This window comes from Streptomyces sp. 4F14 (assembly GCF_048159485.1).
In the GTDB taxonomy this organism is placed as follows: Bacteria; Actinomycetota; Actinomycetes; order Streptomycetales; family Streptomycetaceae; genus Streptomyces.
Genome location: NZ_JBLRVY010000022.1, coordinates 1 through 57671, shown reverse-complemented (window position 1 = coordinate 57671; position 57671 = coordinate 1). Strand labels below are relative to the sequence as shown.

42 protein-coding genes (1 of these 42 running past the window's edge) are annotated in these 57671 nt (G+C 70.3%); 18 read left to right on the top strand and 24 right to left on the bottom strand.

The window, feature by feature from the left end:
• Nucleotides 1-1302, bottom strand: partial view of a helix-turn-helix domain-containing protein gene (locus ACLZOT_RS32415; RefSeq protein ID WP_416972686.1) — the 5' portion only. Its footprint begins 393 nt before the window's first position; 1302 of the gene's 1695 nt are visible here — the first part of the coding sequence; its start codon is at nt 1300-1302; its stop codon lies beyond the left edge, outside the window.
• Between the two features lie 224 nt (nt 1303-1526).
• Here ACLZOT_RS32415 and ACLZOT_RS32410 point away from each other — a divergent pair, with 224 nt between their 5' ends.
• From ACLZOT_RS32410 to ACLZOT_RS32395, 4 genes are read left to right on the top strand one after another with little or no spacing between them, the layout of a single operon-like run.
• Nucleotides 1527-2906: an MFS transporter gene (locus ACLZOT_RS32410; RefSeq protein WP_416972685.1), complete on the top strand. Its 1380-nt coding sequence runs from the start codon at nt 1527-1529 to the stop codon at nt 2904-2906.
• The gene (locus ACLZOT_RS32405; RefSeq protein ID WP_416972684.1) at nt 2903-4273 is read left to right on the top strand and encodes an NAD(P)/FAD-dependent oxidoreductase; all 1371 of its coding nucleotides are present in this window, start codon (nt 2903-2905) and stop codon (nt 4271-4273) included. The genes ACLZOT_RS32410 and ACLZOT_RS32405 overlap by 4 nt, the downstream gene beginning before the upstream one ends.
• Nucleotides 4274-4302: 29 nt before the next feature.
• Nucleotides 4303-5187, top strand: a complete 885-nt coding sequence (dapA, locus tag ACLZOT_RS32400; protein WP_416972683.1) for a 4-hydroxy-tetrahydrodipicolinate synthase — start codon at nt 4303-4305, stop codon at nt 5185-5187.
• Nucleotides 5184-6662, top strand: coding sequence for an aldehyde dehydrogenase family protein (locus tag ACLZOT_RS32395; protein WP_416972682.1), 1479 nt, complete (start codon nt 5184-5186; stop codon nt 6660-6662). The genes dapA and ACLZOT_RS32395 overlap by 4 nt, the downstream gene beginning before the upstream one ends.
• A 45-nt stretch (nt 6663-6707) precedes the next feature.
• Here ACLZOT_RS32395 and ACLZOT_RS32390 read toward each other — a convergent pair whose 3' ends face one another.
• Together ACLZOT_RS32390 and ACLZOT_RS32385 are read right to left on the bottom strand one after the other, a co-directional pair.
• Nucleotides 6708-8015 (bottom strand): OFA family MFS transporter, encoded by a 1308-nt coding sequence (locus tag ACLZOT_RS32390; protein WP_416972681.1) that lies wholly within the window; start codon nt 8013-8015, stop codon nt 6708-6710.
• A 162-nt stretch (nt 8016-8177) separates the two neighbouring features.
• On the bottom strand, nt 8178-8876 hold the full coding sequence (locus ACLZOT_RS32385; RefSeq protein WP_416972680.1) for a TetR/AcrR family transcriptional regulator: 699 nt from the start codon (nt 8874-8876) through the stop codon (nt 8178-8180).
• Between the two features lie 110 nt (nt 8877-8986).
• On the opposite strand from ACLZOT_RS32385, the gene ACLZOT_RS32380 reads away from it, so the two are divergent.
• Complete coding sequence (locus tag ACLZOT_RS32380) at nt 8987-9694, top strand: NAD(P)-dependent oxidoreductase (protein WP_416972679.1); 708 nt, start codon at nt 8987-8989, stop codon at nt 9692-9694.
• A 258-nt stretch (nt 9695-9952) separates the two neighbouring features.
• Nucleotides 9953-10288, top strand: a complete 336-nt coding sequence (locus ACLZOT_RS32375) for a hypothetical protein (protein ID WP_416972678.1) — start codon at nt 9953-9955, stop codon at nt 10286-10288.
• A gap of 304 nt (nt 10289-10592) precedes the next feature.
• Here ACLZOT_RS32375 and ACLZOT_RS32370 read toward each other — a convergent pair whose 3' ends face one another.
• Complete coding sequence (locus tag ACLZOT_RS32370; protein WP_416972677.1) at nt 10593-13982, bottom strand: thioester reductase domain-containing protein; 3390 nt, start codon at nt 13980-13982, stop codon at nt 10593-10595.
• A gap of 141 nt (nt 13983-14123) precedes the next feature.
• On the bottom strand, nt 14124-16016 hold the full coding sequence (locus tag ACLZOT_RS32365) for a non-ribosomal peptide synthetase (protein ID WP_416972676.1): 1893 nt from the start codon (nt 16014-16016) through the stop codon (nt 14124-14126).
• A 484-nt stretch (nt 16017-16500) separates the two neighbouring features.
• Between ACLZOT_RS32365 and ACLZOT_RS32360 the strand changes: the two genes are divergently transcribed.
• Nucleotides 16501-17712: a cytochrome P450 gene (locus tag ACLZOT_RS32360; RefSeq protein WP_416972675.1), complete on the top strand. Its 1212-nt coding sequence runs from the start codon at nt 16501-16503 to the stop codon at nt 17710-17712.
• A 353-nt stretch (nt 17713-18065) separates the two neighbouring features.
• On the opposite strand, the gene ACLZOT_RS32355 is transcribed toward ACLZOT_RS32360, so the two are convergent.
• Entirely contained in the window at nt 18066-18941 is an 876-nt protein-coding gene (locus ACLZOT_RS32355; protein WP_416972674.1) for a helix-turn-helix domain-containing protein, read from the bottom strand.
• Nucleotides 18942-19268: 327 nt separating this feature from the next.
• On the bottom strand, nt 19269-22235 hold the full coding sequence (locus ACLZOT_RS32350) for an AAA family ATPase (RefSeq protein ID WP_416972673.1): 2967 nt from the start codon (nt 22233-22235) through the stop codon (nt 19269-19271).
• Nucleotides 22236-22386: 151 nt separating this feature from the next.
• Here ACLZOT_RS32350 and ACLZOT_RS32345 point away from each other — a divergent pair, with 151 nt between their 5' ends.
• Complete coding sequence (locus tag ACLZOT_RS32345; protein ID WP_416972672.1) at nt 22387-22821, top strand: hypothetical protein; 435 nt, start codon at nt 22387-22389, stop codon at nt 22819-22821.
• Between the two features lie 1231 nt (nt 22822-24052).
• Here the strand turns inward: ACLZOT_RS32345 and ACLZOT_RS32340 are convergent.
• The 13 genes from ACLZOT_RS32340 to ACLZOT_RS32280 all read right to left on the bottom strand — a co-directional run bounded on the left by ACLZOT_RS32340 (nt 24053) and on the right by ACLZOT_RS32280 (nt 42259).
• Nucleotides 24053-27214 carry a non-ribosomal peptide synthetase gene (locus tag ACLZOT_RS32340; protein WP_416972671.1) on the bottom strand — a complete coding sequence of 1054 codons (3162 nt, stop codon included), beginning with the start codon at nt 27212-27214 and terminating at the stop codon, nt 24053-24055.
• A 77-nt stretch (nt 27215-27291) separates the two neighbouring features.
• Nucleotides 27292-28092, bottom strand: coding sequence for an NAD(P)-dependent oxidoreductase (locus ACLZOT_RS32335; RefSeq protein ID WP_416972670.1), 801 nt, complete (start codon nt 28090-28092; stop codon nt 27292-27294).
• A 113-nt stretch (nt 28093-28205) separates the two neighbouring features.
• Nucleotides 28206-30008, bottom strand: a complete 1803-nt coding sequence (locus ACLZOT_RS32330) for a non-ribosomal peptide synthetase (RefSeq protein WP_416972669.1) — start codon at nt 30006-30008, stop codon at nt 28206-28208.
• The gene (locus ACLZOT_RS32325; RefSeq protein WP_416972668.1) at nt 30005-31210 is read right to left on the bottom strand and encodes a pyridoxal-phosphate-dependent aminotransferase family protein; all 1206 of its coding nucleotides are present in this window, start codon (nt 31208-31210) and stop codon (nt 30005-30007) included. Before ACLZOT_RS32325 ends, ACLZOT_RS32330 begins: the two co-directional genes overlap by 4 nt.
• A gap of 66 nt (nt 31211-31276) precedes the next feature.
• Nucleotides 31277-32560, bottom strand: coding sequence for an MFS transporter (locus tag ACLZOT_RS32320; RefSeq protein ID WP_416972667.1), 1284 nt, complete (start codon nt 32558-32560; stop codon nt 31277-31279).
• A gap of 96 nt (nt 32561-32656) precedes the next feature.
• Entirely contained in the window at nt 32657-32866 is a 210-nt protein-coding gene (locus ACLZOT_RS32315) for an MbtH family protein (RefSeq protein ID WP_416972666.1), read from the bottom strand.
• A 13-nt stretch (nt 32867-32879) separates the two neighbouring features.
• A complete protein-coding gene (locus ACLZOT_RS32310; RefSeq protein ID WP_416972665.1) occupies nt 32880-34235 on the bottom strand; it encodes a condensation domain-containing protein in 1356 nt (451 codons plus the stop codon).
• Between the two features lie 19 nt (nt 34236-34254).
• Nucleotides 34255-37434 (bottom strand): non-ribosomal peptide synthetase, encoded by a 3180-nt coding sequence (locus tag ACLZOT_RS32305; RefSeq protein ID WP_416972664.1) that lies wholly within the window; start codon nt 37432-37434, stop codon nt 34255-34257.
• Between the two features lie 71 nt (nt 37435-37505).
• Nucleotides 37506-38537, bottom strand: coding sequence for a guanitoxin biosynthesis L-enduracididine beta-hydroxylase GntD (gene gntD, locus ACLZOT_RS32300; RefSeq protein WP_416972663.1), 1032 nt, complete (start codon nt 38535-38537; stop codon nt 37506-37508).
• A 23-nt stretch (nt 38538-38560) separates the two neighbouring features.
• Nucleotides 38561-39679 (bottom strand): capreomycidine synthase, encoded by a 1119-nt coding sequence (gene vioD / locus ACLZOT_RS32295; protein WP_416972662.1) that lies wholly within the window; start codon nt 39677-39679, stop codon nt 38561-38563.
• A gap of 359 nt (nt 39680-40038) precedes the next feature.
• Nucleotides 40039-40647, bottom strand: a complete 609-nt coding sequence (locus ACLZOT_RS32290; protein WP_416972661.1) for a hypothetical protein — start codon at nt 40645-40647, stop codon at nt 40039-40041.
• Between the two features lie 377 nt (nt 40648-41024).
• Nucleotides 41025-41795 (bottom strand): NADPH-dependent F420 reductase, encoded by a 771-nt coding sequence (locus tag ACLZOT_RS32285; RefSeq protein ID WP_416972660.1) that lies wholly within the window; start codon nt 41793-41795, stop codon nt 41025-41027.
• Nucleotides 41796-41881: 86 nt separating this feature from the next.
• Nucleotides 41882-42259 (bottom strand): nuclear transport factor 2 family protein, encoded by a 378-nt coding sequence (locus ACLZOT_RS32280; RefSeq protein ID WP_416972659.1) that lies wholly within the window; start codon nt 42257-42259, stop codon nt 41882-41884.
• A 76-nt stretch (nt 42260-42335) separates the two neighbouring features.
• Between ACLZOT_RS32280 and ACLZOT_RS32275 the strand changes: the two genes are divergently transcribed.
• The 8 genes from ACLZOT_RS32275 to ACLZOT_RS32240 all read left to right on the top strand — a co-directional run bounded on the left by ACLZOT_RS32275 (nt 42336) and on the right by ACLZOT_RS32240 (nt 49699).
• Nucleotides 42336-42752 (top strand): winged helix-turn-helix transcriptional regulator, encoded by a 417-nt coding sequence (locus ACLZOT_RS32275; protein ID WP_416972658.1) that lies wholly within the window; start codon nt 42336-42338, stop codon nt 42750-42752.
• A gap of 43 nt (nt 42753-42795) precedes the next feature.
• Complete coding sequence (locus tag ACLZOT_RS32270; protein ID WP_416972657.1) at nt 42796-43956, top strand: MalY/PatB family protein; 1161 nt, start codon at nt 42796-42798, stop codon at nt 43954-43956.
• 135 nt (nt 43957-44091) lie between these two features.
• The gene (locus ACLZOT_RS32265; protein WP_416972656.1) at nt 44092-44682 is read left to right on the top strand and encodes a ricin-type beta-trefoil lectin domain protein; all 591 of its coding nucleotides are present in this window, start codon (nt 44092-44094) and stop codon (nt 44680-44682) included.
• A 100-nt stretch (nt 44683-44782) separates the two neighbouring features.
• Nucleotides 44783-45667: a pyridoxal-phosphate dependent enzyme gene (locus ACLZOT_RS32260; protein ID WP_416972655.1), complete on the top strand. Its 885-nt coding sequence runs from the start codon at nt 44783-44785 to the stop codon at nt 45665-45667.
• Entirely contained in the window at nt 45664-46386 is a 723-nt protein-coding gene (locus ACLZOT_RS32255) for a serine O-acetyltransferase (RefSeq protein ID WP_416972654.1), read from the top strand. Before ACLZOT_RS32260 ends, ACLZOT_RS32255 begins: the two co-directional genes overlap by 4 nt.
• On the top strand, nt 46364-47518 hold the full coding sequence (locus ACLZOT_RS32250) for a MalY/PatB family protein (protein WP_416972653.1): 1155 nt from the start codon (nt 46364-46366) through the stop codon (nt 47516-47518). The genes ACLZOT_RS32255 and ACLZOT_RS32250 overlap by 23 nt, the downstream gene beginning before the upstream one ends.
• Before the next feature lie 4 nt (nt 47519-47522).
• Nucleotides 47523-48215, top strand: a complete 693-nt coding sequence (locus ACLZOT_RS32245) for an aspartate/glutamate racemase family protein (protein ID WP_416972652.1) — start codon at nt 47523-47525, stop codon at nt 48213-48215.
• A complete protein-coding gene (locus tag ACLZOT_RS32240; RefSeq protein ID WP_416972651.1) occupies nt 48212-49699 on the top strand; it encodes an ATP-grasp domain-containing protein in 1488 nt (495 codons plus the stop codon). The genes ACLZOT_RS32245 and ACLZOT_RS32240 overlap by 4 nt, the downstream gene beginning before the upstream one ends.
• 10 nt (nt 49700-49709) lie before the next feature.
• Here the strand turns inward: ACLZOT_RS32240 and ACLZOT_RS32235 are convergent, their stop codons facing one another.
• From ACLZOT_RS32235 to ACLZOT_RS32225, 3 genes are all read right to left on the bottom strand, one after another.
• Entirely contained in the window at nt 49710-52352 is a 2643-nt protein-coding gene (locus ACLZOT_RS32235) for a tetratricopeptide repeat protein (RefSeq protein WP_416972650.1), read from the bottom strand.
• A 145-nt stretch (nt 52353-52497) separates the two neighbouring features.
• Entirely contained in the window at nt 52498-53445 is a 948-nt protein-coding gene (locus ACLZOT_RS32230) for an NmrA/HSCARG family protein (RefSeq protein WP_416972649.1), read from the bottom strand.
• Nucleotides 53446-53578: 133 nt separating this feature from the next.
• On the bottom strand, nt 53579-53914 hold the full coding sequence (locus ACLZOT_RS32225; RefSeq protein WP_416972648.1) for an ArsR/SmtB family transcription factor: 336 nt from the start codon (nt 53912-53914) through the stop codon (nt 53579-53581).
• Between the two features lie 131 nt (nt 53915-54045).
• Between ACLZOT_RS32225 and ACLZOT_RS32220 the strand changes: the two genes are divergently transcribed.
• A complete protein-coding gene (locus ACLZOT_RS32220) occupies nt 54046-54444 on the top strand; it encodes an ASCH domain-containing protein (protein WP_416972647.1) in 399 nt (132 codons plus the stop codon).
• Nucleotides 54445-54460: 16 nt separating this feature from the next.
• Here the strand turns inward: ACLZOT_RS32220 and ACLZOT_RS32215 are convergent, their stop codons facing one another.
• Nucleotides 54461-56779: a beta-L-arabinofuranosidase domain-containing protein gene (locus ACLZOT_RS32215; protein WP_416972646.1), complete on the bottom strand. Its 2319-nt coding sequence runs from the start codon at nt 56777-56779 to the stop codon at nt 54461-54463.
• A gap of 213 nt (nt 56780-56992) precedes the next feature.
• Between ACLZOT_RS32215 and ACLZOT_RS32210 the strand changes: the two genes are divergently transcribed.
• Entirely contained in the window at nt 56993-57517 is a 525-nt protein-coding gene (locus tag ACLZOT_RS32210; protein ID WP_416972645.1) for an SDR family oxidoreductase, read from the top strand.
• The last annotated feature ends 154 nt before the right edge of the window (nt 57518-57671 follow it).

The window sequence follows — 57671 nt, the reverse complement described above, 5'->3', positions numbered from 1 at the left end:
CGCCGGCGCGAGGTTCGCCCGGCCCAGCATCGCGACCCGGCGCAGCAGCAGCGCGCCGAGGCTCGCGCGCAGGGCGTACAGGTCGAGTACGTCCTTGGCGGTGATGACCGGGATCCTCGTACCGCCGCCGGGCAGCGGATCGAGCATGCCCTCCTCGACCAGTGACCGCAGGCCCGCGCGGACGACCCGGCGGGAGACCCCGAGCTTCGTCGCGAGCGGCGCTTCCCTCACGCGTTCGCCGGAGCGGGGGCCGCCCGCGAGGACGGCGTCGCGCAGGGCGTCCACGAGGGTGTTGACCGGCATCGCCGGGTGCTCGGGTGCACGCTGCTCCGGTACTTTCGAGTCACTGTCAGGGCCGCAGATGAACGGGGTCGCGTACGAGGGCAGCGGGGCGACGACCTGCGCGAAGGCGGGCGCGTCCGGCGTCCAGGCGCCGGCCCAGGCGAGGAGCGCGTCCCGCAGGCGGGGCGGGGCGGGCGCCGCTTCGCGGGGGAGCCGGGCGGTGACCAGCAGGCGCTGGGCTTCGCCGGTCCAGGCTTCGAGGGTGGGGGCGTGGTGCCAGCCGGGGGTGCCGCGGTGGGCGGCGGGGACGCCGTACGCGAGGAAGTGGACGGCCGTCCCGGCGGTGACCGTGGCCCTGGTCCGGGCGACGAAGGCGTCCAGGGCATCGCCGTGACCCCCTCCCGCCCCACCCCGCAGCGCCGCGAACGCGCACGCCACCCCCACCACCCGCCCCGCCTCCCCGTCGTCCCCCAGCAGCCGTGTCGCCGCCGTGGTCCCGGCCCCCTTCCGGCTCGTCACCGCCAGCACGCACACCGGCGGTGCCACGAACAGCCCGATCGGCTCGTCCGCGCGGGCCGGCAGGGACCACGTACGCCGCGCCCCCGGCCCCGAACTCAGGTGGTACGTACGCCAGATGCGGCTCACCGTGCTCTGGCTTAGCCCGGTCTCCGCGGCCATCGAGCGGGTGGACCAGCCGCGCCCCGGCGCGGGCGTCAGACCACGGACGAGCACCCGCGCCACGGCGTCCTCGTCGGCGGCGGGAGGACGCCCGGGGCGGGGGCGTTCGTCGAGCCCGGCGAGCCGCAGCGCGAGGAACCGGGAACGCCAGGTCGCGACCATGTCCCGGGAGACACCGAGGAGTTGGGCGACCCCCACCACCGTGGTCCCCGTCTCGCACGCGAGGACGATCCGCGCCCGCAGCGCCCGCGCCTGCGCGGTCGTACGGCTCCGGGCCCACGTACGCAGGACGGCGCGCTCCTCGTCGGTGAGGACCACGGTGTCGCGCGGGCGGCCGGACATGCGGGAAACGTAGCCGAACTTCTGACTCGGCGACACCCTCGTACCCGTCCCGGTGCCGGAGGCATTGTTGGCCCGCCCCCGCCTTCACATACTTCGTTGCCATCCGGTGGCCACGCCGCCGGCGTCCCCAGGAAACCGTGAGTCCGCCGGGCCCCAGGTGCCCACTCCCCCACCCCACTCCCCGCTCCCGCCTGCCCGAAAGGCAGGCCGCTCCGGAGGCTTCGATGACCGTGAACGCAGGGAACAGACTGGACGACGCGCCCCTGTCGCGCTTCCACAAGAAACTGGCGCTGTACTCCTCCGGAGGACCGTTCCTCGACGGGTACGTCCTGAGCATCATCGGCGTCGCGATGGTGCAGATCTCCCCGCAGCTCGACCTGTCGGACTCGACGCAGGGCCTGATCGGCGCGTCCGCGCTGATCGGCGTGTTCCTGGGCGCGTTCGCCGGCGGCTGGCTGACGGACCGGTTCGGCCGGCAGGTCCTGTACACGATCGACCTGGCCGCGATCATCGTCTGCTCGGTCGCCCAGTTCTGGGCGGACGACGCGGTGTGGCTGTTCGTGCTGCGGCTGCTGATCGGGATGGCGGTCGGCGCGGACTACCCGATCGCGACGTCGCTGCTCGCCGAGTTCACCCCGAGCCGCTACCGGGGCCCGCTGCTGGGCGGGCTGGTCGCCATGTGGTTCGTCGGCGCGGCGGTCGCCTACATCGTCGGGGAGATCCTGCTGCACCAGCTCGGCGACGACGCCTGGCGGTGGATGCTGTCCAGCGCCGCGCTGCCGGCCACGGTGATCGTGCTGCTGCGGCTCGGTACGCCGGAGTCGCCGCGCTGGCTGGCGAGCAAGGGCCGTACGGCGGAGGCGGAAGCCGTCCTGAAGCAGGTCTACGGCCCGGAGGCGACGATCGCGGACCTGGCGGAGGAAGAGGAGCGCGAGAACGTCGACCTGAAGGCGATCCTGCGGTCCGGGTACGGCGGCCGGATGCTGTACATCTCGGTCTTCTGGACGTGTTCGGTGATCCCGCTGTTCGCGATCTACGCCTTCGGCCCGAGGATCCTCGACGCGCTGCGCCTGGAGGACGGCCTCGCGAACGTCGGCGAGGCGATGATCACGGTGATGTTCCTGATCGGCTGTGTGATCGCCCTGTTCGGGGTGAACCGCATGGGCCGGCGGACGCTGGTGATCCACAGCTTCCTGTGGTCGGGCCTCGCGCTGCTGCTCCTCGGCCTGTTCCCGGACGCCCCGTCCGGCGTGATCATGACGCTGTTCGCGCTGTACGCCGTCATCATCGGCGGCACCCAGATCCTCCAGTGGATCTACCCGAACGAACTGTTCCCGACCGAGGTGCGGGGTTCCGCCGTCGGGCTCGCCTCCTCGGCCAGCCGGATCGGCGCGGCGACCGGCACCTATCTCGTCCCGATGGCCCTGACCGGCTGGGGTGTCGGCGGCACGATGCTCGCCGCCGCCGCGATCAGCCTGATCGGCGCCGCCGTCTCCGTCCTGTGGGCGCCGGAGACGCGTGGCATGACCCTGCACCAGGCGGCCACGCTGACGCCCCCGGCCACCACCACCCCCGTCGAGACCGTCGCTGGAGGAGCCCGATGAAGGACGTCGTGATCGTGGGCGGCGGGATCGCCGGGCTCGCGGCGGGCTGGCGGCTGCGGCACTGGGACACGCTGCTGCTGGAGTCGGAGCACCGGGTCGGCGGCCGGGTCCGCTCGGAGCGGCGCGGGCCGTACTGGATGAACTGGGGCGGGCACGTCTACGCGGGCGGGAACTCGGCGACGTCGTGGCTGCTCAACAGCACCGGCGTCGAGTCGGTCCCCGTCCCCGGCTCGCTGGCCGGTCTGTCGATGAACGGCAAGCTGCTGCTGAAGGGCCGGGTGGAGAGCTACCCGTTCCGCGTCCCGATGCCGATGGCCGCGCGGGTCGGCATGGTCAGGGCGGGCGCCAAGGTCGCGCTGCACGTGGCCCGGTACGCCCGGACCGTGCAGCGGCGGCGCGGCGAGACCGCCGCCCAACACCAGCAGCGGATCTACGACTTCATGAACGACCGCTCCTTCCAGGACTTCATCGGCGACCTCCCCGAGGACGCGGAGGCCCTGTTCAAGCCGACGGTGACGCGCTCCTCCGCCGACATGGACCAGCTCTCGGCGGGTTCCGGCGTCGGCTACTTCAGCCTGGTGTGGAACATCGGCGGCGGCCTCTCGCGCTCCATCCTGGGCGGCCCGTCGACCCTCACCCAGAACATCGCCGCGGCCCTCGGCGACAAGGTCCGACTGGGCGCGTCCGTCGACGAGATCGTCCACAAGAACGACTCCGTCCTCGTCCGCTACCGGCAGGACGGCGTGGAGCGCGAGGTGGAGGCCCGGTACGTCGTCCTCGCGACGCCCGCGACGGTCAGCCACCGCATCGCCGTCGACCTCGACCCGGACGTACGCGAAGCACTCTCGAAGATCGTGTACGGGCCGTACGTCAGCGCCGCGTTCCTGTCCGACGAGACGGGGCGTCAGGTGTGGGACGACGCGTACGGGATCGCGACGCCGAAGCGGTCGTTCAACGTGGCGCTGAACATGTCGAACGTCGTGCACGGGTACGCGGCCGAGCGGCGCCCCGGCAGCAGCATCATGACGTTCTCGCCGGGGGCTCTGGCTCGGGAGCTGCTGGAGCACGACGACGACAAGATCCGGCGGATCTACCTGGACGACCTCGACCAGGTGCTGCCGGGGTTCGCGGACCATGTCGTCGAGGCGGAGATCCAGCGGTGGCCGACGGGTTCGCCGTACTGCTTCCCCGGGCGCGGGAAGCTCCAGCCGGCGCTGACGCGGCGCGGCGGGCGGGTGTTCCTCGCCGGGGACTACCTCGGCACGTTCTACACGGAGACCGCGATCGGTACGGGTCTTTCGGCGGCGCAGGAGGTGCGCAGCCTGCTGGCGAGCGACCGGCAGATCAGCGACCGGCACGCGGCCTGAATCCAGCTTGTTTCTCAGGGGAGTTGAGCATGTCTACAGAGTTGAGCGGTGTCCTGACCGCGCTGGCCACGCCGTTCGCGGCGGACGGGCGGGTCGACGAGAAGACCTTGCGGCTGCTGGTGGACCGCAGTGTCGACGCCGGGGTGGGCGGGGTCGTCGCCTGCGGGTCGACCGGGGAGTTCGCGGCGCTGAGCGCGGCGGAACGGCGGCTGGTCGTGGAGACCGTCGTGGACCAGACGGCGGGAAGGGTGCCGGTGATCGCGCAGACCGGAGCGCTCAGCACCCGGGAGGCGGTGGAGCTGTCCCGGCACGCTCAGGACGCGGGCGCGTCGGTGCTGATGGTGGTGGCGCCGTTCTACGAACCCCTCACGCTGGACGAGACGTCGCGCTATCTGCGGACGGTCGCCGCCGCCGTGGACGTGCCGGTGATGCTGTACAACCTGCCGGGCGCGACCGGCGTCAACCTCACCCCGGACACGGTCGGGCGGCTCGCCCGCGAGGTCGACACCATCCACTACATCAAGGACACCAGCGGGGACATGGCACAGGCCGGTCAGCTGATCCGGTACCACGGGGACGTCGTCTCCACGTTCGTCGGCTGGGACAGCCTGCTGCTCCAGGCCATCGCCGAGGGCGCGGCCGGCGTGATGTCCGGGGTGGCGAACGTGATCCCGGGTGAACTCGTGTCCGTGTACCGGGCGTTGAAGGACGGCGACCTGAGGCGGGGACAGGCGGAGTGGGCGCGGATCTACCCCCTCGTGGACGCGTTCCTGTCCGCGCCGTTCGTCCAGGCCGTCAAGTCGGCGCTGGCGGCGGCGGGCGTCCCGGCCGGTGATCCCCGCGAGCCGCTGCTCCCCCTCGACGAGACCACCGCGGCCCGGATCGCCGCTCTGCTCAAGGGAGTTCAGGCGTGATCCGGCGTGCGGCGGCCGACGCGCCGCCCCTCGTGACCGGCTTCCCTGCGGCCCGGCACTTCATCGACGGCGTGTTCGTCGAGGGCTCCGGCGAGGGTGTCATCGAGGTCGTCGACCCGTGTACGGAGGAGGTCGTCGCCGTCGTCCCGGAGGGGACCGTCGAGGACGTGGACCGGGCGGTCGCGGCGGCGGTCGCGGCCCGGAGCGGCTGGGCTGGTCAACTCCCCCGGCAACGCTCCGAGTTGCTGCACTCGATCGCCGACCGCCTGGCGGAGAACGCCGATGAGCTGAGCCGCCTGGAGTCCGCCGACACCGGTAAGCCGCTGCCCGTTTCGGCGGACGACGTCGCGCAGGCCGTCGACACGTTCCGCTTCATGGCCGGCGCGGTCCGCGCGACGACCTCCCTGGCAGCCGGCGAGTACGCGCAGGACCACCTCTCCGTCATCCTGCGCGAACCGCTGGGCGTGATCGGCGTGGTCACCCCCTGGAACTACCCACTCCTGATGGCGGCCTGGAAGATCGCCCCGATCCTCGCGGCCGGCAACACCCTCGTCCTGAAGCCCTCCGAGCAGACCCCCCTGACCACCCTGAAGCTCGCGGAACTCGTCGCCGACCTGCTGCCCCCGGGCGTCCTGAACGTCGTCAACGGTTACGGCGCCGTCGTCGGCGCACGTCTCGCCGAGCACCCGGACCTCGGCATGATCGCCCTCACCGGTTCCGTCGCCAGCGGGCGTGCCGTGGCCCGGGCCGCCGCCGAGAGTCTCAAGCGCGTCCACCTCGAACTCGGCGGAAAGGCACCGGTGCTGGTGTTCCCGGACGCGGATCTCGGTGCCGCCGCGGCGGCGCTGCGCGTCGCCGGGTTCTGGAACTCGGGGCAGGAGTGCGGGGCCGCGTGCCGGGTCCTCGTGCACGAGTCCGTCGCCGGGGAGTTCGTGGAGCGACTCGTCGGCGAGGTGCGGGAGTTGGTCGTCGGGGAGCCGCGTGGCGGGGACGGGGTCGAGGTGGGGCCGATGGTGTCGCGGGCGCACTTCGAGCGGGTCGCCGGGTATCTGGAGCGGGCCCGCAAGGACGGTGTCCGGGCGGCGGTCGGGGGCGAACCCCTCGACGGGCCGGGCTACTTCATCGCGCCGACCGTCCTGGTCGACGTCCCCGAGGGCGCGGAGGTGGCCCGCGAGGAGATCTTCGGTCCCGTCATCACGGTCGAGACGTTCACCGACGAGGACGAGGCGGTGCGCCGCGCCAACTCCGTATCCCTGGGCCTGTCGGCCTCCGTGTGGACGGAGAACGCCCGCCTCGCCCAGTCCGTCCCGTCCCGCCTCGACTTCGGGACGGTGTGGGTCAACTCCCATCTGGTGCTGGCCAGCGAGGTGCCGTGGGGCGGGTTCAAGGGGTCCGGGTACGGGCGGGACCTGTCGCTGTACGCGCTGGACGACTTCTCGCGGACGAAGCACGTGATGCACAACAGGGGGCGCTGACAACCCGGTTGGGGGTGACCGCTGGGCGGGTCACCCCCGTACGGGTCACGCGGTCCGTGGCGCCGGCGGTCTCGTGATCGCCGTCAGGGTCACCGCCGCGAGCGTCACCGCGCCGACCGTGACGAACGCCGTGGTGTAGCCGTCGCCCGCGAGGTGCGCGGTCGTGAGGGGGCCGATGACCCCGGCGAGGCTCCACGAGATCAGCATCGGGCCGTAGACCGCGCCGATGTGGGCGACGCCGAAGAAGTCCCCGGCGGTGGCGGGCATCGTGCCGAAGCCGCCGCCGTTGGCGAGGCTGACCGCGCACACGAGGGCGGCGAAGAGGGCGGGGTCGTGGGCCCAGGGCAGGGCGAGGAGCGCGAGGCCCTGGATCAGCAGGAGGACCGCGAACGTCCGCATGCGGCCCGCCCGTTCGGAGATCGCGCCGGCCAGCGGGCGGCCCACGCCGTTGAAGACGCCGGCCGCCGCGGTGAGCGCCGCCGCGGATCCGGCGTCGTACCCGGCGATGTCGTGCGCGGCGGGGGCCAGCACGCTGACGAGGCTGATCCCCGCGAGGGCGCTGGCCAGCAGGATCGTCGCGAGGAGGTACCACTCGCGGCTGCGCAGCGCCTCACGTCCGGTGAAGGAGGGCCGGGCGCTGCGGCCCACCACGACGGACGCGGAGGCGGGCGGGTTGACGAACAGCCAGGCCGCCGGCAGGGTCATCGCCGCGCAGAGCAGGCCCATCGGCAGGAACGCCTGGGTGGGGACCGTCTCGTAGCGGTGGACGAGGGCCGCGAGCACCGGCGCGCTGAGCACCGGGCCGAGGCCGAAGCCGCCGACGCTGATGCCGGTGATCAGGCCGCGCTTGTCGGGGAACCAGCGCTGGAGGAGGGCGGTCGGCACGATGTACCCGATGCCGAGCCCGACGCCGGAGACGACGCCGTAGCAGACGATCAGGATCCACAGGTCGGCCGCGTCCCGCGCCGCCGAGCAGGCGATGATCCCGGCCGAGTAGATCCCCGCCCCGGCCATCGCCGTGACCCGTGAACCGTGCCGCTCCTGGAGCCGGCCGCCGCACCAGGTCCCGACGAACACCATCCCCACGGCGACGCTGAACGGCAGCGTCGCCCGCGTCGCGTCGAACGCGAACGCCGAGCCGGGTTCCTTGAGGGCTCGCGCGAACACGCTCCACGAATAGACGGAGCCCAGGGCGAGTTGGAACACCACCGCCGCCACGGCGACCCAGATCCGGTGCCGCCCCCGGGTCCGGCGCATCAGCACCGGCATCGACACGGAGACCACCACACGCCGGGCGGCGTCCGGCCGTACATATCTCTGTTCCGTACGGGACGTCTCGACCACGGACTTCACAACTGACCACCTCGACATAGCGGACGAACGTTTCGGCTCCGCAGTCGATCACCGGGGGTGGCGCGTGTTCCGTACGGCACACGGGGAGTTCACTCAACGGGGTATCCGGTCCGGGCATCCGGCAGGAGGTGTCGTAACCGGTGGGCGCGAGTGTCGTTGGGGCTACGACCTCACGTCCAACCCCCGGAGGAGCTGGGTGAGTTCCTCGTGGAAGAGCTTCTCGGGGCTGGATGTCTGGGTGCGCAGGTGGCCGTAGACCTCCAGGGACACCAGACCGTGCAGGTGCCCCCAGATCCTGAGGGCGAGGGCGACGGCGGCGGGCGGCAGGCCGGGGAAGACGGGGCGGACCTTCGCGAGGAGGCCGGGGTCGAAGTCGGGCCAGTCGAAGGCACTGTCCCGGTAGCGGTGCCCGGCGTGCGGCCAGGCTTCCGCCGCGAGGGCGGTGAACCCGGTGCAGACACGCAGCGCGGCGTCCGGGGCGGGGCCGCCCTCGGGGGCCCGGTAGCCGGGGACGGGATCGCCGTAGACGAGACGGAAACCCTCCGGGTTGGTGACGGCCCAGGCGCGGAAGGCGGTCGCCCACGCCTCGATGCGTACGGCGGGGCCCTCGGCGGACGTGGCGTCCCAGGCGGCGTCCACGGCGTCGGCGAGGGCCGTGTACACGTCCCTGATCAGCGTGGTGACCAGGTCGTCGCGGGTCGGGAAGTAGCCGTAGATGGCGTTGGCTGTCATGCCCATCTCGCGGGCGATGGCGCGCAGGGTGATGGCGTCGGGGCCGCCGGTGGCCATCAGGCCGAGGGCGACGTCCTTGATCTCGGTCGTGGTCTCGGCTCGTAGGCGTTCGCGGCGTCCTGTCGTCACACCGGGGACTCTACAGCGTCCATTTAGTGAGTACCGTGGCTGAACTTCACGCCGTATAGTTTTCGCACGGCGTCACCTTCCATGGTGGCGCCCTTCACAGGGGGAGAGCCATGCACATCGGAGTCATAGGTGCCACGGGGACCATCGGCAGCCGGGTCGTCGCCGAAGCGCTCCAACGCGGCCACCAGGTCAGGGCGTTCAGCCGCGACGCCGGGCGCGCGGGCCGCGCGGAGCGGCGGGACGGGGTCACCTGGTCTAGCGTCGACGTCCTCGACGCCGACAGCGTCGCCGGCGTCCTGCCCGGGCTCGACGTCCTCATCAGCGGCTTCCAGCCCGGCAACGCCGCGACCGACCTCGCCGACACCGTACGGCGCTCCATCGCCGGCCCCGGCGCCTACGCGGACGCCGCGCGCGCCCTCCTCAAGGCCCTGGAGACCCGCCCCCGCACCCGGCTCATCGTCATCGGCGGCGCCGGCAGCCTGGAACACGCACCCGGGGTCACCCTCGCCGACTCCGACGACCTCCTGTACGCCACCCTCGACCGCATCGGCCTTCCCCGCGAGTACGCCGCCGCCGTACGCGGCCATCGCGACGCCCTGAACGTCCTGCGCACCTCCGACCGGCTGTGGACCTACTTCAGCCCGGCCGAGAACATCGCCCCCGGCGAGCGGACCGGGCGGTTCCGGGTGGGGGGCGATCAGGTGGTCGTCGACGCGGACGGGGTCAGCCGCATCTCCGCGGAGGACGCGGCGGTGGCCCTTCTCGACGAGGTCGAGCTGCCTCGGTTCGTACAGCGGAGGTTCACTGTCGGGTACTGAGGGGTGGGGGCTGCTTGGGGGGCTCGGGGCTTGGGGGGGTCTCGGGGCTTGAGGGGCTCGGGGGCCCTGTCCGAGAAGCCTGCGGATGCCGAGCCACTCCCCCCGGCTACACCGATCGCCATCTCGACGTCGAGCAGGGCGAGGGCTCGCATCCGGATCACCCCGGCCGGCGTGACGGCGTCCCGCCCGAAGTACCGGACGCTTCCCGACACATCGGCGAGCGGCGCGACTTGCGCGCGTTCATCCGAGGGGGCGTCCGTGCGGCTCAGAGTCCTGCCGATAGCCGTGGGCCACGGAGTCTCGACCGACGGAAGCCTGCCGCGGTTCGACCTCACCGGGGCCCAGTTGAAGGAGCTGGCCCACGGCCTGTACAACCTGCTCGCCCGCTTCGAGGGTTACCGCACCGCCATGGTCGACTGGGACCCGGAAAGCTTCCTCGACGTCGACGACCTGGCCGAACTCTGGTCGGAGGACCTCTCCGAAGGCACCTTGCCCGGCCTGGTCATCGCCGAACACTTCCGCACCCGACTCCCCCTCGGCCCGGCCTGGGTCCCCTTCAGCCCGGGCTACCTGTGGCTCCCCCACGAGCAGTAACGGCGACCGGTTCGCCACGAACAGGCAGAGGGGTCCCGCGACGTCCGCCGGCTCCCGCCGTTCCCGGCCTGCCGGACGACGCGGACGCCGATGACGGCGTCCTTGACGGGGGAAGACCGGCCGCCCCGCGGCGTAGTACGGGCGCAAGGGCGTCAGTGGCGGCAGCGTGCGGCATCGGTGCCTGGGGCATCCGGTGTGCTGGGGTCGACCCGTTCCTGGAGCTTGTGCGGCTGCGGAACGAGCACCTGAGGGACGCGGAGCCGGGGCCGGGGGATGATCCCGGCTCCGCGTCCCGGGCGGCACGTCAGTGGTTGACGTGGCCGCCGTCCATGGGGCGCCCCGTTGTCATCAGGTTCTTGAGGTCCCGGGCGTACTTGGTGACGAGGTCGCGCGTGAGGCTCGGGATGTCCCCGTGCCCGGTGATCGCGCCGGCCCGGACAGCGGCGCGGAACCGGTCGGAGGGGATGACGGATCCGGGTACCGGGTCCTCGGGCTCCTCGAAGCCGTGCCGGACGGGCAGCGACGTGTACTGCCGCTGCGCCTCGGGCAGGGCGCGCATCGCCGCCTCGAACCGCAGGTACCACTCGCCGTAGTCGTCCACCCGCTCGATGGCGTGGCCGTCCTGGGCGAGCCAGTCGACGACGGTGTCGAGGGAGACGCCGTCGTCGTGGGGGTTCACGAAGCTGAACGTCCGGTATCCGGACGGGACTTCAGAGGTGCCGCGGCCCCCCAGCGCCACCACGGCGGCGGCGGTGAAGTCGACCGGCAGGCCGTCGTAGTGGGCGCTTTCGCCGTCCGCGCGGTAGAAGCTGCGCGGCGCGACCCCGGTGGCGAGCACGCTGAACAGGAGGCGGCTGAACACGTCGGTGACGTTGAGCTGTCCGTCGTACCGGCTGTGCGCGAGGATCATGCTGGACCGGATTGCCGTGACCGGCAGTCCGCACAGGTCGTACGCCTCCCGCAGCAGCACTTCACCGGCCCATTTGCTGGTCGCGTACCCGTTGGCGTAGCCGTCGTCGACGTTCAGGGCCGGTAGGGCGACGCGGACATCGGAGTCCTCGTCGAGGGCCGGCCGGCAGGAGTCGGCGACCCCGACGCTGGAGATGTAGGTGATCGGCTTCGTCCGGCGGGTGAGGGCCAGCCGGACGAGTTCGGCGGTGCCGACGACGTTGGCCTCGAAGAGGTGCGGGTACGGCAGGAGGTGGTTGACCACCGCCCCTGCGTGGACGATCAGGTCGACCTCGTCGGCCAGCCGGTCCCAGGCGGCCTCGTCCAGGCCGAGCCGCGGCTCCGCCATGTCCCCCGCCACGACCTCAAGATGGGCCGCGGCCAGTTCCTCGTACGTCCGCACCAGTTCCGGGTCGCCGCTGTCGAAGGCCGCGTCCAGCCGCTGCCGGGCCGCGGCGGCGTCCTCGCCGCGCACCAGGGCGATCAGCCGGCCGCCGGACGGCGCCAGGGTGCGCAGCCATTCCAGGGCGAGGAAACGGCCGAGGTAGCCGTTCGCGCCGGTCAGCAGCACGGTGCGCGGCTCCCGCTCGGCGCGGGGCAGCGCGGGGGCCTCGGCGAGGAGGCGCGCGTCGAGGAACTTGTCGAGGGTGAGGTCCTTCGCGTGGACCTCGGTCACGCCCTCGCCGTGCACCGAGGCGAAGGTGGGCCGCCGCACGGCCGTACCTCGGCGAGCAGAGCGCCCGGTGCCCTCGCCGCCTTCCTTGATCTCCAGGATGCGGGTCGCCATCTCCTTGAGCGTGACCGGTTCCAGGAACAGCTCGATCGGTACGTCGATGTCCAGCTCGTCGCGGAGCCGTCCGGCCAGATGCACGGACGTCAGCGAGTCGCCGCCCGCCTCCAGGTACGTCTTCTCCAGACCGGCGGGCCCGTCGAGATCCAGCGCCTCGATCACCAACTCGGCGACCCTGGCCTCCAGTCCGGGCGCCGCACTCCCGGCCGGGGCGTGAGCGGCCGGGCCGCGCAGCGTCAGGGCGCCGTGGCTCTCGCCCGCGAACGGGTACGACGGGAGCCGTACCCGGCGTACCTCACCGTCGAGCGTCGGCCAGGTCACCTCCTCGCCGCGCAGCCACGCCTCCCCCGACGGGTCCCGCACCGGATCCGGGTGGCCCTCGGCCAGTGCCATGAGCTTGTCCGACGCCTCCCGCACGCCGGCGGCGACCACGTAGGCACGTACGGGCATCCCGGCCCGGCCGGTGCGCAGGGTGTGCGCGACGTCGGCGAGGGCGGGGGCGTCGGCCTCGCGCAGACGTGCCGCCAACCGCGACGCCACGAGGGCGAGTTGATGCTCGGTGCGGGCCGACAGCGGCAGGACCGTCGGGCGGGCGCCGGCCTTCGCGCGCGGCTCGCGTGCCGGTGCCTCCTGCACCACCACGTGCACGTTCGTGCCGCCCATGCCGACCGACGTCACGCCGGCCAGCCGGGGCAGGTCCGGCCTGCGCGGCCAGTGACGGGTCTCGGTCACCAGCCGCAGCGGCGAGTCCCGCAGGGCGGCGACCGGGCTCGTGACGTTCACCGTCGGGGCCAGGGTGGCGTGCTCCAGCATCAGGACCGTCTTGATCAGCGCCGCCACACCGGCCGCCGCGTCGGCGTGCCCGATGTTCGACTTCACCGAACCGAGCGCGATGCCGACGCCGCCGTCGAGACCGCCGTCGAGCCCGGCTCGGGCGGTGAACGCCGCGCTCGCCGCCTCCAGTTCGATCCGGTCGCCCAGCGCGGTCCCGGTCCCGTGCGCCTCCACGTACTGCGCCGCCGACGGCTCCAGCCCCGCCGCCGTCCACGCCTCGGTGATCGCGGCCGTCTGCTGCTCCACGCCCGGGGCGGTGAAGCCGACCTTGCCGGCCCCGTCGTTGGTGACGGCCGTGCCCCGGATCACCGCGCGCACCGGGTCGCCGTCGGCGAGCGCGTCCTCCAGCCGCCGCAGCACCACCACGCCCACCCCGCTCCCCGGCACCGTGCCGGCCGCCTTCTCGTCGAAGGGGCGGCAGCGGCCGTCGGGAGAGGAGGTCCCGCCCTGGTAGTAGACGTAGCCCTCCTTGCGCGTGGTGCCGATGGCGACGCCGCCCGCGAGCGCGGTGTCGCACTCGCCGAGCAGCAGGGCCTGGACGGCGAGATGGACCGCCGTCAGCGAGGTCGAGCAGGCCGTCTGGACCATCATGCTCGGCCCGTCCAGGCCCAGCCGGTAGGAGATCCAGGGCGCCAGGAACTCGCGGTCGGTGAGGATACGCACCTGGAGCGCGCCGATCGACGCGGCGAGCGCCGGGTCCAACTCGGCGGCCAGCGCGTGGTCCGTCGAGCTGCCGCCCATGTAGACGCCGGTGCGGGACGGTGCGTTCAGCGGGGCGTACCCGGCGTCCTCCAGCGCCGACCAGGCGGTCTCCAGGAGCACTCGGTGCTGCGGGTCCAGGGCGGCCGCCTCGGTGCGGTTGAAGCCGAAGAGCTCGGCCTCGAAGCGGTCCGCGTCAGCCAGACGCCCCTGCACCGGGACGAACGCGGGATTGCGCAGCTCGGCCGGGTCCGCCCCGTCGGCGAGCAGTTCCTTCTCGGTGAACTCGGACAGCGAGCAGACGCCGTCGCGCAGGTTGGCCCAGTAGGTGTCGAGGTCGGGGGCGCCGGGGAAGCGTCCACTCATCCCCACGACGGCCACCATTTGCTCAAGGTCGTGCTGTGCGGCTTCCTCGGTCGTCATCGCGTCGTGCCTTTCCTGGAACGGAGCTTGTGCGGGGTGGCCCAGCCCGGGGCGTGAGGAGGGGGGATCGGAAAGCGCCGATCGGGCACCTTTCCGCGTCACATCAGCCACCGGTTCCGGTCATATGGAAACGGGTGTCCTTCACCGCCGGCCCCCTCCCTCCAGACGCTGGCGCCTTACTCGCAGCGCGCGAGCGCGCCTCGCCGATGGCACTTGCCCGACCACAGCCGAACCGTCGTCCGAGGGCACACCGTCACGGATCAACGTCGCCTGCGCCGCCACGGTGGTGTGCGAGAACAGGGAAACAATCGAAAGCCGAACTCCCGTATGTTCCTCAAGGGCGTTCTGAAGCTCAAAGAGCTTGATCGAGTGGCCGCCCAGATCGAAGAAATTCACCTCGCCCGGAACGTTTTCCCGCTTCAGTACCTCGGCCCACGCGGCGGACACCCGTCCAGTCGTGTCGTCCGTGGGGGCGGCGGCTACATCCTCCGTCTGGGAGCCGGGACAGGTTTCCGCCAGAGCACTAAGGCGTTTTCGGTCGATTTTCCCGTTGCCAGTCACAGGAAACCGATCGAGCACATGAATCCAGTTCGGAACCATGGCCTGCGGAAGTCGGCCGGCCACATGCTCACGGATTGATTCTGGAGAAACGCCGGGAGACGACAGGACGAACCCGACGAGCCGGGTCCGCTCCGCGTCCGTCACCACGGCGGCGTCACTGACTCCTGGTGCGGTACGCAGATGAGCCTCGACTGCGCCGAGCTCGATCCGATGGCCCCGGATCTTGACTTGTTGATCACGGCGGCCGATGAATTCCAACTCACCGTGTTCGTTCCACAGGGCGAGGTCTCCTGTGCGGTACATCGTGGCGCCCTCGACGTCGGTGAAAGGGTCGCCGATGAAAGCCTCGGCAGTCGCTTCAGGGCGGCCGAAGTATCCTCGTGCCACCCCTGCGCCGCCGATGAACAACTCGCCGCTTACACCGCGCGGGACCGGCTTCAGTTCCTCATTCAGCACGTACAGGCGGACACCAGGCACCGGCCCGCCGATGGATATCGGTTCAGGGGCCTCATAACGGCGGAAGCTGGCCCATACAGTGGCCTCGGTCGGGCCGTACTCATTGACCAGGGCGACTGTGCGGCCGAACAGGGCGAAATGGCGTTCCACCAACGCCTCGGCCGGCGACTCGCCGGCCACGATCACCGTATCCAGCGCATCCAGCCGCATGCCCTGCCGCGTCACCGCGTCCAGCAGTGCGCTGTAGAGGAGCGGTACACAGAGCAGCCGGGTCACCTGCCAGCGTTCCGCCAGGCCGGCCAGCCGCTCGGGATCGCGGATTTCGCCAGCTGCGGCTACGACCAAGCATCCCCCCGCGGTCAAGGTCCCCCACACCCCGGCAACCGAGGAATCGAAGGCCAGGGGGGACACGAGCAAGAAGACCGGAGCGCCGGGATACACCGCGCGGCGTGCCCAGGTGGAAGCGGACAGCTGACCGTGCTCGACCAGGACGCCTTTGGGCTCGCCGGTGCTGCCCGAGGTGTAGATGATGTAAGCGGCGTCATCGGGTGTCACCGCGACTGCCGCCGCCGTGACCTCTTCTCCTTCCCGGGCGTCCTCCGCTCGAATGACCGGGCATGTGAGCGCGGGCAGTCGGCCAGACGTACCGTCCGCGACGATCACGGCAGACACGCCCGCGTCAGCGAACACATCAGCGATCCGCTGATCAGGGTGGGCCGGGTCTGCCGGGACGTACGCGGCACCGGCGTACAGGATTCCGAGCACGGCGGCGATCATCGCGGTCGAAGGTTCGACGAGCACACCGATTCGCTCGCCTCTGCCCGCACCTGCCGCACGGACAGACGCCGCGATGCGCCTGGCCCAAGCGTCGAGCTCGCCGTAGCTCAGCTCGGTGCCCCTGCTCCGAACGGCGATCCTCAGCGGATCACTGCCGGCTATCCGGGCCACGACTTCATGGACTGGGCTGAGCTCCTCGTGTGGAGCGTTCGACACAAAGTTCTGTTCTGGCAAGGTCATCAGGATTCCCACACTGGTTCTCGGCTGACGCTGCTCGGTTCATGGCGTGCCAACAGGCCGTCGAGCTGACGGGTATCTCCCCCCAACCTGAGGAAATCGGAGTCGTCACGCAGGTCGGTGTGTCCAATTAGCTCAGACCGGAGAAGATTCACTCTGGCATCCGTTCACCCCAGCGTCAATGTCGAAAGAAGGGCCGGCGAGGCCGATCGCAATATGCGTCCAGAAGAGCGCAATAACTGTCAACCGCGCTTTGCTGGCGACACTTGACGCCAGCTCGCGGGCATCGCTAGCGTGTCTCGATATTCCATCACGAGTACAGTGCTCAACTCCCGCAGATTATTCATGATCCGGCGGGCCGTAAAGGGATGATTCGGTGTGCGATAAAGCATGCTGCCTTCGCTTTCCGGGCGGGCCAGACTATGGCGGGTGGCCAGTCGGCCTCATCCGAACTGAACACCTCGTTTGAGTTACTGGAGGATCTTCCATGCGCACTCCCGACACGACGAATCTATCTCAGCTGCTCGATCCCGAACATGCGGCGGAGCCATACTCCTTCTACGCCGAGTTGCGTTCGAAATCGCCGGTGCAGTGGGATGACTGGATGCAGACCTGGGCGGTGTTCGGCCATCCAGAAATCATCGATCTCTCGAAGAACGGGCATCTTTCTGTAGCCAGAATATCGGATTTCTACGAGAGCTTTCCCGAACAGGCCCGTGGCGATGTCGCACTACTGGCTCGCACACTGTCGGACATGATGCTGTTCAATGACCCGCCGCATCACACCCGGCTACGCCGTCTGATCAGGCCGAGCCTTTCTCCCCGCCTCGCCCGGGAACTACGCTCCCATGTCCAGGAGTTGGCAGACGAACTGCTCGACAAGGTCCTGCCGAGCGGGCGCATGGACATCATTCACGATTTCTCGGAACCGCTCAGCCGTGGCGTCATCGCGAAACTTGCAGGCGTATCCGACGACGACGCCCACCTCCTGGAGAGCTGGCAGGGGCTGTTGCATGAGTTCTTCACCCAGTCCGACTCCCAGAACGCGCGGATACAGGCACTGCGGGAGTCCTTCGACCGCACTGCCACCGCTCGCCGAAGCAGCACGGCCGACGATTTCTTCAGCCGGATGATCAGTCCCCAGCTCCGGGCAGCCGACTACACCGAGGACGAAGTCTTCGCCAACCTCCTGCTGCTCATCGACGCGGGACAGGCGACCACCACACATCTGATCGGCAACGCGGTCCTCGCCCTGTTGAACAACGACGAGCAGACTCAGCGGCTGCGCAGAGATCCTGAGCTGATCACGCCCGCCACGAACGAACTGATGAGATACGACAGTTCGGTCCAGTTCACCACTCGGAAGGCGCTCGCCGACATCGACCTCGGTGAACACCTGATCCGAGCCGGCCAGTCGGTGACCCTGGTTCTCGGTTCAGGGAATCGTGACCCCCGCCGCTACACCGACCCGGACACACTGGATGTCTCCCGACCGGCCGCCGATCACCTGTCGTTCGGGCACGGCATCCACTACTGCCTGGGCGCCTCACTGGCTCTCACCGAGATCGATGTCGCACTGCGGGCGCTGCTGCGTCGGACCACCAACTGGAAGTGCGAGGTGGCGCAGCCCGAGTGGCTCGAAAGCCTCAACTTCCGCTTCCTGGCATCCCTTCCGATCACTTTTGAGGCAATCGCCTGACTGTGGCATTCGCCTCGGCCGAAGGAGAGTTCTTTGGCACCTGATGTCGGCGCGGTGCGTCGTTTGTCGTGGCAGTGCCGGGAGGCGGCCCGATGGCGACGGACTTCGTACCGGCCCAGGCCGCAAGCACGACTCGATGGACCAGCGGTTGCCGGCGACTTCGATCAGTTTGCCGACGTCGGTTACGGCAGGGGCGTGGGCCCGGTCCTGGAAAGACAATCTCCGCAGCGCGGTCGGGCAGGACCTCGACCCGTTCCCCGCCCCACGCCATCGCCGGATCTAGCGAACTACCGGTCCTTGTTTCGCGGGTCGTTCGAAGTAGAGACGGGTGCGAGCATCACGGGGGATCCGTGTCACGACGATGCGGTGACAGCCGCTGAGGGGGAAGAGACACGCTGCCCTTGCTGCCGGTATTGCGATGGCGCGCATCCAACGTGCTTACGGAACACGCGGGCGAAATGCTCCGGGTTAGGGAAACCGCAGCGCCTACCGACTTGGGATACTGGGTCATTGTCTACCGTGAGCAGATAGCAGGCAGCTTCGATACGCAACTCGGTGAGGTATTGCAGAGGCGTCTTTCCGGTGGCTGCGGAAAAACGACGCAGGAAGTGGTACCGGCTGAGTCCTGCCTCCTTGGCAAGCTGATCAAGCGTGATGCTCGACGAGAAATTCGCGCTCATGAATGTTGTCACCGTTTGCAGCTGCTCCGGGCTAAGACCCCCGGTGCGCGGTGAGGCGTCGTGGCGTGGATGGAGTAGATATTCGGCCAGGTAGTGGGCCGCGCTCAGGTCATAGCGCTCTCCTGCACCTGTCTTCCGGGCGTGAAGTAGGGTTTGCGCCATGGATGCGACATGCGGGTCGAAGGCGCGCAGTGTCTGTAATTCCGAAACATCACGGACAGAGGCGGCGGTGTGCGTGTCCAGTGCTCGCTGAAGGACTTCTACGGAAAGCTGGATATGAACGACTTCGAACGGGAGACGTCTGGGCGGTGTCCTGCTGAGCCGGACCAGATTGTTGGGTGCGACCAGGCAGACCTCTCCAGGTCCGAGCGTGGTGCGTAGCCAACCGTGATTCTCTCGACCTTCAATTTGACACACGCCTCGTATTGGCGTGACGATGCCGAACCATTGATCCGGCAATTGGTACGTCCAGGTGTCGCTGTCGTGCCCAGCGACTCGCTCTTCCACAATGAGTTTCTGACAGGATTGATCTGGTCGTGCAATGATCACGTAGTTTTCCCTTGTGCGGGGTCGGGGAAACGAGGAGTGACAGGATCCGGGTCCGTCAGCCTCGGGGCTGCAGAGAAAAGGGGGGCGCCGACCAGACTGCACGACAGCCTCGGCCTGAAGCCGCTCGTGCGCGGGATGCTGCACCGATGCGTTACGCGTTCAATCGCATCTCGTTCGTCCATGTTCACGGTTGTTCTCTCGGCGTTTCCTCAGGTCCGATGCCAGGGCTGCAGCGCGTGACCATGCTGGCAGGAGTGATCAGCTTTTTAGGCTGTCTTGGCCGTTCAGCGGCTAAGTACAGGGAAACTGATCGCGAACCCGGTTGTGTCAGAGGGAGTCGAGGGTGCCCGTGAGGACGGCGGTGACAAGTTCGGTGCGGGAGCGCTTTCCGGTGCGGGCGAGCAGCCGGGTCAGGCGTCCGACGACCGCGTCCTCCTTGAGTCGCAGGACGGTGGCGATCTGGCGGGTGGTGAGCTGTTCGGCGAGCAGGGTGGCGAGCAGGTGGTCGTTCTCGGCTGTGGCCTGTTTGCGGCCGGGGATGGCGAGTCCGGCCTCGCGCAGCATGGTCCTGGTGTGGAAGCGCCACAGGGTGGCACCGGCCATGCCGAACAGTTCGTATGCCTCGTACAGGGACTTGCCCGAGTCCGCACCCCCGTCGGCGGCTTCCAGGAGGGTGGTCGCCGTCTCGAAGGGCAGGCCGCGGGAGCGGGCCAGGTTCACCGCCTCGCGCAGGTGGTCGCGGGCGGTGTCGGGGGCCTCCTGGCACAGGACCCGGGCCGAGGCCAGCAGGTACCTGAGCTGTGCCCGTCCGCTGCCCGTGCTGGAGGCGATCTGCCCCAGGCTTTCCACGCAGGCCGCCGCCTCGGCGGTGCGTCCGGCCTCGGCTGTCACCTCGGCCAGCGGGGCCCACAGCTCCTCTGTGCCGTAGATCTGGTCGTGCTCCCGTGCGGCGGCGAGTCCGCGGCGCAGGGTTTTCTCGGCCGCGTCCATGTCGCCGAGGGTCATGAGCACTTCTGCTTCTGACGCGTCCAGCGCGCACTGCGGCGGACTCGTGTCGGGGCCGCGCGTTTCCTCGACCATCTGCAGGGCGCTGGTGACGCGGCCCCGGGCGAGGAGGATGGCCGCGGTCCACGCGGGCATCAGAGAGTTGTCCGATACCGGGGTGGACTGGATCTCGTTGCAGGCCAGCAGCCGACGGGCCGACTCCAGTGCCCGGTCCCACCGGCCCGTGAGGTGGTCGAAGAGGAACTGGCCGAGCGGGGGCAGCACTTGCACGGTCAGGCCGGCGGTCTCCAGGAGCTTGTCGGCCGCGTCGAGGTCGTAGCCGGCGAGCAGGTCGTCGAACATGCCGCTCGCCAACGAGTACGCCTTGCCGGGCGGCAGCTCGGGGGCCTCGTGCAGGGCCAGTTCGCGCCGGTAGGGCTCCGGTCGGCCCATGGCCAGGTCGGCCATGGCTCCGAGCCGGGCGGGCACCGCACGTGCGCGTGGGCCGGTGGTCCACACGGTCTCGGTCCGCTGGAGCAGATCCGCTGCGTCCTTCCATCGTGAGAGGTAGCACAGGGCCATGGCCTGGCCACTCACCTTGGCCAGGGCGGGCACCGGCAGCCCGTCCCACCAGTAGGCGGTGGCGAGCCGGGACATCGTGGCCCAGTCGCGTTGGTTGGCCGTGGCCGCCACGACCAGATTGGCGGTCTCCTGGAGGTCGACGTCGCTCAGCGCAGGTCCCGGGTTACGCAGCAGCGATTCCCCGGCGGCCCGTCCCGTGGCGAAGTCGCAGGCCAGGTAGGCGATCCTCCCGTACTGCTGGAGGACGAGATCGCGGGTGTCGGCGTGCTCGGTCAGGTCACGGGCCGCCCGCAGCCACAGCAGAGCCCGCCCGTCACCGGTGCCGGGTCTCATCCGCCATGCGGCAGCCGTCAGTTCGGCCACCGCACGCTCCCGGTCCACCCGGCTGCCCGCGTCCGCGACCCGGTCCGCCCGGTAGGCCAGAGCGTTCGCCTCGTCGAGGAGACCCGGCGCCGGGCGGATCACGCGTCCGGCGCTCTCCGCGTCCGCGTCCTTCCAGAGGATCTCGACCGCCGTGGCGGACAACCGCCTGCGGTCCACCGGGCTCAGCCGCTCCCTGACGGTGTGCTCTGTCAGCGGCAGCCGGAACGTCCAGCCCTCTGCCGTGGCGCCGTCCGGTCCGGGCACCTGGTCGAGGATGCCCGCCTCGACCAGGCGGCGGACACCGTCGTAGGCAGCGTCGACGGACAGGCCGGCCCACGCCGCGGTCAGCCGCAGGGCCGGCCGGCCGAGCGGCCCCAGGATGCTCAACGCCGCGGCGACCGCACGATACGGCTCGCCCAGCGCGTCCACTGCCATGACGAACGCGTTGTCGTCCGGCAGCACTGGTACCGGCGTCCTCGCGCCGAGGAAGGCGTGGCCGTCGGCGACCCGGATCCCGTCCCGGCGAGTCCAGCCCGCGAGCAGGGCGTCGACTGCTCCCGGGATGCCACGGGTCAACTCGCCTGCCTGCCGGGCGAGTACGGCGTCGGGCTTCGCCCGCAACCAGCGCGCGACCAGCGCGGTGACGTCATCCGGTCCCAGCGGGGACAGCTCCACCGTGCGGGCCCCCTCGATACCGGACAGCCGCTCCAGGAGCCCGGCCGAACCGTCGCGGCCCGGTGCCCGGGCATCTCCGGGCTTCCGCCCATGGCTTGCGGCGTCCGGCGTGCCCTCTCCCGTTCCCCCTGGGCCCGGCGCGACGTGCCGCACTGCGGAAACCACCAGCCGGACACCGGGCGCGAGCCGCGAGAAGTCGACCTGGCACAGCACGGCCAGGGAGTCGGGATCGGCATGCTGGATGTCGTCGACCATGATGGTGAGCGGCGTGGCCTGGGTGAGGGAAGCGCGAAGCAATGCCTGCATCGCCGTGGGGTCACGCTGGTCGACGGCGGACAGCAGCCGGGTAACCGACTTTCCGGCCGGCCGTCGTGGTGAGGCGGATCGGTGCTCTTCGAGTGCCATGACCAGCCGCAGTGCCAGCAGTAGAGGCCGTTCGCCGTCGCCGAGGACACAGTCCACCGCAAGCACGGCGGTCCCTTCCGCACGCAGCCGTCCACCGACCGCCTTCAGGAACGCACTGCGGCCCACCCCGGTTTCGCCTCGGACAAGGACCAGGCGGGGACCGTCCGGGTCGCTCAGGAAGTCGTGGCTCTGCTCCAACTCGCGCTCGCGGCCGAGCAGACTGTCGCCGGTACGGTCCAGGCGCGCGGGCGTACCCCAGCTGATCAGTTCGTTGGTCGCAGCCACTGTGCAGTACATCCTTGTTCAGAGATATGCCCGGGCGCACAGAGACACGGCCACCGGCTGTGTGCCCGCACCCGGTCTTTCGTCGGTGCGCGGACATTATGGGCGTCGTCGGCACGCCGTGAACCGCAGGCCCTGTACGCGCCAACCTCCGGTGCGCCAGGAGTGCCGCTTCCAGCCGGGTGGAAGGACGCAGAGTCGTCCAGAGGGGGAAGCGGCCCGGATCCTGCTGGTCACCGCAGAGGCCGGCACGGGCAAGACAACCGTCCCGGAGCAGGATCGGCGTACGGCAGCGCAGGCCGGCGCCGCAGTGGTGCGGCTCGACTGGGAAGACGAGGACGCCGAGGACACGGCCGACGCGACCGTCCTCGACGCGGGCCGCGGCCTGACGGTCGAGGATCCCGACGGCTGCCTGCCGAGCACAGTTGCGCGCCGCCGTGCGGGAGGGCGGGGCGAGCGTGCTGTCCGTCTTCTCCGAGGCGCTGACGCGGAGGCACCTCGCCAGACCCCGTTCGCGCTGGTTGTCGACAGTGCCGACGCTTTGGCGCCGCGCTGCGGGTCTTCCGCCCGCGAGGCATACCTGTGGTGACGGCCGGCCGGCCGAGGCCCGCGCCGTGCTGTCGGTGCTCGACGCGCTGGACAAGCAGGACCTGGTGGAACTCGACGGCCGCTCGTACCTCGCGCTTCCGGAAAAACGGCTGCGCCCGACCACCGGGGAGGCCGAGTTGCTCCGGTTCGGCCAGCCCTCGGACTCTTACCCCATCAAGGCGGCGATCGTCACCGCCCGTGTACTGGACCACGCCGAAGTGCACATCGACGACGCGTTCGCCATGCCGCCATCGGCCGACGCCCGGTCCCTTGAGCACGCCCGGGACCGCCTGATCAAGGACGGGATCCTGACCGTGGGCCCCCAGGGCCGCCTGACATTCGCCGTCCCGGCACTCACCGCGGCCTTATGGACCCTGCCCATCCAGCGCGGCCCGCGCTTCACCGGCTCACACCCCAGGACCAGCGCACCCGTGGTGTGCTCCACGAGGCGAGCAGCCCGAGCCTCCGGCACGGCGACCACGAAGGGCTCCTGGCGCTCGGTCAGCCGCTGCTCGCCCTCCTGGACCGACCGCATACCGAACGGGCCGCCTGTCCAGCATTGCCGCCGGATGGGTGTGGGCGGCCCTCACGAACACCGATCCCCTTGTCCCCTTACGCCGATGGCATCCGCCCTCGCTTCGGCAAGGTCGCCGACCGGTTCCCCGCCACGGCCGGGCTTACGGCCGGGGGCGGCCTCTACGGCACCGGCCCGCTGCCAGCACGGCCGACAGATGCCTCACGCCCCACACCACCGCATGCCGCTGCCCAAGCCCACCGAACTGAGCCGCGCGCGGCAGCACATGCAACGCCGTCGTCGAGTGCAATCCCCCTCGGTTCGGAGTCACGGTTGTACGGCTGACCGCGGCGGCTACCGGCGGGGAGCTGACGCTCGGCGCGGCGCCGGGACGGCTGGATGAGCGGAAACGCGAGATTCCCGCGCAGCCCGAGACGGCGCGGGAACAGATCACGCAGCTGACCGCCCGGCTCGACGACCTCGGCCGGGCCGCTGAGGCCGATCGCCCCGGACGGCGCGGTCTTTGACGCTGCCCGGAGCCCAGTCGAGGAGTTCCTCGAAGGTTCGGGCAACGGTCGGGGTGGGCAGGTCCCCACGGCCGCGTTCGGTCTCACGGAACTCGATGAGGGCGCTCCCCGATGCCATTGCGGACAAGCTCCTCCAGCGAGGTCGCCCATGATCCCGCGCGGAACGTCCGTCGTATGCGCCGATGGCACAGTCAGCCGACTGGTCGGTCGGCCCCCGCCGCAACGATCAGTCGGGCGGCGTTGGTGACCGAGGAGTCCAAGAAGAAGTCGGCGATCGGGACTTGCACCGTGAACACGCTCTTGAAGCGGGAGACGAGCCGCAGCGCGGCCAGGGAGTGGAAACCCAGCGCGAAGATGTCCGTCCGCAGGTCGATCGTCGGCACTTTGAGCACCTCGCAGTAGACCTCGGCGACCTTGGCTTCGAGCTCGCTGCCCTGCGCTTGCGCGGGGACGACGGGCTCGCGGCTCCGCAGCGCGAGCAAGGCTGCTTGGTCGACCTTGCCGTGCGAGGTGAGCGGGAACCGTTCAACTACTGAGATGTGAGCCGGAACCAGGTGCGGGGGAAGCCGGGTACGGACGTACGCCGCGACTGTCGCCTCGTCGGCGTACGCACCGATCAGGAACGCGACCAGCTCAAGTTCGGCCGCTGGGTCAGCCTCGGTGCATCGGGGCACGACCAGGCTGCGCTCCACGTTCGGATGGCCGTCGAGCACCGATTCGATCTCGGCGAGCTCGACCCGGTGGCCGCGCAGTTTGAGCTGGCGGTCCACGCGGCCGAGGAATTCGAGGTCGCCTTCGGCGGTCCAGCGGCCTTGGTCGCCGGTGCGGTACATACGTGCGCCCGGCTCGGCCGCGAAGGGGTCCGCCAAGAAGCGCTCGGCGGTCTGCTCGGGCCGGTCGAGGAAGCCGTCGCAGACGCCGGGGCCGGCCAGGTAGATCTCCCCTGCCACGCCGCGTCCGACCGGTGCGAGCGACGCGTCGAGCACGTAGACGGCGGCGTGCGGCATCGGCCGTCCGATCGGCAGCGCCTCGCGGTCGAAGTCGGCACCAGGCTGGTAGGTCGTGCTGGTCACCGCCGTTTCGGTGAGCCCATAGACGTTGGTGAGCGGAATCCCGAAGTCCAGCCAGCGCTGGTAGACCTCGATCGGCGCGCGTTCGCCGCCGACCAGTACTCGCCGCAAGCTGTGCGGAACGGGCACGACAGCCGGGTCGATCAGGCGCACCACTTCGATCCAGTAGGCGGTGGGGAGCTCACATATGGTGATCTCGCGCTCTCCGAGGAGGTGCAGCAGTCCCTCCGGGCCGGTCCGGCCGAGCACGCCGTCGAAGAAGACGACGCAGCCACCGGCCAGCCAGGTCGGGAAGAACTCCTCGACATGTACGTCGAAGGTCATCGCGGCGAGCTGCAGCATCCGGTCTTCCGGGCCCAGCTCGAACGTGTCCACCGCGGCACGGGTGAACGCGGTCAGGTTGAGATGGGTGACGAGGGTGCCCTTGGGCACTCCCGTCGAGCCGGAGGTGAACGGGACGTACGCGACCTGACGGCCCGGCACAGCGATGTCCTCAAGGTCCTCACCGGTCTGGGCCTCGATCGAGGAGGCAACCGCCGGATCGTCGAGGGCGAGCACCTGGTGGGCCCCGGCGAAGTCCTCGGCGAGGTCCGCGACCGTGAGCACCAAGCGGGGCGCGGTCTCGGCGAGGACGTGGGCCTTGCGGCTGTCGGGCGCGTCGGGAGCCACCGGGACGTAGGCACCGCCGGCTTTCAGTACGGCGAGCACGGCGGACGGCCAGGAGGAGCCGTGGGGCAAGGCGAGTGCCACCCGCTCGCCCGTGCGAACACCTAGCCGGCGCAGATGCCGCGCGAGCCGGTTGGCCTGGCTGTTGAGCTGTGCGTAACTGACGGGGGTACCGTCTTCGCGCTCGATGGCCGGGGCGTCCGGGCTCTGCCGGACCCGTCGCTCGAACAGCGCGTGCAGGGTGGCCGGTTCGTCCCCCGGCACGGGCCGGCCGGTGAGTTCCCGATCGGGTGCGGCGTCGGTCGACGTACGGAGTGCTCTCAGGGGGAACTCGGGGTGGGACACGGCCTCGCCGAGCAGCGCCAGGTAGCTCTCGGCCATTGCCTCGATGGTGCCCGGGTCGAACAGCTCACTGTCGTACTCGAACTGAAGGCTCAGCTCCCCCAGCGCGTCGACGGCGCTGAGGCTGAGGCGGAACCGGGCCCCGCCGTTGGACACCTCGTACAGCTCCGTCACCGAGCAGCCCGGCAGCGTGGCGTCGAACTCCGTGGACTGCTCGAAGGAGTACATCGTCTGGAAGAGCGGGGTCTCGCGCGAGGTGCGTCGGGAGTCGACCCGTTTGACGAGCTCGGTGAACGGCGCGTCCTGTGAGGAGAGCGCGTCGAAGGTACTCAGCTGGAGTTCGCGGACCAGGGAGGCGAAGGGCACGTCCGCGTCCAGCCGCAGTCGCAGCGGCATGGTGTTGGCGAACAGCCCGATGAGCGACTGGTACTCGGGCCGGGTCCGGCCGGCCAGAGGCGTTCCGATCAGCAGGTCGTCCTGACGGGTGCAGCGGGCCAGCAGCACGCCCCAGACGCCGCCGAGCATCGCGAAGGGCGTGACTCCGAGCCGCTTGGCGCAGGCGTAGGCATCGGCCCGAAGCCGCTCCGGCACCACTGTCGTGAACTCGTCTCCCCGGTAGTCCCGGGACGCTCCTGAGCCGTGATCGACCGGCAGGGCGAGGATCGTCGTCGCACCGGCCAGTTCCCGAGCCCACGCGTCGAGCACGTGGTCGTACCCGCCGTCCTCGGTGATGCGCCGCTGTTCGGCGGCGAAGTCGCGGTACTGCAGGGTGAGGTCGGGCAGATCGGGCTCGCCGCCCGCGTGCCATGCGGTGTAGAGCGCGGCGAACTCGGTCCAGAACAGACGCAGCGACCAACCGTCCGCGACGATGTGATGCATGTTGAGGAAGAGCACGTAGGCGTCGTCCTCAAGACGTAGTACGGCAGCCCGCAGCAGCGGGCCGTGCACAAGGTCGAAGGGCTCGCGAGCGGCGGTCTCGACGAACGCACGCCACTCGTCGGGCCGGGAGCGATAGTCGGACACGGGCAGCGCGAAGGGCTGCGGCGGATCGGTGATGAGGCACAGCTCGCCGTTCTCCTCGCCCACGCGGGAGCGCAGCACCTCATGCCGGCGCACGATCTCGGTCACGCAGCGCGCGGCGAGCTCCGTGTCCAGCGTGCCACGCAGGCGGATCACCATGGGTATTCCGTAAACGCTGCGGCCCGGGGCGAGTTGTTCGGCGATCCAGATCTGCTCCTGCAGGAGGGAGACCCTCGCGGTCTGTCGGTTGCCCATGGGTGCTCCGGTCGGGTGCGTGGCCTTCGGAGTAGTGGTTGGCTCGGTCATCGTGACCCGCTCTTCCTGACAGTCGGCTAGTAACCGAGTTCCCGGTCGACCAGGCCGATCGGCTCAAGGCCGTTCGCGAGTCGACGAATGTTGCGCCGGACCAGGTCGACGAAGGGTCCGAGTGCGTGATCCAGATCGCCCGCGCAGTGCGCGGTGATCACACAGGTGGGAAGGGACCACAGCGGGTGTTCCGGCGGAAGCGGCTCGGGGTCGGTGACGTCCAGGCCGGCGCCGGCGATCCACCCGGAGGTCAGCGCGCGAACGAGGTCGTCCGTGGCGACGAGCCCGCCGCGCGCCACGTTCACCAGGCACGCGTCCCGGCGCATGGACCTGAGTCTGGCCGCGTCGATCAGCCCGGCCGTGTCCGCGGTCAGCGGCGCCGCGAGGAAGACCGCACGGGCCTCGGGCAGCCATTCGTCGAGGCGATCGGGCGTGCCGACCTCGGCGCCCGCCATCGGGGCGCCGCCGCGGCTCACCACCTTGGGGCGGACCCTGAACGGGCGCAGCAGTGCGAGCAGTGCCCGGGCGACCCCGCCGCCGCCCACCACGAGAACCTCGGCGTCCGTCAGCCCGACGGCGGGGCGCGGCAGCCACGCGCCGGCCCTCGCGGAGGCGGTGCCCTGACGCAGCACGGTCAGCGCGAGCATGAGGGCGTGTTCGGCCACCAGCTCGGACTGGACGCCCACGGCCCGGCTCCAGCGGATCCGCTGGTCCATGAGCGGCAGGTAGCTTTCGACGCCGGCGCTCGCCAGTTGGACCCAGCGCACCGACGGGGCGCGCTCCAGTGCGGCTGCCAGCTCCGGGGGCCGCTCGCCGGTCCAGATCAAGCCCTGGGCCCGGGCCGGCGGAGCCAGTCGGACGCCTGAAGCACGCAGCGCTGTCATGAGATCGGCGGGCGCCGGTTCCGGAAGCACTGCCACTGGCAGGTCGGGAAGCACGGTCACCGGCCACTGCCCGGTTTACCCGCCGTCGCGCCGACCAGCGCTGCCACTCCGCGTACCGAGTACGCGTCGAAGACCTCGCGGAAACCGAGGCTGATGCCCAAGTGCGTGCGGATCCAACTGATCAGCCGCAGCATGAACAGCGAATCCCCTCCCAGGTCGAGCAGGTTGTCGAGGACACCGATCTCGTCGAGTCCCAGTAGCTCCGCCGCGGCGGCGCCGATGCGCCGCTCGATCTCACCTGACGGCGGCACGAACTCGGTGGGCAGGTCGGGCCGGCGCTTCGACGGCTGCGGAAGCTTCGCGTGGTCGATCTTCCGATGCGTCGTCAGCGGGAAGTCGTCCAGCCGGATCAGCGCTGAAGGGATCAGGTAGGCCGGCAGTTCGTCGGCGAGGAAGGAACGCAGTTCACCAGCGCTCACCGTGTCCCGGTCGGCGGTCACGTAGCCGATCAGACGCTGCTCACCCGACGCGTCCCGACCGGTCGTGACCAGGGCTTGACGCACCGCGGGGTGCCGGCCGAGGACGGCCTCGATCTCGCCTGGTTCGACGCGGTGTCCACGCACCTTGACCTGCTGGTCGCCGCGTCCGAGGAATTGCAGCCGGCCGTCGGGAAGACGGCGTACCCGATCGCCGGTGCGGTACAGCCTGGCCCCCGGGATCCCCGAGTAGCGGTCGGCGACGAACCTCTCCGCGGTGACGTCGGGTCTGTTCAGGTAGCCGCGTGCCAGCGAGTCACCGCCGATGAGCAGCTCGCCCTCGGCATCCGCGGGGACGGGTTCGAGCCGCTCGTCGACGACGAACATCCGGGTTCCGGCGATGGCATCGCCCATGGACAGCATCCCGTCCTCGGGTGCCTGTCCGGGCGGCACGCTCCAGTACGACGCGGTCGCGGTGGCCTCGGTCGGCCCGTAGACGTGCACCAGCGGAAGGCGGAAGCGGTTCCACTGCCGGACGGCTTCGGGCATGGCGCGGTCTCCCCCCATGACGACCAGGCGCAGCGACGGGGGCAGTGCCCCGCCGGTGTCCGCGAGGTGGCGGACCAGCAGGTGCCAGTGCGCGGTCTGCATCTCCAGCAGCGTGACGTCGTGCGCGGTGAGGAAGTCGAGCAGGGCCTCCACCGGGGAGAGGGCGACCCGGTCGGCCGGGAACACGCTTGTCCCGCCCTGCACGAGTGGGGGGAACAGCTCCTCCAGTGAGGCGGAGAACGCGGCGGCGGCCAGCATCAGGTAGCGGTCACGCGGCCCCATGCCGAACTCGGCACTCGCGGCGGCTGCGAGGTTCGCCAGGCCGAGATGGGTGATCATGACGCCTTTGGGCGCTCCGGTGGAACCTGAGGTGTAGATGACGCAGGCCAGATCGTCCGGGGCGGCTGCGGGGGTGTCCGGACGGGGAGACAGGCGCCCCCGGTCCGGCGCGAGCGTCGTGACGGGCAAGGTGGTCGGCTCCCCCTGCGCTCCGTCCACGATGAGGATCTTGATACCGGAGTCTGTCGCGAGGAAGCTCTTGCGCTGGTCGGGATAGTCCGGGTCGATGGGCACGTAGGCCGCTCTCGCGCGCAGCACGCCGAGAATCGCGACAAGCAGGTCGGCGGAGTGACGCATCATCACGCCGACGTGATCGCCGGGAAGCACTCCCGCCTCCGCCAGGCGTGCCGCCATGTGCTCGGCTTCGGCGGTGAGTTCGGCGTAGGTCAGCGCCCGCTGTGCGTCCTCGGTGGCGCGAGCGTGCGGCGTCGTCCTTGAGTGCTGCTCAAGCAGGTGCGGGATGAGCTTCGGCGCGTCGTTACCGTCGGCGTTCACGCAGCGGACTCCTCGGGGTCGGGCGACATCGACGTCAAGGGGCTTGCGACGGCGTCGACCTGCTCTGCCATCAGCTTCACCACGGGTGTGACGCCACTGCCCGGCAGCACCGGGGCGCCCAGGGCTGCGAGCCCGGTCTCCAGCGCGGCCAGCGCGGTGACCAGGTCGAGCGGATCGACGTGGCCGCAGTGACCGATCCGCACCACTTGGTCGGCCAGTTCTCCGTTGCCGGTGGTCAGCTGGACGCCTGTGTGCTCGACCACCGCATCGACGAGAGCTCCCGCGCCCACTCCGGGCGGCGTGAACGCGGCTGTCACGATGCCGTTGCGCGCCACTTCCGGGGTCAGCAGCCGCAGTCCGAGGCCGCGCAGGCCCGCTCTGGCCATCCGGCCGAGCTCCGAATGCCGCCGGTGGCGCCGCTCCATGCCTTCGGCGAGTACCTCTTCGAGCGCCGCGGACAGCTGGAGCAGTACGCCGACCGCCGGTGTCCAGGGGGTACGCGGGATGGGGTGGTTCAGGCTGTCGCGCGTGATCGTCCAGTCGAAGTAGTACCGCAGATGCCTGGCCTCGGCGTGCCGGCGCCAGGCGCGCTCACTGACCGAGACGAAAGAGACCCCTGGCGGCGCCATCAGCGCCTTCTGGGTTCCGCCGACCACGACGTCCAGCCCCCACGCGTCGGCCCGCATTTCGCAGCCGCCGGCCCCGGAGGCCGAGTCCACTATCGTCAGCACGTCGCGGGTCGCGCGCCCGATGGCCTCAAGGTCGGTGACGACGCCTGTGGAGGTCTCGCAGTGGACGACGATCGCCGCGACGATCTGCGGGTCGGCCGCCAGGCAGGCTTCGACGGCCGCGGGGTCCGGCTCGCAGCCCCACGCGACGTCGAGCACGACGGTCTCCAGGCCATAGGCGCGGCACAGCTCCACCCAGCGCCTGCCGAAGGCGCCGTTGTCCACCACGAGTATTTTTTCCCCCGGACTGAAGAGGTTCTGCACCGCGCTCTCGAACGCACCGGTCGTGCTGGACGAGAAGATCAGCACGTCCCCCGCGGTACCGAGCACCTGCCTGAGCCCGTCGATGATTCCGGTGAATACGCGGGCGAAGTCCGCGGTGCGCTCGTCGACCATGGGATGCGTCGCCGCCGCGATGACCGCGGGCGGCAGCGGGGTCGGACCGGGTATGGCCAATCTGTCCTTGTAGATCATCTTCCTGATTCCTTCGTGCGGCGGTGGTCCGGCTTCGTCAAAGGCTCGTTCGCGGTCGGGTACCGCTCAGCCGACCGACGGCTCCGGCTCGTTCTGCACCTGTAGTTCCGGTTGCTCGACCCTGGTCAGGGCAAGGGCGAACAGTGCCGTGCCCGCCACCGCGACCACAGCGCAGCCCACCAGCACCGGGCGCAGGCCGAAGAGGATGCCCAGGGGGCCGGCTACGGCGAAGCCGACCGGCTGGGCGATCTCCGAGGCCATCAGGTCGAAGGCGGCGACCCTGCCGAGTACCTCGCTCGGTACGGCTCGCTGCATGAGGGTCTGGAAGAACACTCCTTGCAGGCCGATCGCGCAGCCGGAGAGCAGTGCGGCACCTCCCACCACCACCGTCGGCACGCCGGAGCCGAGGGCCAGCGCTTCGAAGACGATCAGCGGTGGCAGCCACGCGATGAAGACCGCCGGTCGCCTCGGCTTGATCCGCGCGGCGGTGAACTGCGCGCAGACCACGCCGATGGTCATGCAGGTGCCGATGACGCCCCAAGCCGCGGGACCGCCCAGGTAGGTGTCGGCCACCAACGGGCCGAGGACCGCGAGGGGAGCCAGCAGGACCAGCGAGAACAACGTCCACTGCAAGGTGAGCAGCCACAGCCAGGGGCGCATGTGGAACTCCCGCCAGCCTTGCTTCAGCTGCGTGAGTGTCCCGCCTTCTTGATCCGGCTCGGCTTCGCTCCTGGCAGGGATCTTGGCGAATATGAGACTGAGAGTGATGAGCAGCATCAACGCGCTCTCCACCAGGAAGGCGGCTCCCGAACCGTACGCCGCCACGACCACTCCTGCCGCGGCAGGGGCCACCGTCAGGCCCAGCGAAGAAAAAGTGCCGACCAGCGCGTTGGCCTCGTCCAGGTCGTCTCTCGCGACGACGTCCGGCATGATCGCCATGCTGGCCGGACCGAACAACGCGTCAGCACTGCCGTACACGACCGCCAGGGCGAAGAACCAGGCGAGGGTCGCGGTGTCCGTGAGCAGTCCTATCGCCAGGGTCGCCGCCGCGGCCAGGCGCACGATCGACGAAACGATGAGCAACGGGGCACGCGGGAAGCGGTCCGCCGCGACGCCGGCGAACAGCGACAGGACGAGGGAGACCGCTGCCTGAACTCCGAGGACAAGGCCGAGGTCGCTCGCGGAACCGGTGGTGTGCAGGACACCGAAGCTCTCCGCGACCGGCAGGAAGCCGTTGGCCATGCTGGAGCCCAGCCGGGCGGCCAGCAAGGAGGCGAACTGTCGGTCGGCCAGCAGCTTTCTGCGTTTGCCTCGGCGTTTTCGTTCGCCGGAGACCCCTACATCGCTCATTGCTTCTCTTTCCGCGCGTGCTGGTTTCAGGTCCCGGCACGAGGGCTGGGTGATGGTTTCTTCACGGTCGGCCGGCGGTGCCCCGCCGAGGGGTCCTCAAGAGGTCGTCGCCTCGACCAGGGACTTGGGCCGCATGTCCGTCCAGTTCCGTTTCACGTACTCCAGGCAGTCGTCTCGCCCGGCTTCGCCGTGTACTGCGGTCCAGCCCTTGGGCACGGTGATGGCGGCGGGCCACAAAGAGTGCTGGCCCTCGGCATTGACCAGCACCAGGTACACGCCGTCTTTGTCCTCGAACGGATTCGCCACTGCTTTCACTCCCTTAGGTAAGTTGTCGTCGTTCGACTGTGCTGATCGGCGCATCCGGGTCCGCGGCAAGAGCGGCCAGAATCCGCCGGTAACCGTCGGCCACGCGTTGCGCGGTCTCCCGTTCGAACAGGTCTTGCTGGTATTCCAGGAACGCGTTCATCCCGGCCGGCTCTTTGTCCGGGCCGAAGTTCTCCTGCAGGCTCAATGTCAGGTCGAACATGGAGCTGCCGGCGTCGATGTCCAACGGCACGTCGGTCAATCCGTCGAGCTTGAGCCCGGCGTCGGTGTTGTTCTGAAGGGTGAACATGACCTGGAAAAGCGGGTGACGGGTCCGCGAGCGGGCCGGATTGAGTGCCGTGACCAGGCGGTCGAAGGGGATGTCCTGGTTGTCGTAGGCATCGAGGGCGACGGCCTGGACCCGCTTGACCAGGTCTCGCAGACTCGGGTCGCCGGAGACGTCGACGCGGAACACCAGCATGTTGACGAAGTAGCCGACGAGATCGGTCAGCGCGTCATCCGTGCGGCCGGCCACGGGTGAGCCGATCGGAATGTCGGTGCCCGCGCCGAGTTCGCTCAGCAGCGCCGCGAACCCGGCCTGCAGCACCATGAACATGGTCGCGTTCTCGGTGCGGGCGATCTCGGTCAGTGCCGTGTGCAGACCGGCGTCGAGGGTGAACTCGATCGTGTCCCCGGCGAAGTCGGACATCGGCCTGCGCGGGTGGTCCACCGGCAACCGCAGTTCCTGGGGCATGCCGTCGAGCACCGAACGCCAGTGTGCGAGCTGTCTCGACGCCAGGCTGTCCGGGTTCTCCTCGCTGCCCAGCAACCGCCTCTGCCAGAGTGCGTAGTCGGCGTACTGGACAGGCAGCGGCGGCATGTCCGGCTCGGCGCCACGGCGCCGCGCCGCGTAGGCCCGGGCGAGGTCTCGGGTGAGCGGCTCCAACGACCAGCCGTCGCTGACGATGTGGTGCATCGATATGAGCAGCACGTGCTCCTGCGGCCCCAGTGCGAACAGCCAGGCCCGAAGGGGCAGGTCGCTCACAAGGTCGAACGGGATTTCCGAGGCTTCGTACATCGCCTCGTACACGTCTTCCTCGGCAAGCTCCTCGTATTCCGGTCCCACCGCGCATTCCGAGATGTCCAGGACAACCTGGTGCGGCTCGCCCTTGCCGTTCCGGAACACCGTGCGAAGCGATTCATGTCGCTGCACGACGTCTCGCAATGCCTCTTCCAGGGCTTTTCTGTCCAGCTGCCCTGTCAGGCGCGAAGCGAGCTGCATGGTGTACATCGAACTGCCCGGATTCATCTGATGGACGAACCACAGTCCGAGTTGCCCGAACGACAGAGGGATTCGGCTCGGCTCAGTCATTGAGATCCCCACTGCTCTTTCAGCGGGCCGTCGGGAGAAGCGCCGGCCGGGTGATGACGGCGATCTGACCTGAGTCGATCTGCGCCGCGAGCAACGCCGCGGTAGGCGCCTGGAACAGGGTCTTGATACCGATCTCCACACCCATGACGCTGCGGATCCGGCTCAGCAGACGCACCGCGTGCAGAGACTGGCCGCCGAGCTCGAAGAAGCTCTCGTCCACGCCGACCTCGGCGAGGTCCAGCACCTCGCCGACCAGCTCGCACAGTTGCTGCTCGCGCGCGGTGCCCGGGCTGCGACCGGTGACAGCTGCGCGATCGTCCGGAGCAGGCAGGTTACGCCGGTCCACCTTGCCGTTCGTGGTCAGCGGCAGGTTCCGCAAGCGCACCACGGCGGACGGGAGCATGTAACCGGGCAACTGTGACGCGGCGTGGGCGAGGATCTCCTCGTCGGGCGCCTGGGCCACTACGTAGGCGACGACTTGCCGCAGCCCCGGCCTGTCCTCGCGCACCACGACGGCGGTCTGTTCCACTCCCGGGTGCGCCGCGATCACGTTCTCGATCTCGCCGAGCTCGATCCGGAAGCCGTTGATCTTGACCTGGTCGTCCCGGCGCCCGACGAATTCGAGATTCCCGTCGTCACGCCAGCGGGCCCGGTCTCCGGTGCGGTACATCCGCCCCCCGGCCGGACCGAAGGGGCAGGCGACGAAGCCGGCCGCGGTGAGGTCGGGGCGGCCGAGATATCCGCGGGCCAGCCCGGCGCCGCCGAGGTACAGCTCTCCCGCCACACCCACCGGCAGCGGCCGCAGGCCCTCGTCGAGGACGAAGATCTGGGTACCGGCGATCGGCCGGCCGATGGGTGGCGGTTCGTTCCCCTCGTCCCCCGTCAGCGGGCCGGTCAGCGTCGCGCACACCGTGGCCTCGGTGGGCCCGTAAGCGTTGAACATGCTGCAACGCCCGGACCAGCGTGCGGCGAGGTCGGCGGTCAGGCTTTCCCCGGCGACCACGACGGTCAGGTCCGCGGGCAGATCCTCGTCGGGGGAAAGCGCGGCGAGCACCGACGGCGGCAGGGTCACGTGCGTCACCGCCTCTCGGACGAGCACTGCTTCGAACGAACCCCCGAGGAAATCGCGAAGACCCGGGACGAACACCGCCGTGGCGCCGCTGAGCAGGGCCATGCAGAGTTCCGAGACGGAGGCGTCGAAGCTTGGGCTGGCGAATTGCAGGACCCTGCTGTCGGGCCGTACGCCGAATGCCTCGATCTGCGCGCCGGAGAGCCCGGCGAGGCCCTCGTGCGTGACCGTCACGCCCTTCGGTGTCCCGGTCGAACCGGAGGTGTAGATGACGTATGCCGGGTGCGCGAGGGTGAGTGGGTGCGGCCGCTGGGCGTCGGAGAGGTTCGATGCGTCCGCGTCCGTGTCACGCCCGGTCCGCTGTTCGTCGAGGACCAGGACCGGCATCGTCCAGGGCTGGGCCGTGGCGCCGGCGGCATCGGTCAGCAGCAGGGCGGGACGCGCGTCGCCGACGATGTACTCGACTCGCTTGGCCGGATAGGCCGGGTCGAGCGGCAGGAACGCGGCGCCCGCCTTGCTGATCGCGAGGATGGCCAGGACGAGGAGCGGGCCGCTGGGCAACGCGACCCCCACCAGCTCCTCGGGTCCCGTTCCGCGGGCGATCAGAGCTCTGGCGAGCCGGTTGGCCCGCTCGTTGAGTTGCCGGTAGCTCCACCGCAGTTCGCCGCAGGAGACCGCGCACGCGTCGGGGCGCCGCGCGACCTGGGCCTCGAAGAGCGAGGGGAGGACGACGGGATCGTACGGTGCGCCGTCTCCGCTCTGCTGCGTCAGCAGCAGAGCGTGCTCCTCCTTGGAGGCCAGTGGAATCTCGCCCAGCGGTCGGTTCGGCGAGCGGACCGCGTTGTCGAGGAAGGTGGTGTAGTGCGTCGCGATGCGGCGGATCGTCTCCGGCGCGAACAGGTCGGTCGCGTACTCGATCTCCGCTTCGAGCCGGCCGTCCCGCTCGACGACCTCGATACTCAGGTCGAGTTTGCTGACGGTGCGCGGCGGCGGTGCGGCGCCCTCGATCGTCAGTCCCGCGGCGTGCACGGACTCGTCGAGCGCCTCGTCGTAGATGAACGCCGTCTGGAACAGCGGATTGCGGCTCGGGTCGCGTGGCGGACGAAGTCGCTCGATGACCTTCTCGATCGGCGCGTCCTGATGGACGAGACCCTCGATGGAAGCCCGGCGTATCTGGTCGACCAGGCCGTGGAAGGTCTGATCCCGCTCCGGGCGTACCCGGAGGGCCAGGGTGTTGACGAACATGCCGATCATGTCCTCGGTGCCCGGCTCGGTCCGGCCGGCCATGGGGGTGCCCACCACCAGGTCCTCCTGGCCTGTGTAGCGGCCGAGAACGGCAGCCCAGCCGGCGAGCATGACCGCGTAGGGGGTGACGCTCCAGCGGCGGGACGCGGCTTCCAGTTCGACGCCCAGCGAAGCCGGCAAGGTGAAGGAGTGGCTGGCGCCGTGGAAGCTCATGCGTGAGGGGCGCTGGTGGTCGGTGGGCAGTTCAAGTACGAAGGACGCGTCCCCGAGCTGGGTGCACCAGTGCTCGACCTGGCTGTCCAACAGGCCCTCGTCGAGCGAGCGACGTTGCGCGACGGCGTACTGCCCGTAGGCGAAAGGCAGCACGGGGAGGTCGGGTGTGCGGTCCTCGGCCCCCGCGGCGAGAAGTTCGGCGAGCTCCTGGACCAGCACGCCGGCCGAGACTCCGTCGAAGATCAGGTGATGTATGTCCACCAGCAGGCGGTGATCCGTGGGACCAAGGCGGTACAAGCCGAACCGCACGAGCGGCCCGTGCGAGAGGTCGAACGGAGCTGCCGTCGCGGCACTCACCCGCTCGGTCATCTCCTGCTCCGAGGCCGCGTCCTGGGGATCGAGTCGTACGGGGCGCGCGGGGACGACGACGAACCGGGGTGAGCCGGACGCGGTGGACACCACGGAGTGCAGCACCTCGTGCCGTTCGACGATCCGGGTCAGGGCCACCTCAAGCAGCCCGAGGTCCAGCTCGCCGCGCAGGGCGAACACAACCGGGGTCCCGTAGTGCGAGCCCGCATCGGCGAGCTGCTCGGAGACCCAGATCCGCTCCTGTGCCAGGGAAAGGGGGAAATCCCTGTCGACGCGGCGGTCCTGGCTGTCCGTCGGTTGCATCGCAGAGTCCTGGGTAGTCGGCACTGACGTCTCCGAGTCGTTTCCGGGTAGGGTCCAGGCGCTGTAGGCCGTCAATAGATCACTCGCGCGTCGTGGCTGATTCGGCGATCGCGCGATTTCCGCAGGTCGCGCGCCACGTTCAGCCTCTTGAGCCAGCGGTCCGTGCCGTCGAAGCGGGCAGTGAACGGCACCCGGCCGTGCACGATCTTGTAGTTGTCCAGGAAAAGCAGTTCACCCGGTTCGAGCACGTAATCGCGTATGTTGCGATCGACCTCCGCGACGACAGCCTCCATGGCGCGGGCGCTGTCCGGGACGGTGTACGCGTCCTCCATGAAGAAGGGATCGATGCACAGATAGGGCGCTTCGCGGTCGCCGGAGAGGATGGCGACCCGGTCGGGCTCGCTGTCCTTGGCCATGATCCATTCATAGCTGCGCGAGAGCAGTTCGCGTTCCCGCGTCGACATCTCCCGGTCGTCTTCGTCGTGGTGCGGCAGATGCGAGCGGTCGGGCTTGATCGGGTACCGCTCCTGGCTGAGCAGGTCCCTGATCTCATCAGTGAGATCGAGGTCGTCGACCGAGGCGAATGTCGTTGCCACCCGGTCGTGGTTGCGCAGGCAGGCCAGGCCGAGATAGTCGGCCCGCAGCGGGTGGAACGCCTCCTCGGTGTGCCAGGTCAGCAGTTCCTCGCTGCCCGAGCCGAGCTGCTCATTCTCGTGGCCCTTGATCGGAAAGATGTCGTGCATGATCCGGCCGTCCTGCTGCGTCGCCCAGGCGATGGGGTCGCCCAGCAGGGACGCGCAGAGCATGAAGTACACCTCCGCGGGGAGCGTGGACGCCCGGCCGACCTGGGTGCGCCAGTGCTCGGGAGTGGGCCCGATACCGCCGTCGTCGACCCGGAAGCCGCGGATGGACAGCGCGCCGCCGGAAGCCTCCAGACGGAACGCGTTCAACTCGGCCCGCAGCCGCTGCGGCAGCTCGTGCGCGTACACCGCGCACTGCCGGACGAATTCCGGGTCACTGACCGAGTGGAACTTCGCCGTGAGTGAAGCGAGTACTTCGTCGACTGTCTTTGACTCGATGTCCGAGAGTTCGATTCTCTGCATGTTCGTCAGGGTTCCTTTCCGCCTCACGGTTGGAGACTCGCGGCGAACTCAGCGCCCAAAATGTCCAGGCCCTTGCTCAGTTGGCCGCGATCGCCGCCGAAACCGAGCCGGACGCGGCACGGGTGGTCGAATGCCCGGCCGGGAACGAGCAGTATGTTGCTGGTCTCTCCCAGCCGGCGGCAGAGCTCGGTCGTGTCCTGCCACGGGCGCAGTCGCGGGAACGCTGTCACTCCGCCGAGGGGCAGCGGGAGGTCGACATGGTCCTCGTGCCGCGCGGCCCAGTCGGCCAACAGGCGTCGGTTGTCCCTGGCGTTCTTCAGCCGGGGAGCGATGAAGACGTCTGCGCGCTGTACGACGTGCAGCGCGATGAACTCGACCAGCGGAGAGAGGCTGAGGGTGATGCGGTCGCGCAGGTTGGTCATCGCCCGCAACAACTCCGGGTCCGCCATGCACCACCCGAAACGCATGCCGGGCAGACCAAAAGCTTTTGAAAAGGTTCCGATCGACACAGTGCGCGGATAGGTCAGTCCGGGGTCCGGCAGCGGTGCGTCGTCGTAAACCAGGTCCGTGAAAGCGCCGTCCCACAGGAGATGGGCGCCGACATTGTCAGCGATCTCAAGCAGGCGATGGAAACCGGCGAGGTCGAGTGTCGCGCCGGTCGGGTTGTGCGGAAAGTTGACCACGATGACCTTCGTGCGCGCGGTGACGAGCCTCGCGAGTTCCTCCACGTCAGGCCGGAATTCGTCCTCCTCGCGCAGCCGCCAGCGCAGAACCTCGCACCCCATGGACTCTGCGACGGATACGTGCGAGTGGTAGGCCGGGTGCAGGGCTACGACTTGGTCACCTGGCTCAAGGAGGGTCTGGAGCGCGACGTAGATAGCCTCGCTGCCGCCGTGCGTGAGCATCACCCTGCGCGCGTCACCGTCTCCCCAGCGCAGGGCGATGGTCTCGCGCAGGTCGTCCCGGCCCAGGCACGGGCTGTCCCGGAAAACGATCTCGTCCAATTCACCGGGCTCGATGCCGGCGAGTTGTCGCACCTGTCCGAGCGAAAAGTCAAGAACCCCGCTCGAACCCATGTCTATCGCAGCGTCATGATAATGGTCACGCATCCAGTCTTCGAGCAATGCACCATCAAAATTCATCGTTCTCCAGAACCTTGTCCTCGACCCAAGAAAAACGAAATCTCCATCGAGGGTGTGAGGTCTTCTGTGCAGCAATGTATGCCCTCTCCGATATGGGAAGTTGACAGATATTGCCCGCTGCGGGATCTGCGTTGCTGCCCATGCTCGATGAGCCGGGTGCCCCATCTACCGATAACCGGCATCGAGGAAGAAGGGGACTTCCGGAGCGTGGTGAGGCCAGTACCGGGTCGGTTGCGGCTTGCCGCGGAAGGCCGGGCGTGTACTACACGCGGCCGTCGGTCCCCGCCGTGGTCACCGTGACGATCCCGTTGTCCGTCCTGCCCAGCCGGCCCAGCCACTGCCGGCCGAGGCAGGCGGCCTCATCGGGGGCGAGACCCCGGGCGCGGGCGGCGTCGGGCAGCGCGGAGCGCCGTACGGACAGGAACCGGTCCATGAGCGGGCCGTTCGCGACGGGGGCTGATGCCGAGCAGGTGTACGACGAGCGAGCCGACGGCCGAGCCGCGCGCGGTGACCCGGATGCCAAGCCCTCTGGCCTGCGCGGCGGCCTCGGCGACGGTCAGGAAGTACCCGGCGATCACCTTCGGCTTCTCTTCGAGCCGGTCCCAGCGAGGTACGTCGCGCTGGTGGCCGTGGCGCATCACGCCGGCGGCGCGGCGCTCGCCGAGGACCCGGTCGGCCCGCGTCGCGTGCACGCCGACCAGTTCGGGTTCGGGGAGGTTGAGCCGGCCGGGGCCGGACACGTCGCCGGGGTCGACGACGCGGGCCCGCACGGTGTCCTCGGTCACGGTGAGCAGCCGCCGCACGTCGATGCCCGCCACCTCGCCCTCGCCCTCCCGCCACCGCTGCCCACTGTCGAGCCGGGCCGAGTCGAGGATGTCGGCGACGCGCTGAGTACGGCCGTGACCTGCTGTTCCTCGGCGAGTCCGGCCAGCCGCGCAGTGAGCCCGGCCCGGTGCCGGTGCGCCCACGCCAGTGCACCTCGATCCGTAGCGCGGCCCCGAACCGGTCACGCCAGGGGGCGAGCGGGGCGGCGGCCCGCTCCGTACGCCCCTCGGTCAATGCGCGGCCCGCCTCGGAGCCGGCGCCGAGCAGCACGTACACATCGTCGCCGGCCGGCGCAGCGTGGCCCATCCGGCACTGTTGCGGGCGAGGAACACCGCCCGGAGAGAGTCCCGATCGGTCAACGCGACCGCATCGAGCCCCCGCTCGGCCGCGCACGCCTCCTGCCGGCCATGGCCCCCTTCGTCCTTTCCGCGCCAACTACATCGTTCGTCTCGGCGTCACCCTGCCCCAGAGTTCGTACGTTCGCCCGCTTCGGCGAAACGGCCGGCCAGGGTGCGCGGTGTCACGACACCGAAAACGGGTTCGGGCCGCCCGGCGGTACCGGGGTCGCCTCGGTGATCAGTTCGCGGACGCGCGGTGCGGGGACCGGGACGCCGGGGGTCTGGAAGAACCAGGTGCCGCGTTCCTCGTGGGTGGTGAGGTTCTGGGGCCGGGGGCCCAGGTACGGCTGGACGTGGAGCGGGGTGTTGGGGCCGATGCGCCAGCTGTCCGCGAGGGTGCCGAGGTCGACGGCGTCGTAGCCGATGGCGTCGAGGAAGGCGATCGTGCGGGACTTGGCGCCCTGGTCGTCGCCGGCGACGGCGAGGGCGCTGCGGTCGGGGGCGCCGGCGGGGCGGGCGAGGAGGGAGAGGCGGTGGAAGTCGACGTTGCTGAAGGTCTTGACGAGGTGGGCGCCGGGCAGGCGTCGCTGGAGGAGTTCGCTGGAGGTCGGCGGAGCCTCGTCCGGCCACCCCTTCTCCAGTTCCTCGATCCGCCCGTCCCGGTAGGGGTAGTACACGGTCGTGTCGATCACCGTCCGCCCGGCCGGCACCTCCGCGGGAAGCCCCGCCAGCGCCACCCCCAGTGGAATCGTCAGGACCACGAGATCACCGGCTTCGGCGGCCTCCCGGGGAGACGCGGCGCGGGCTCGCGGCCCCAGCTCCTCCACCAGCCCGGAGAGGCTCTCCGGCCCTCGGGAGTTGCTCAGGACGACGTCCAGCCCGGCGGCGACGGCGAGCCGGGCGATCGCGCTGCCGATGTTGCCGGTGCCGATGAGTCCGACGGTTCTGGTCATGGGTGAGCTCCTCAGGTCCGCACGTATGCTTACTGAAGTAAAGTACTTACTGTTCGTAAGTTCAAGCTCTGCCCTGGGGAGGGCGCTCAGGAGGCGGCCGGTTCGACCTCCCCGGTGAAGACGATGACCTGGTCGATGAGGCTTCGCCGCAGATGGACGACGTCCGTTCCCGCCAGGCGGGGGCCGCCGTCCGGCGTGGTGAAGACCCACTGGTACCGGGCCCACTCGCCGGGCATGTCCACCGCCGAGCAGCGCACCATCGTCCCGGTCCCCGCCGGGTGGTGCCGGATGTCCAGCACGAACCGCTCGACCGCCTCGATCCCTTCACTGCGCCCCAGCGGCCCCCAGAAGACCACGTCCGAGGTCAGGGCCTGGGAGAGCAAGGACGTCACATAGCTGTCGCGTGAGGCATTGAACGCGGAGATGAACATGTCGATCGCGAAACGCGCGGTCTCTTCCTGCATGCCCCAGTCATACCAGCCGTTTCGCACCCCCTCGTCCCGTGCACCGGCTTCCGGAGACAGGCCCTAGCATGGCCGCATGAGCAGAGGAACCGAACGCGTCGCCCGGATGAGCGTGTTCGATCCGGACTGCGTCTCCCGCGAGGTGCTGGAACACGCGACCGGCCGCTGGGGCGGGCTCACGCTCGCCGCGTTGATCGACGGCCCGCTGCGTTTCGCGGAGGTCCGCCGGCAGGTCGTGGGCGTATCGGACCGGATGCTCTGGCAGACCCTCCAGAAACTGGAGACCCACGGCCTGGTCACCCGCTCCCCGCACCCGGAGGTCCCCCGCCGCGTCGACTACGCGCTCACCCCGCTGGGCCGCCCCATCGCCGAACGGGTCCACGACCTCATCGACGCGATCTACGAGCAGTTGCCGGGCATCGTGGCCCACCAGCGCGCCCACGCGGAGGCCGAGCAGGGTACATCGGAGCCCGACCGGCCGGACCCGGCGTGAAAGGGACGGGAGATCCACGCCGTACCTCCCCTAGCTTGGCCCCATGGAGAACACGCCCCTGAACCCGCTGAGTCAGGTCCCCCTCGACCGGCTCCGGCGCCGTACGAGCATGAAGTGGCGGACGCACCCGCGGGACGTCCTGCCGATGTGGGTCGCCGAGATGGACGTCGACCTCGCCGAACCCGTCGCGCGGGCCCTCGTGGACGCGATCGCGCTCGGGGACACGGGATACCCGGCCGGGACGGCGTACGCGGAGGCGCTGGCCGGGTTCGCGGGCAAGCGGTGGGGGTGGGAGGGGCTCGCGGTGGAGCGGACGGCGATCGTGCCGGACGTGATGCTGGGGGTCGTCGAGATGCTGCGGCTGGTGTCGGGTCCGGGTGACTGCGTCGTCGTCAACTCCCCCGTGTACACGCCGTTCTACCAGTTCGTCACGAACATGGACCGGGTGGTCGTGGAGTCGCCCCTCGGGCCGGACGACCGGATCGACCTCGCGGGGCTGGAGGAGACGTTCGCGCGGCTGCGGGCGGCGGGCGGACGCCCCGCGTACCTGCTGTGCAGCCCGCACAATCCGACGGGTACGGTGCACAGCGCCGCCGAGCTGGCCTCGGTCGCGGCGCTGGCGCAGCGGTACGGCGTGCGGGTCGTGGCGGACGAGATCCACGCGCCGGTCGTCGCGGCGGGCGCGGCGTTCGTGCCGTACCTCGGTGTTCCCGGCGCGGAGAGCGGGCTGTCGCTGATGTCCGCGTCGAAGGCGTGGAACCTGGCCGGCCTCAAGGCGGCCCTGGCGATCGCCGGACCGGCCGCGGCGGACGACCTCGCGCGTCTGCCCGAGGAGGTCAGTCACGGGCCGAGCCACCTCGGCGTCATCGCGCACACCGCCGCGCTGCGGGACGGCGGGGACTGGCTCGACGCGCTCCTCGCGGGCCTCGACGAGAACCGGCGTCTGCTCGTGGACCTCCTGGCGCGGCACCTGCCCGCCGTGCGGTACACGCCGGCCCAGGCCACCTATCTGGCCTGGCTGGACTGCCGCGCGCTGGGCCTCGGCGACGATCCGGCGGACGTCTTCCTCCGGCGCGGCCGGGTGGCCCTCAACTCCGGCCCCTCCTTCGGCACCGGGGGCGCCGGCTTCGTCCGCGTGAACCTGGCGACGTCTGCGGAGAACCTGGCGGAGGGGGTACGGAGGATGGCGGCGGCGACCGGCTGAACAAGGCGGCACGGCAATCTCACAGCCTTGGCTTGTTCCAGCGTGCCGCGTGCTCGTCCCGGTGTGCTGAGGTGACCTCCGTACGGCGTTCGACTTGTGCGACACGGACTGACCACCCAGCGACAAGGAGAGCACATGCCCCGCTTCGGACGTTGGGCCGCGGTGACCGCCGCGGCCTTCGCCACCGCCCTGGCCGGTACGCCCTCGGCGAGCTCGGCACCCCAGGCACCCCAGCCCGTCCACTGGACCGTCCCCGCGCAGGGGGTGGCCGCGCCGGCCCTGAAGAAGGTGCTGGACCTGCCGGTACGGATCACCAACGACTTCGCGAACCGGCCCACCACCCAGTGCCTGGACGTCGACGCGAACGGCGGCGGCAACGGCACGGTCGTCCAGGTCTGGCAGTGCAACGGCACGACCCAGCAGCGCTGGTACCTGTGGAACAACGGCGCGCTGGAGAGCTACCGCTTCCCCGGCAAGTGTCTGGACGCCGACACCAACGGCGGCGGCGCCAACGGCACCAAGGTCCAGATCTGGGACTGCAACAACACCTCGCAGCAGAGCTGGTCCCACCCGGCCGGAGACCGCGCGATCTACAACGCCCGCTTCTACGGCGGCGGCAACATCGTCCTGGACCGCGACGCCAACGTCTGGGGCAACGGCGCCCGCGTCCAGCTCTGGCAGAAGAACTTCCAGTCGCAGCAGTGGTGGGATGTCTGGGCGGACTGACCGGTCCGGAAGGGAGGGCGGAATTCCGGTGCGCCGGAGTGGAATACCGAGCCGCCCTCCCTCCCTTGATGGTTACCATGCGTAGTACTACGCTCTGTTCATGTCGGACACTGTTCTTCCCACACCGCTGCTGGAAGTACTTCCGAACACTTTCCTGAAGTGCGAGTTCCTGCATCCCGGCCGGAGTCATAAAGCGCGGGTGGCGCGTGCGCTGATCGATGATGCCGAGCGGCGTGGGGTGATCGTACGTGGTGGCGGGACGGCGCTGATCGAGCGGACGGGCGGGAATCTGGGGATCGGTCTCGCGATCGAAGCGCGCATACGGGGTCATGAACTCGTCCTGGTCACCGATCCGGGATATTCGAGGATCAAGAAAGAGATTGCGGGCCGGCTGGGCGCGAAAGTGGTGGACCGGGGTGTCAGTCATCCGGAATGCGCGGACAACGAGGCGGCGGTCCAGTCGATCCTGCGTGGAGATCCGGGGCGTTTTCACTATCTGAACCAGTTCGGGAATCCGGCGAATCCGGCCGCTCATGAACAGGGGACGGGGGCGGAGCTCCTGGCGCAGCTGATCTCCCGCGGCCATGGGCGTGACACGCGGGTGACGCTGGTCAGCGGGCTCGGCACGGGGGCGACCGCGCGGGGTGTCTCGTCGGCTCTGCGCCAGTGGTTCCGGGTGGTGGAGGTGGTCGGGGTCGAGCCGCCGGACTGCGATCTGCTGGCCGACCGGCACGGCGAGCACGGGCTTCAGGGGTTCGCGGTGGGGCAGGCGGCGCCCTTCTTCCCCAGCGGGGAACTGGACGCGGTCGTCCCCGTCACGGACGGGGAGGTGGCGGTGGCGGGGACAAGGCTCTTCGAGGAACACCGGGTATTCGTCGGCCCCAGCAGCCGCGCCAATTTCGCGGCCGTGCTGAAGACCCGTCCGGCGTCCGCGGGGAACGTCGTCGTCTCCTTCCTCTACGACAGAGGGGAGGACTACGAGTGAAGGACACCGTGTCGGTCCGCCGGGTCCAGGCGGACGTCAGGAGGATCCTGCGCCCGGTGGGCGAGGAACTGGCCCGCAGCGGGCTGACGCTGGCGGCGGCGCAGGAGCTGACGGCCGACGTCCCGCTGAGGGTGCTGGAGGATCTGTACGCGCTCGTGGCCCGGGATCCGGCGGCGAGGTCGAGTCCGGTGTACGCGTACGAGAGCTATCTCAGTTTCCGCGCCCTGCTGGCGCACCGGGTGGCTCATGAGCTGCACCGGTTCGCGGTGGCGCTGGCGCAGGACCGGGGTGTCCTGGTCGCCGCGCGGCGTATCGCGGAGTGGGCGAAGCGGGAGAGCGGGGTGGAGATCCATCCGGCGGCGGTGATCGGCAGCCGTGCGGTCATCGACCACGGCTACGGGACGGTCATCGGGGAGCAGGTGCGGATCGGCAGCGACTGCTATCTGCTGCAGAACGTGGTGCTCGGCAGCCGGTCGATCAGGAGCGGTCCGGCGCAGTGGGTCGGCCGGCGCCATCCGCGGATCGGGGACCGGGTGGAGATCGCCGGGAACGTGTCCGTGTTCGGGCCGGTGACCATCGGGGACGACTGCCGGATCGAGTCGGGTGCGCGGGTCACCACGGATGTGCCCGCCGGGTCGCGGGTGCGGGTGGTGTCCGTGCTCCAGGTGACGTGCTGTGGGGTGAGAGAGGTGGAGCATGCCGCTGATCGCGCTCTCTGACGACGAGCTGAGGGCGGGGTGCGGGCTGAAGTGGGGGCGTGCCCCGGCCGGGGTGATACCGGCGGACGTCGCCGAACTGGACTTCGCGGTGGCGCCGCGGATCCGGGCGGTGCTGTCGGCCGCGGTGGAGCGGTCGGGTTTCGGTTACCCGGACTACACGGGCGGGGCTCCGGTCCGGCTGGCGGAGGTGTTCGCGGGGCGGACGCTGCGTCTCGCGGGGTGGGCTCCGGATCCGGGGAGGGTGGAGGTCTGCGCCCAGGTGGCGCAGGCGCTGTGCTGTGCGGTTCTCGCCTTCACCCGCCCGGGTGACGAGGTTCTGGTGCACAGCCCGACCTATCCGCCGTTCCTGGAGGCGATCCGGTCGCTGGGGCGCCGGCCGCTGCTGCTGCCGGTGGGGGAGGTCGCCGGGGAGGGGTGGGCGGAGGTGGAGTCGGCGGCGCGGCTGCGGCTCATCGTGCTGTGCCAGCCGCACAATCCGACGGGTCATGTGTTCGACCGGGTCGCTCTGGAGAGGCTCGCCGGTCTGGCGGTGCGCAGGGACGCGGTCGTGTTCGCGGACGAAATCCATGCGGAGATCGTGTACCCGGACTCGGAATTCCTCTCGATCGCTTCCGTACGGAATGTCGCCGAACGTACGATCGTCTTCACGTCCGCCGCGAAGAGTTTCAATATCGCCGGGTTGCGGTGCGCTGTCGGCCACTTCGGCAGCGATGATCTCCACGCCCGTTTCCGGATGCTGCCGTGGCATCTGCGCAGCGGGGCGGGTGCGCTGGGTATTGCGGCCACGATCACGGCATGGGAAGCGTGTGACGACTGGCTGGACCAACTCAGGGAACAATTAGCAAAAAACCGAACCAGACTGACAGAATTCATGGCACATTTCACGCAGGTTCGGTACACGCAACCGGCCGCGACGTACCTTTCCTGGATGGATCTCGGAGCCACCCCGTTCGGTTCCGACGCACACCATCTCCTGGCAAAGGCAGCAAAGATCTCCCTTCAGCCTGGTAGCGTCTTCGGCGCCTCGCTTGAGGGTTTTGTCCGATTCAATTTCGGCACGTCCGAGGCACGCCTCGATTCACTGCTGGAAAGATTTGGCCGCGCGCTGGAAGCGTGCGGTGGGAAAGGGTGAGGGAATGAAGGTCATCGGTCTCCTCGGCGGTATGAGCTGGGAGTCGACGGCGTACTACTACCAGGAGCTCAACCGGGGAGTCCGGGAGCGCCTGGGCGGCCTGCACTCCGCTCCGTGCGTGGTGCACTCCGTCGATTTCGCCGAGATCGAGAAGATGCAGGCCGAGGGGGACTGGGCCCAGGCCGGGAAGTATCTGGCCCAGCGCGCCCACCAACTGGAGCTCGCCGGCGCGGGATGCGTCCTGATCTGCACGAACACCATGCACCGTGTCTACGACGCCGTCCAGGAGGGGCTGGGCGTGCCCGTGCTGCACCTCGCGGACGGGACCGCGGACGCGCTGGAGCGGGCCGGTGTGGAACGGGTCGCGCTGCTGGGTACGCGCTACACGATGGAGCAGGACTTCTACCGGGACCGGCTCACGGCCCGCGGTCTCGACGTCCTGGTCCCGGAGCCGGAGGACCGCGCGAGCGTACACAAGATCATCTACGAGGAGCTGTGCCTCGGCCAGGTCCTCGACTCCTCCCGGGACAGCTACGTCCGGATCATCGAGTCCCTCGCCGCCCGGGGCGCCCAGGCCGTCATCTTCGGATGCACGGAGATCGGGCTGCTCCTGGACGAGGCCACGAGCCCGCTCCCGGTCTTCGACACCACCCTCATCCACGTACAGTCGGCGCTGGACTGGGCCCTGAGGCCGTGACCGCGCGGGCGCGCACGGAGCCCCTCGACAGGCTGGACGCCACGCTCAGGTCCCGTTCCGGCCTCCGGCTGCGCCTCGTGTGCCCCTCGCAGGAGTTCAGCGCCCGGGAGATGTCCTTCGGCGTCGGGCGCTGGCTGTCGTCCTCCCGCGGCCTGTGGGAGTCGTTGCGGGTCGCCTGCGAGGCCGACCTCGCCGTGGTCATGCTGCAGGCCCCGGCGGTCGGCCCGGCGGTGGAGGGCTATCTCCTGGACCTCGTGCCCTCGGATCCGGCGACCGCCGCCGACCGCCGTGCGCGGCACGCCCTGGTCGAGATCGACGACGACGGCGAGCGGCACCTCAGCGAGAAGGTTCTCGACGACCCCCGCCTGCTGCGGCGGCTGGCCCGGACCGTCGCGCTGGCACGCCGCGCCGGGCATGCCGTGGAGGGGCTCGCGGGCTTCGCCTCCAGCCCCCGGATGGCCTCCCTCGCCCACGCCCTGGACGTCGAGCTGCTCGAAGCCGACACCCGGCTGCTGGGCTGGGGAGGCAAGTCCGGCAGCCGGCAGCTCTTCCGCGCGGCGCACGTCCCCCACCTGCCGGGTTCCTACCTGCCCGACCACGACGTGGCCGCGCTCGCCGCCCGGCTGGCGGGGCTGGTGCGTGCCCACGGTCCCGGACGGTGGTTCGTCAAACTCGACCACGGTTTCGGCTCCGGGCACGGCAACGCCGTGGTCACCGTCGACGACGACAGCCCGTACGCCGTCGAACGCGCCCTGCGGACCTCGTTGCGGCCACTGGGCGCGGGCGTGCGGCGTACGGAGTTCCTCGGCCGCCTCGGCTCGGTGGGAGCCGTCGTCGAGCGGCACGCGGGCGCCCTCTGCGCGCACCCGAGCGCCCTGGCCCACCTCGGCCGGGACGCCCGGGTGGAGCTGCTCGGCGTGCACGACCAGCTCGTGGGCGCCGCGGGCGACTTCCTGGGCTGCCGCTATCCTGCGCGGGCCCGCTACCGCGACGCGGTCGAACGCGAGTCCCTCAAGGTCTTCACGGCGCTCGCCGTGGCCGGCGTCTCGGGACACGCCGGCGTCGATTTCCTGGCCAGCGGTACGGCCCTGTACGCCACCGAGGTCAACCTCCGGCAGACCGGCAGCACCCATCCCCACCGCACCGTGCGCGCCGTTCTGCCGCTCGACCTCCGTACACCGGGCCTGCTGGTGAGCCGCGACGGCCGCCCCGTGTGCTTCCGTGCGACCGACAGCGTCCTGTCCCCGTCCTGCCGGGGCCTGTCGACGGCGTCCCTGATAGCGGCGTTGCGCACGTCCCCGCGGCTGCGGCTGGACCGCGAGGCGGGGCGGGGCGTCGTCCCGCACCTGTGGCCAGCGCTCGGACGGTTCGGGAAGATGGGGGTCACGGCCGTCGGGCGGTCGGCGCGGGAGTGCGAGGAGCTGGTGCGCGACTTCGGTGAACTCCTCGACTCCCTGGGCGAGTCCGGCCGCGTGGGCGCCTGACCCGCACGCCTCACTCGCGGCGCCCGCCCCTGCGCAGCATGTCCCGCGCGCGCAGCGTCCTGGGGTGGTCGGCGCCCAGCACCCGGGTGAACCCGTCGAGCACGGCCCGCAGTTCGGCCTGTGCCTCGGCGACCGAGCCGAGGCAGTACAGCGCCGCCGCGTGGTTGGACCGGGCGTTCAGCGCCGAGGGGTGCAGCGGGCCCCGGCGGCGCGCGAACCCCTCCAGCGCCGCCCTCAGTTCGGGCTCGGCCTCGGCGTAGCGGCCGAGCCCGAGCAGGACGACACCGAGGTTGCCCCGGCTGCTCAGGGTCGAGGAGTGATCGGGGCCGAGCACCCGCCGGAACCCCTCCAGGACGACCCGCTGTTCGGCCTCCGCCTGCACCGTCCTGTCCTGGGCCAGCAGCAGCGCGGCGAGATAGTTGCGGCTGGTCAGCGTCGACGGGTGGTCGGGGCCGAGCAGCCGGGCGAACGCATCCAGCACGGACCGGTGCTCCTGCTCCGCCTCCGGTGCCCGGCCCAGGGCCTGGAGCACGACGGCGAGGTTGCAGCGGCTGATCAGCGTCGAGGGGTGGTCGGGCCCCAGGATCCGGGCGAAGTCGTCGACGACGGCCCGGTGTTCGCGCTCCGCCTCGACGACCTTGCCCCGGGCGTGCAGGACGACCGCGAGGTTCTCCCGGCAGGTGAGCGTCGACGGGTGGTCGGGGCCCAGCACGCGCGCGTACCCCTCGTACACGGAGCGGTGCATCCGCTCGGCCTCGCCGAGTCGTTCCACGGCGTGCAGCACCAGGGTCGGGCTGCCCCGGCTCGTGAGGGCGTCGGGGTGGTCGGGGTCGAAGACCCGGGTGCTGGTGTCGAGGACGGTGTGATGTTCGGCCTCGGCGTCCTCCAGCCGGCCCAGCGAGCGCAGGACGGCGGCGGTGTTCGGGGTCGCGTCCGCCTCGCCGAGCAGCCGCTCGTACGCCGCCAGCACCGCGCAGTGCTCGGCCTCCGCCTCGGCGACCTGGCCGAGGTCGTGCAGGACGAAGGCGTGGTTGTTGCGGTTGGTCAGGGTCGCGGGGTGGCTCTCCCCCAGGTCGCGCATGCGCACCTCGCTGACGATGCGGTGCTGTGCCTCCGCCTCCTCCAGCCGGTCCAGGTCACGCAGGGCGAGGGCGAGGTTGTTGCGGCTGACCAGGGTCGCGGGGTCGTCGGGTCCCAGGACCCGCACCCGGGCCTCCAGGACCGCCCGGTGCTCGGCCTCGGCCTCCCGCAGCCGGCCCAGCACCCGCAGGACCGCGGCGTGGTGGCCCCGGCCGGTCAGGGTGTCCGGGTCGGCCTCCCCCAGCGAGGCGATCCGCGCGTCGCGCACCGCCTCGTAGGCGCTCAGGGCGATGCCGTACCGGCCGTGCGCGCGGGCGATCGTGCCGATCCGCATCGCGTCGGCGGCGTCCGCGAAGCCCAGCGCCGCGGTCAGGACGGTGTCGCTGACCGGTGAGGTCGTCTCGTCGACGAGGTAGTCGTACACGTCGAACGTGTCCGGGCCGAGCGGGGTGAGCAGCGCCGTCGTGGTGCGGACGTCGGTCGCCCACTCCCACGCCTGCGCCACGGGCTCGCCCGGGTACGGGATTCCGCCGCGCTGGGGCAGGTAGTGGACGGCGAGTTCCTCCAGGGAGGCGCGCGGCAGGGCGGCGGTGACGCCGGCCCTGCGGCAGTCCACCGCGGCCGAGACCAGCGCCGCGCCGCGTACGTGTTCCCCGCCGTCCCGGGCGGCGTGCCACAGGTGCAGCAGCTCGGGGCCCGCCGACAGGTACTCCGCGATGCCGAACCGGTCGGCGTGGTCCAGGGCCGCGCCGATCCGCGGGTCCCAGGTGCGGGTCGCGGCCCGGTCGCGCTCCGCCGCCGAGAACATCCGGGGCAGGTCGATCCGGTGCGCCAGCGCGAGCGCGTCGAGGACCTCGCGGTTCAGGGGGCGGGAGCCGTTGTCCGAGCGCAGATAGGTGTCCAGTTCGGACGCCCGGATCGTGGCCAGGACGACCCGGTGCTGGCCCTTCGTGTCGAGGAACCGGGTGAGCAGGTTCCGCGAGAGCCCGCCGTCCCCGAGGAACCGCTCCAGGTCATCCAGCCACAGCACCGCGCGCGGCCTGCCCGCCGTCCGCTCGACCGCGTACGGCAGTGCCGTGCGGGTCTGCGGCGCGATCAGCGTGTGCTGCGGCAGCGTCGCGGTGAGTCCCTCGTAGGCGGCCCGCGACTTGCCCGCCGTCGAATCCCCGACGATCAGCACGAACGCCCCCGCCGCCGCGAGGTGTTCGCGCAGTTCGTCGTCGATGTCCCGGGGCACGTACGGCGGTTGGCTCGTCGTCGTACGGCTCGTGCTGCGCCGCGCCGCGTGCACCCCGAGCAGCCGGGCGTCGGCCACGGCGCGGACGACGGGCAGTTCCCCGCCCGCCGTCAGGCAGCCGTCCCGGACGAATGCCGCGGTCTCCCGGTTCTTCTGGAACCTCTGGAGCAGACCCTCTTTCCAGAAACCCACGAAGACCGCCGCGACGGCCGCCAGCCCGACGGCGCTCGCGGCCATCGCCGGAGAGGTGAGTTTCGCCGCGGTGAGAATGCCCGGCAGCGCCACCACGACGGCCGCGCCGGTCACCAGCAGCACAGGTCCGATCTGCCTTGCCATGATCCCCCGCACCGGAATTGGGCGCCGATTCCCCTGCATCCGACTAAAACATCGCCCGACTTTCCTGAACAGGGTTCTGCGAGAACGCTATTCACTTTTCCTGGAACTCCCGCAACGCGGTTCCTTTGCTGTCACGCACGCCAGGTCAACCACCGAACTTCCCCGCGTTCTCGGCCAGCCACGCGTCGAAGCTCCTCAGCTCCGGGTTGATCCGCCGCAGCCGGACCAGGTCCCGGGCGGCCGTGAACTCGTGGTCGAAGTCGCCGTAGTACTGGAACATGTTCCCGATCTCGTCCCCGGCGGGGATGCCGAGGGTGCGGAAGACGTCGTACGGCACGGACCGGAAACGTACGGGCTCGCCGTGGACGGTGGAGAGTTTCTGGGCGTACTGCTCGCCCGTGAGGTGGTCGCCGGCGAGGCCGATGGTCTCGCCGATGTACTGTTCGCCGCCCTTGAGCAGGGCGAAGGCCGTGCGGCCGATGTCCTCGACGTCGACGCCGGCCAGGAGTTTGCCGTCCTCCAGCGGGAGGGTCAGGGTCAGGACGCCGTCGTCGGCGCGCTGGGGGGCGAAGGGGCCCAGGAAGCCCTGGAAGTAGTAGGTGGTGTTGAGGAAGGTCGTCGGCACGCCCGCCTCGGTGAACAGCCGGTTGCCCGCGCCCTTCGCGTCGAAGTGCGGCACGTTGTAGGAGCCCTGGAGGACCGGCATCCGCCCGTCCGTCAGCGGCAGCAGTTCGCGGGTGTCCTCCAGGGTCGACCAGACGACGTGCCGCAGCTCCGCGGCGTGCGCGGACCGGGCCAGCACCTCGATCTCGGCGGTCTCCTTCTCCGCCGACATGTGCGCCCAGAAGTTGGTGACGAGGAACGCGCCGTACGCGCCCGCGAACGCCTCGCGCACGCTCGCCTCGTCGGTGAAGTCCGCCCGGACGACCTCGGCGCCCAGTCCGGCGAGTTCCCTGGCGGCGGGTGCGTCGGGGTCACGCGTGAGCGCGCGGACGGTGAAGCCGGACTCCGGGTCCGCGAGGGCCGCGCGGGCGAACCCGCCGCCCTGTGCGCCCGTGGCTCCGGCGACCGCGATGACCTTCTTGCCGTTCATGGGTTCCTCCGGGAAGGCGTGCGTGGGGAGACACATCATTGTGGTTGATGCATCAACTAGAAGCTTAGGAGTGTGAAGATGATGCGTCAACCAGATCGGGGGTATGGGGCACGACAGTGTGGTGCGAGAGAGCTCAGTGGTTGCTGGACGCCTGGAGGTCCGCGAGGAGTTCCGCCTGGCCCGCGAGGACGCCGGAGAGGATCGCGCGGGCGACCCGCAGGAGTTCGGCGATCTGCGGGTTCGTCAGGGAGTAGTGGACGGTCGACCCCTCTTTGCGGGTCACCACCAGGTTCGCGCGGCGCAGCACCGCGAGCTGCTGGGAGAGGTGCGCCGGCTCGATGCCGACCTCGGGGAGCATCTCGGCGACGGAGTGCTCACGCTCGCTGAGCAGTTCGAGGACGCGGATCCGGGCGGGGTGCCCGAGCGTCTTGAAGAACTCGGCCTTCAGCTGGTACAGCGGCGTACTCACCCGGCCCGCCACCTCCCACATCCGCCTGCCCAGGGCCGTCCGACCCGGAGCTTCCCATCCTACCGGCGCTCCGCGGGCGTCTTACGTCTGCTCTAGAGTCGGCGTCGGGACACGACGAGAGGGGACCGGCGATGGCCTGGCCACGGGTCGACGGAATGCGGACGCTGGAGCTGGGCACCCCGGGCGACATGCGGGCATGGCTCAACTCCCTGGCCCTGTCGGGCCGCAAGACCACGACGACCGGCCTGTTCGACGACTACGGCAAGGAGGGCGAGGTCCTGGAGACCGTCGGCGAGCGTCTCGCCCTCGTCGACACCGACGGTCACCCGGTCGGCACCGTCGAGATCACCTCCGTACAGGTCATGTCCTTCGCCGAGGTCCCCTGGCAGCACGCCGCCGCCGAGGGCGAGGGCGACGCCGACCTGGAGGAGTGGCGGGCGGGACACCGCGGGTACTGGGAGAAGGCGGGCACACCGGTCGACGACGGGACACGGGTCGTCTGTCTGGCCTTCCGCCTCGTCACCCCGTGACCGCGCCGGCCCGGAGTCAGCCGTTCGGTACGAGGCGCCACCGGTTGTCGGCCGTGCCGTCGTCGGACGTCTGGATCGCGTAGGCGCCGTTCGCGGTGGAGCCGCCGCGGATCGCGAGCAGTTTGCCGCTGTGGGCGTTGCGGATCTTGTGGGTGCCGTCGCCGAGGTCGACGAGGATCCAGCGGTGGTCGGCGGTGCCGTTGTCCGCCCACTGCAGGACGGTGGCGTCGTCGGCGGTGGACATGGCGTCGACGCCGAGGACCTTGCCGCTGTGGGCGTTGCGCAGGCGGACGGCGTCTCCGTCGGTGACCATCTGCCAGTTGTGGTCGGCGGTGCCGGAGTCGGTCCACTGCAGAGCGCGTCCGCCGTCGCCGGTGGACATGTTCTCGATGCCGAGGACGAGTCCGCTGCCGACGTTCTGGAGGCGGACGGTCGCGGCGGAGCCGGTGTTCCAGTAGACGGTGTAGTTGTGGCCGTGCGCGTCGTGGAAGGGACCGAGGCCGACGGTGGATCCGTTGGCGGTGGCGGTGAAGGCGAGGGAGGCGGCGGAGGTGCGGGTGACGGACGACGTGGTGAGCGCCGGCAGCGCGGTGAGCGCGGTGTTGCCGTAGTTCCCGGCGAGGACCACGGGGCCGAAGGTCACGGCGGCGACGGCGGGGTTGTCGTTGGCGGGCCGCAGGCCGATCCGCATGGGCAGCCGGACGGTGACAGTGTCCCCGGAGGTCCAGGCGCGGGTGAGGACGGCGTAGCTGCCGGGGGTGGTGGTGATGGCCTGCGGTACGCCGTTGACGCTGACGGTGGCCCCGCTGGTCCAGCCGGGGATGCGTACGCGCATCGACCAGGTGCCGGCGACATTGCCGGTGACCTGGAGGGTCGTGGTGTCGCCGACGGGGTAGGCGGTGGTCTGGGTCACCGTGATGCCGCGCTGGGACCAGGTGAGGACCGAGGGCACGAAGAGGTTGACGGTGAGCGTGGTGCCGTCGTGGAAGTAGACGGAGTCCATCAGCCGGGTCTGCATCTCCAGGCCGGTGCCCTGGCAGCACCAGAAGGTGCCGTAGTCGGTGCTCCAGGTGCCGCCGCCCCAGGCGGGTCCCACTCCGCGCCGGCCGCCAGGGTTGAGCGGGGTGAAGTAGGTGATGTGTCCGTGGCTGTCGGCCGGGTTCTGCTGGCCGATCATCTGGTTCAGCCAGGCGCGTTCGTAGTAGTCGAAGAGGTCGGCCCGCTCCGGGTCCAGGGTGTACAGCTCCCGGGTGAGCGTGAGCATGTTGAAGGTGTTGCAGCTCTCGCAGGTGTCCTGGGCGAGGTAGCCCGCGATGGCGCCGGGCGCGCGGAAGTGTTCGGCCTGGCTGTTGCCGCCGATCGCGTACGTGTGGGCGGTGACGCACATGTTCCAGGCGTTGACGGCGATGTCCCGGTAGCGGGTCGTGCCGGTGGCCTTGTAGGCGCGCGCGGCGCCGATCCACTTCGGGACCTGGGTGTTGGCGTGCAGTCCGGCCAGCCGGTCCTGGCCGGCCGCCAGGGGGTCGAACACGGCGGCGTGGTCGAAGCGGCGGGCGGCGGTCAGCCATCGGGCGTCGCCGGTCTGCTGGTAGAGGTCGGTGAGGACGGCGTTCATGCCGCCGAACTCGGTGCCGAGCATCGTCTGCATCTGCTGGGCGGTCAGCCGGCCGGTGCGCAGGTCGACCCAGCCGGCGAGGGCGAGCAGGACGTCGCGGGCCTGGGTGCTGCCGAGGAGGCGCCATACGTCGAGGAGGCCGACGAGGGTCTTGTGGATCGTGTAGTAGGGGACGTTGCCGTTGGTGAGGGTCCGTTGTTCGAGGGCGGTGAAGTCTGACTCGGGGTAGCCGCAGAGGTATCCGGCGGTGAAGCCGGCGGCGCTGTTGTTGGCCTGGCACTTGGCGAGTTCCGCGACCATGTACAGGGCCTTGTCGCGGCTGACGGTGTCCCCGGTCACGGCGTACGCCTGGGCCCAGGCGGTGAGGAAGTGGCCCTGGACGTGGGTGCGGAAGGGGAAGGTCGGCGCGTCCCAGCCGCCGCCCGCTGCCGCGCCGAGGGTCGACAGGCGGTGGTTGGCCCGGAAGTTGTAGAGGAGCCGGTCGACGTCGACGAACCGCAGGTAGGTCTGCGTACGGTTCTGGTTGTCGAGCCAGCGGCTCGCGGTGAGCCGGACCTGTCCCATGTCGAAGGGGTGGGCCAGGACGCCGATGTCGGCCCGGGCCGGCGGGAGCGTGGCGGCGCGGGCGGGGGTGGCGCCGAGCAGTGTCGGTGCGGTGGCGGCCACGGCGGTGGCTCCGGCGGCCTGGAGGAGGTGCCGTCTGCTGAGGGGAGAGGACATCGGGCGCCCTTCCGGGTCGGGGACGGGGTGGGGGGTGTTCTCCCTGCGCGGTGGTTCGAGATGCCAAGCAGTTCGAGATGTCGAACAGTGTTCGCCCTGCCGAGTGGACCGTATGAACGGGTTGAGGACATGTCAATCCTCCGCGTCGGATGTCGATCCTCGGTGGCGCCCGCGAGGCGGCGAACGTGCCGGCCGCGCGGGGCGACGGACTGGGTGCGGACCAGGTCGGGGAGCGCCTCGGACACGGGTCAGGCGCCGACGCCGATCGACGATGTGGTCACGCGCTTCGGCGGCCTGGACGTCCTCGTCAACAACGCGGCGATCTCGGTGGAGCAGGGCCGTACGGTCGGCGACCGGGACGCGGACACCGCCGCGCTGGACCGGATGCGCGCCGTCAACCACCTCGGCGTGATCGCCGTCATCCGGGCGGGCGGATCCGTCACGGTGAGTTCCGGACTGGGCTCCCGGGTCGGCGTCCCGGGCCTCGCCGACTACGCGGCGACCAAGGCCGGGGTCGCCCGGGACCTCGGGCGCCGGGACATCACGGCCAACGTCGTGGAGGCCGGGCTGATGGAGGGCCTGGCCCCCGAGACCCTCGCGTCCCTGCTCGGCTCACTGTCCCTGCGGCGCCCGGGCCGCCCCGAGGAGATCGCGGCGGCGGTCGCCTTCCTGGCGAGCCCCGCCGCGTCGTACGTCACGGGCGCGGTGCTGGACACTCACGGCGGCTGCAACGCCTGAGCCGCGGCCCCCGCCGCGGCCCCCCCCCCGGGGGGGGGGGGGGGGGGGGGGGGGGGGGGGGGGGGGGGGGGGGGGCCCATGACGGGTCGCTTCCTGGAGGGGTGGGGAGCCGGACGCGCGCGCGAGGGCTGCGGCGATCTTGTCCAGGGTGCAC

What these genes read in the sequence shown, in the direction of transcription:
- dapA (WP_416972683.1), top strand. Translation starts at nt 4,303, where the DNA reads ATGTCTACAGAGTTGAGCGGTGTCCTGACCGCGCTGGCCACGCCGTTC.
- ACLZOT_RS32325 (WP_416972668.1), bottom strand. Translation starts at nt 31,210, where the DNA reads ATGATCTACAAGGACAGATTGGCCATACCCGGTCCGACCCCGCTGCCG.
- ACLZOT_RS32285 (WP_416972660.1), bottom strand. Translation starts at nt 41,795, where the DNA reads ATGACCAGAACCGTCGGACTCATCGGCACCGGCAACATCGGCAGCGCG.
- ACLZOT_RS32260 (WP_416972655.1), top strand. Translation starts at nt 44,783, where the DNA reads ATGTCGGACACTGTTCTTCCCACACCGCTGCTGGAAGTACTTCCGAAC.
- ACLZOT_RS32365 (WP_416972676.1), bottom strand. Translation starts at nt 16,016, where the DNA reads ATGACCTTGCCAGAACAGAACTTTGTGTCGAACGCTCCACACGAGGAG.
- ACLZOT_RS32230 (WP_416972649.1), bottom strand. Translation starts at nt 53,445, where the DNA reads ATGAACGGCAAGAAGGTCATCGCGGTCGCCGGAGCCACGGGCGCACAG.
- ACLZOT_RS32220 (WP_416972647.1), top strand. Translation starts at nt 54,046, where the DNA reads ATGGCCTGGCCACGGGTCGACGGAATGCGGACGCTGGAGCTGGGCACC.
- ACLZOT_RS32320 (WP_416972667.1), bottom strand. Translation starts at nt 32,560, where the DNA reads ATGAGCGATGTAGGGGTCTCCGGCGAACGAAAACGCCGAGGCAAACGC.
- ACLZOT_RS32310 (WP_416972665.1), bottom strand. Translation starts at nt 34,235, where the DNA reads ATGACTGAGCCGAGCCGAATCCCTCTGTCGTTCGGGCAACTCGGACTG.
- ACLZOT_RS32245 (WP_416972652.1), top strand. Translation starts at nt 47,523, where the DNA reads ATGAAGGTCATCGGTCTCCTCGGCGGTATGAGCTGGGAGTCGACGGCG.
- ACLZOT_RS32250 (WP_416972653.1), top strand. Translation starts at nt 46,364, where the DNA reads ATGCCGCTGATCGCGCTCTCTGACGACGAGCTGAGGGCGGGGTGCGGG.
- gntD (WP_416972663.1), bottom strand. Translation starts at nt 38,537, where the DNA reads ATGCAGAGAATCGAACTCTCGGACATCGAGTCAAAGACAGTCGACGAA.
- ACLZOT_RS32405 (WP_416972684.1), top strand. Translation starts at nt 2,903, where the DNA reads ATGAAGGACGTCGTGATCGTGGGCGGCGGGATCGCCGGGCTCGCGGCG.
- ACLZOT_RS32410 (WP_416972685.1), top strand. Translation starts at nt 1,527, where the DNA reads ATGACCGTGAACGCAGGGAACAGACTGGACGACGCGCCCCTGTCGCGC.
- ACLZOT_RS32270 (WP_416972657.1), top strand. Translation starts at nt 42,796, where the DNA reads ATGGAGAACACGCCCCTGAACCCGCTGAGTCAGGTCCCCCTCGACCGG.
- ACLZOT_RS32340 (WP_416972671.1), bottom strand. Translation starts at nt 27,214, where the DNA reads ATGGGCAACCGACAGACCGCGAGGGTCTCCCTCCTGCAGGAGCAGATC.
- ACLZOT_RS32280 (WP_416972659.1), bottom strand. Translation starts at nt 42,259, where the DNA reads ATGCAGGAAGAGACCGCGCGTTTCGCGATCGACATGTTCATCTCCGCG.
- vioD (WP_416972662.1), bottom strand. Translation starts at nt 39,679, where the DNA reads ATGAATTTTGATGGTGCATTGCTCGAAGACTGGATGCGTGACCATTAT.
- ACLZOT_RS32370 (WP_416972677.1), bottom strand. Translation starts at nt 13,982, where the DNA reads ATGACGACCGAGGAAGCCGCACAGCACGACCTTGAGCAAATGGTGGCC.
- ACLZOT_RS32275 (WP_416972658.1), top strand. Translation starts at nt 42,336, where the DNA reads ATGAGCAGAGGAACCGAACGCGTCGCCCGGATGAGCGTGTTCGATCCG.
- ACLZOT_RS32265 (WP_416972656.1), top strand. Translation starts at nt 44,092, where the DNA reads ATGCCCCGCTTCGGACGTTGGGCCGCGGTGACCGCCGCGGCCTTCGCC.
- ACLZOT_RS32235 (WP_416972650.1), bottom strand. Translation starts at nt 52,352, where the DNA reads ATGGCAAGGCAGATCGGACCTGTGCTGCTGGTGACCGGCGCGGCCGTC.
- ACLZOT_RS32360 (WP_416972675.1), top strand. Translation starts at nt 16,501, where the DNA reads ATGCGCACTCCCGACACGACGAATCTATCTCAGCTGCTCGATCCCGAA.
- ACLZOT_RS32305 (WP_416972664.1), bottom strand. Translation starts at nt 37,434, where the DNA reads ATGCAACCGACGGACAGCCAGGACCGCCGCGTCGACAGGGATTTCCCC.
- ACLZOT_RS32380 (WP_416972679.1), top strand. Translation starts at nt 8,987, where the DNA reads ATGCACATCGGAGTCATAGGTGCCACGGGGACCATCGGCAGCCGGGTC.
- ACLZOT_RS32215 (WP_416972646.1), bottom strand. Translation starts at nt 56,779, where the DNA reads ATGTCCTCTCCCCTCAGCAGACGGCACCTCCTCCAGGCCGCCGGAGCC.